Below are 54289 nucleotides of genomic sequence, written 5' to 3'. Positions count from 1 at the left end.
GGCCCCCCCCGCCCCCCCCCCCCCCCCCCCCCCCCCCCCCCCCCCGCGCCCCCCCCCCCCCCCCCGCCCCCCCCGCCCCCCCCCCCCCCCCTCGCGCCCCCGCCGATGCCCCCGTTCCCCCCGCAGCAGGCCCCCTGGAGCGAGCACGACCGCAGCTGACCGGAGGCATCATGGAGGGGTGAGCGCGTATCGGGAACGGGCCGCCCTGGTGCCCGGGGCGACCCTGTGGACACGGACCGACGGCGGCGGCAGCCCCTACCGGGTGCTGCCCGACGGCTGCATGGACCTGGTCTGGCACGACGGTTCACTGTTCGTGGCAGGCCCCGACACCGCCGCCTACGCCGTCGCCGACCGCCCCGGCAGCAGCTACGCGGGCCTGCGCTTCGCCCCCGGCGTCGGCCCCGCCCTGCTCGGCCTGCCCGCCCGCGAGGTCCGCGACCAGCGGGTCCCGCTGGACGACCTGTGGCCCGCCGAGCAGGCCCGCCGCCTCGCCACCCGCGCGGACGCCGGCCCGGCAGCCGCCCTCGACGCCTGGGCCGCGTCCCGTGCCCGCACGGCCGCGCCCGCCGACCCGCTGCCCGCCGCGGTCGCCGCCGCACTGTCCGCGGGCGCCCCGCTCGCCGCGGCCACCGCGCCCTGCGGCCTCGGCGAACGCCAACTGCGCCGCCGCTGCGAAGCCGCCTTCGGCTACGGTCCGCGCACCCTGGCCAGGATCCTGCGCCTCCAGCGCGCTCTGGCCCTTGCCAGAGCCGGCACCCCCCTCGCCCGCGTCGCCGCCGACACCGGTTACGCCGACCAGCCCCATCTCTCCCGCGAGGTCCGCGCCCTCGCGGGCGTCACCCTGGGCGACCTGCTGCGGCCCTAGGGCCTACGCCGCGAAGAGGTCGACGGCGTTGCCGTCGGGGTCGTGGACGACGGCGTAGCGCTGCCCCCAGAAGGCGTCCCACGGCTTGAGGTGCCCCTCGTACCCGGCGTCCGTCAGCTCGGCCCACACCGCATCCACCCCGGCGGGGCTGCCGCAGTCGAAGGCCAGCGCCACCCGGCTGCCGGTCGCGGGCTCCCACCCGGGGTCGAAGGACCGCACCGTCTCGACGGTGTCCCAGGCCATCCGCAGCCCACCGCCCAGCACGACGTCCACATGCGGCTGGCCGTCCGCCTCCGCGGGTACCTCGATCCCGAGCCGCCGGTAGAAGCCGAGCGATGCGGCCATGTCGGTGACGACAAGGCCGATCATGTCCATACGGGGTGTCACGTGTGCGTTCATGCCACCCACGCTAGGCGCGCGCCCCACTCCCCGTCTTGAACCAAACGGTCACCCCCCCGGAGCAGGGGGCGCCGCCGCGAATGCGCACCCATCTTCGCGGCGGCGCCCGTCTTGGGGGGATGGCCCACCCTCCGGGAAGAGGGCAAGCCGTTCTTGGGGGCGCGGGGAACTGCGCGACAAGCCCCCATCGGGGGAAGGGGCACCCCCTTAGGCGGTCGGGAGGGTCCAGGCCTGGTTGGCGGCACCGGTGCAGGACCAGATCTGCAGACGGGTCCCGTTGGCCGAGGAATTGCCCGTCGCGTCAAGGCACTTGCCGGACTGCGGGTTGACCAGGGTCCCGCCGGACCCAGGTTGCCAGACCTGCGACCCCGTCCCGTTGCAGTCGTACAACTGGACGACCGTCCCGTTCGCCGTCCCGGCCGCGGCCACGTCCATGCACTTGCCCAGCGCCTGCAAGGCGCCCCCTGACGCGACCGTCCAGCTCTGTGCAGCAGTCCCGTTGCAGTCGTACAGCTGCACCGCCGCCCCGTTGGCCGAACTGGCCCCGGCGACGTCGACGCACTTCCCGCCGATCCCGTGGATCGGCCCGGTGCCGCCGCCGGGCGGCGGGGAAGTCGGCGGGGTGGAACTGCCGGGCGCGACATCCGGGTTGTCCGCGTTCGTGAGCGTCTCCCATGCCACGAAGAGGTTGTTGGACCCCGCGGGCCGCCGCGACTCGGTGAGGGTCTGCGTGTTGGTCATCGCGATGCCCATCCGGTTGTGCAGCGCGTTGAAGCCGACCTCGGTGACGGGGCCGAGGCCCAGCGTGAGGTGGCCGCCGCACAGCCACGACGGCGGCGCGGTGCCCAGCTCGTACTTGGACTGGAAGCCGAGCGCCTGCTGCAGCCGCGGGCCGACCTGCGGGTAGAGGTCCTGGCCCTGGATGAAGGCGGTCTCCGCGACGTCGGAGATGGACGCGATGCCGTACCCGGTGTGGGTGAAGTCGCGGCAGGTCTCCTGGGTGAGCCCGTCGACGAAGGTGGACTGGCCCTGCCAGTAGCTGATGATCTGCGCGGCGGTGGTCAGCCCGCTGCCCGGCACGGTCTTGGGCAGTGAGCCGTCGGAGCTGAGGTAGACGTAGGCCGGCACGCGGTTGAGGTAGCGCGTGATGGCCCGGTCGTAGGAGGAGGTGTCGTCGAGGAAGACGGAGATGCCGACGGCGGCCTCCATCATCGTCAGCTCCCAGTTGCCGTTGCTGTTGGAGCCGTTGATGACCTCGGGCAGGTAGACGTTGCGCAGCATGGTGGCGAAGCGCCCGGAGTTCGGCCAGCCGCCGGTGTAGGTGTACTTGATGATCTCGGCGGCCCGCGGCCACACCGAGCCCGCCCAGCCGGTCTGCAGGGGCGCGTTGCTGTTGGTGTGCCCGGTGATGGTGGACGACCAGGCGTCCATCAGCCTGATCGCCTCCTGCGCGTAGGCGGAGTTGCCGCTGATGTACCAGGCGAGCGCGTCGGTGTACGCGGCGATGGCGTCCTCGCGCTCGTCCGTACAGCCGTTGTTGGGGTTGGAGTACGGCCCGCACTCGACGGTGGCGCGCGGCTTGGGGGTGCGGCTCAGCGAGGCGTAGGAGCTGGACGTCATCTGCGTGTACGCGGCGGTCCAGGGCGCGGCCCCGGCCTGCACCTGGGACTTGACGTAGTCGAGTTGGGACCGGCTGACCAGGACACCGGGGTGAACGAACGAGGTGGGTGCGGCAGCGGCGGCAGGGGCCGCGGCGGGCGCCGCAGCGGGTGCGGCGGCCGGGATGGCGGCGGTCGCGGCGCCGGTACCGGTCACTAGCGTAGCGGCCGTTGTCAGCACCGCCCCGGAGGCGATCAGGGCCAGCATGTGACGAAACCGGTTACGGCGAGGTGTGGGACGGCTGGGGCGGAGGAATCGTTCCATGGGGGGCTCCTTGGCCGCGCGGCGGCGAATGTGGGGGAGCGTCAAGATGGTATGGACCATAGGTCATTGACATGAACATCGTCTAGACCTTTGAATCCTGGTACAGGCGCACGTCCCCCACACCGTCGCGCACAAGGAAGGCCTCCGATGGTCAGAACCCGCACCGCGCTTCCCCGTACCCTGATACGCCTGCTCGCCCTGCTGGCCGTAATGCTCGGCGCACTCGCGGCCCCCGCGCACCGGGCGCACGCCGCAACGCCGTTCAAGGTGCTCGCCTTCTACGACGGCACCTACGACGCCGCGCACATCAGCTTCGTCCACGAGGCCAACGCCTGGTTCCCGCAGCAGGCCACGGCGAACGGCTTCTCGTACACCGCCACCAACGACTGGAACCAGCTCAACACCGCGAACCTGGCGAACTACCAGGTCGTGATGTTCCTCGACAACTACCCGCAGACCGCGGCCCAGCAGAGCGCGTTCCAGACGTACATGAACAACGGCGGCGGCTGGATCGGCTTCCACGTCGCCGCGTACAACGACACCTCGTCCAACAGCTGGTCCTGGTACCACCAGACCTTCCTCGGCACCGGGCTCTTCCAGTCCAACTCCTGGGGGCCGACCGCCGAGACGCTCAAGATCGAGGACTCGGGCCACGCGGCGACCGCGGGGCTGCCGTCCACCATCACCTCGTCGGTCAGCGAGTGGTACAGCTGGCAGAACGACCTGCGGCAGAACCCGGCCATCGACATCCTGGCCTCGATGGACCAGTCGACCTTCCCGATCGGCACCGACCCCAACCAGACCTGGTACAGCGGGTACTACCCGATCGTGTGGTCGAACCGGAACTACCACATGGTCTACAACAACTTCGGCCACAACGCGATGGACTACGCGACCAACACCGCACTGTCCTCGACCTTCGCCAGCGCCGACCAGAACAAGCTGCTGCTCCAGGAGATCAAGTGGGCGGCGGGGCAGTCCGGCCCCGTCACCCCGCCGCCCGGCGGCGGCACCGGGCCGATCCACGGCTTCGGCGGGAAGTGCGTCGACGTCGCCGGGGCCAGTTCGGCCAACGGGGCCGCGGTGCAGCTGTACGACTGCAACGGCACCAACGCGCAGACCTGGACGGTCGGTTCCGACGGCACGCTGAAGGCGCTGGGCAAGTGCATGGACGTGGCCTCGGCCGGGACGGTGAACGGCACGAAGGTGCAGTTGTACGACTGCAACGGGACGGGGTCGCAGGTCTGGCAACCTGGGTCCGGCGGGAGCCTGGTCAACCCGCAGTCCGGCAAGTGCCTTGACGCGACGGGCAATTCCTCTGCAAACGGGACCCGTCTGCAGATCTGGTCCTGCACCGGTGCCGCCAACCAGGCCTGGACCCTCCCGACCGCCTAAGGGGGTGCCCCTTCCCCCGGTGGGGGCTTGCAGCGCAGTTTCCCGCGCCCCTGAAAAACGCCCACCCCGCGGGGAGAGGGCAAGCCGTTCTTGGGGCGCGGGGAACTGCGCGACAAGCCCCCACCTGGGGAAAGGCGATATGGCGCCGCAAGTGGCAGCCCCCTACCGGCCGTCAGGCCGGGTATGCGTGGGTCTGGGCGGCCTTCACGGACGCCCAGACCTCGGCACCTGGGGCCAGGAGGAGTTCGGCGACGGAGACGGGGGTGAGGTCGGCGGTCAGGGGGAGGCCCGCGGCGGTCAGGGCGACGCGGATCTGGTCGCCGTGGGATTCCATGCCGGTGACGGCCGCAGGCCAGGCGTTGCGCGCGCTGGAGTCGGGGCGGTCGCGGTGGAGGGTGACCGCGCTCGGGGGGAAGGCGACGAAGGCCGGGCCGTCGACCGCCTCCGTCGTGGTCAGGGCGAGGCCAGGCGCCAGCCGTACGGTGTGGCCCGCGGCTTCGCCCTGGTAGAGGTTCAGGCCGACCAGCCGGGCGACGTAGTCCGTGCGCGGGCGGCGGGCGATCTCGGCGGGTGTGCCCTCTTGGACCCGGCGGCCGTCCTCGATGACCACGAGCCGGTCGGCCAGCACCATCGCGTCGAGCGGGTCGTGCGTGACCAGGATCGCCACCGCCTCGAAGGCGGCCAGGTGCCGCCGCAGTTCCGCCCGGACGTCGAGCCTGGCGCGGGCGTCGAGCGCGGCGAGCGGCTCGTCCAGGAGCAGCAGCCGCGGCCCGGTGGCCAGTGCGCGGGCGAGGGCGACGCGCTGGGCCTGGCCGCCGGACAGGCGGCGCGGCTTGGCGCCCGCCTGGTCGGCGAGGCCCATGCGGTCGAGCAGGCCGGCGGCCAGCGCGCGGGCGGCGGCCCGTGACATGCCCTGGCAGCGCGGGCCGAAGGCCACGTTCTCCAGGGCGGTCAGGTGCGGGAAGAGCAGGTAGTCCTGGAAGATCACCCCGACGGGGCGGGCCTCGGGCGGGGTGCGGCGGCGTAGTGCGGGGTCCTCCAGGGTCTCGCCGTCGAGCCGCAGGTGGCCGCCGGTGAGCGGGGCGAGGCCGGCCAGGGCGCGCAGCGCGGTGGTCTTGCCCGCGCCGTTCGGGCCGAGCAGGGCGAGCACTTCGCCGGGCCGCACGCCCAGGGCGACGTCCAGGGTGAAGGAGCCGCGGTCGAGCAGCAGGTGCGCGTCGAGCCCGGTTCCGCCGCCGGTGTCCTTGGTCAGGGCGGGTCCTTTCACAGCGCCCCCGTCCAGCGTTCGCGCAGCCCGGCGAGCACGGCGAGGGACACCGCGAGCAGCACCAGGCTCAGCGCGACGGCCGCCGCCGGGTCGTCCTGGAGCGCGAGGTAGACCGCGAGCGGCATCGTCTGGGTGCGGCCGGGGAAGCTGCCGGCGAAGGTGATGGTGGCGCCGAACTCGCCGAGCGCCCGCGCCCAGGCCAGCACCGCCCCCGCGGCCACCCCGGGGGCGATCATCGGCAGCGTCACCCGGCGGAAGGCGGTGAAGCGGGAGGCGCCCAGCGTGGCGGCGGCCTCCTCGTAGCGGGCGTCGGCGGCCCGCAGGGTGCCCTCGACGGTGATGACCAGGAAGGGCATGGCCACGAAGGTCTCGGCGACGACGACGCCCGAGGTGGTGAAGGGCAGGGTGACGCCGAAGGCCGAGTCGAGCCAGCGGCCCACCACCCCGTTGCGGCCGAGCGCCAGCAGCAGTGCGACCCCGCCGACCACGGGCGGCAGTACGAGCGGCAGCGTGACCAGGGCGCGTACCAGCCGCCGCCCGGGGAAGTCGGTGCGGGCCAGCAGCCAGGCCAGCGGCACCCCGAAGAGCAGCGACGCGGCCGTCGCGAGGGTCGCGGTCTGCAGCGACAGCCGCAGCGCCTGCCACACCGCGGCGCTGGTCAGCTGGTCGGGCAGGCTCCGCCAGGGCGCCCTGATCAGCAGGGCGACCAGCGGCAGCAGCAGGAAGGCCAGGCCGGCCAGGGCGGGCAGCACCAGCGCGACCGGCACCCGGGAGCGGGAGCGCGTGCGGCTGCGGGTGCCGGGCCGCGTCCGGCTGCCCGGGGTGTCCCGGGGGCCGGCCGCGGCGGGGGAGTGGTCCGTCACGGGTTGAGGAAGCCCGCCTGCGTCAGGACCTTCTGGCCCTCCGCGGACTTCACCAGCGCGATGAAGGCCTGGGCGGCGGCCGCGTTGGGAGCGTCCTTGAGCGCGACGATCGGGTAGGCGTTGACCGCGTTCGCGGACTCGGGGAACGGCACGCCCTCCACCTTGCCGCCCGCGGCCTTGACGTCGGTCTGGTAGACGACCGCCGCGTCGACCTCCTTCAGCTCCACCTTGGTGAGCGCCGACTTCACGTCCTGCTCGTAGGACACCGGGGTCAGCGAGAGCCTGCCGGCGGTGAGCGCCTTCTGGGCGGCGGAGCCGCAGGGCACGGTCTTGGCGCACAGCGCGACCTTGAGCCCGGACTTGGCGAGGTCCTTGAGGGTGGCGATGTGCTGCGGGTTGCCCGGCAGGGTGGCGATCTCCAGCTGGTTGCGCACGAAGGTGGACGGGTCGCCCTGCCCGTCGCCCGCGTCGGTGACGGTCTTCATGGTGGCCGGGCTCGCGGCGGCGAACACGTCGGCGGGGGCGCCGGCGGTGATGCTCGCCGCGAGGGTGTCGCTGCCGCCGAAGTTGAAGGTGACCTTGGTGCCGGGGTAGGCGGTCTCGAACTGCTTGCCGAGCGTGGTGAAGGACTCCTTGAGGGAGGCCGCGGCGAAGACCGTGACCGACCCGGTGACCTCGGCGGGCGTGCTCGCCGGCGTCGAGCCAGGGGCGGGGGCCGACGCGGCCGGGGAGTCCGAGGACGAGTTGCCGGAGGAGGAGCAGGCGGTGAGCGCCAGCAGCACCGCGGCGCCGCCCAGGGCCAGCGGGAGGGTGTGGCGGCGTGCGGAACGTGTTGTCACGGGACGTCTTCCTCTCTGCCGCACGCAGCCGTGCGGATTCCACGATCATAATTCCGCAGATGCGAGGAGGATGTCTGTCGGCACATTGCATAATCCATACGTTCAGGCCCGCGGGCCTGGCTTGTGCGATCATCCAATCGCACCGCCGGGTCCGGGGGTACCCGCCCGCCCGCGCTCCCGTGCCGGGACGAGCCCGGGAGCGCGGACGGCGTACGGAACGCCGGTCAGCCGGCGGCCCAGCTGGTCAGCCCGGCCCCGTAGGCGTACAGCGGGTTGCCGTACGTGGTCGGGACGGTCTGTCCTGCGTCGATCTTCGCCCGGATGTCGTCCCGCTCGGCAGCGGTCGCACCGAGGTCGTACGGCAGGTCCCACGCCTCGTTCGCGTCGGCCTGGTTGTCACCGCCGCCCGGCTTGAGCACCTGGTCCAGGCTGCGCGGCAGCTGCCAGGGCAGGCGGCCGCGCGGGGTGTAGTCCCCGAACAGCAGGCTCGCGGTCGCGGGGCCGACCTCCTCGCCGCCGCGGTAGGTCACCACGATGGCGTCGGCCAGGGTGTTCCAGTCGCTGATCACGATGGGCCGCGGCAGTGTCAGGACGACCACCACCTTGAGCCCCTGGCTCTTGTAGTTCTGGATCAGCGCCAGCTGGTCGGCCGGCAGGTACGGCTGGGTGTCCGGCCACGCGGTGGCGTGGGTGTAGGAGGGCTCGCCGACGTACACCACCGCGACCTTCGGATTGGCCGCCGTGCCCTGGGCGACGTTCACGCCGTCCTTGGCGGCTCTCGCCTTGAGGGCGTCGAGCTGGTCCAGCGACCCGTAGTCCGGGTGGAAGTAGCTGGACCAGATGCAGCAGGCGGCGCCGTCGGTCGCCCGGTCGCCGGCCACCACGATGTTGTCGCCCGAGGCGAGCTTGAGCGGCAGCACACCGTTGTTCTTGAGCACCGTGTTGGACTCGCGGGAGGCCTGGTTGGCCAGCTGCGTGTACGACGGCTGGTGGAAGCGGTAGGGGCCGTTGACCGGGTCGCCGTAGGGGTGGTCGAAGATGCCCAGCTCGAACTTGAGCGTGAGGATCCGCGTCACCGCGTCGTTTATCCGCGCCAGCGGCACCTGCTGCTCGAAGCCCGCCATGGTGAAACCCGCGGCACCCGGGTCGGCGCCGCCCATCACGTCGGAGCCCGCGTTGGCCGCGTTGACCCACGCGCCCGACGGCAGCCAGTCGGTGGTGATCAGACCGGTGTACCCCATGTTCTGCCGCAGGTAGGTGAGGATCTTGGCGCTGTCGCCCGCGCCGGGACCGCCCGGGTCCAGGTACGAACTGCCCGCGTAGCCCGGCATGATGTTGACCGCGCCGGCCTCCATCGCCGCCCGGAAGGGGATCATGTGGTACTTGATCGTGGTCGCGTCGTAGACGATGCCCGCCTCGCCGCCCGCGCCCTCACCGGGCCAGTGCTTGACCGTCGCCAGCACCGAGCCGGGGTTCAGCTCGGGGCCGCCCTGCAGGCCGGCGACCAGCGCCCGCAGCTGGGCCGCCGCCACCTCGGCGTTCTCGCCGCCGCCCTCCTGGATGCGCGGGTAGAGCACCTTGGTGCCGACCTCGGCGAGCGGTGAGAGCGTGCCGCGCGCCCCGACCTCCAGCTCCTCCTTGCGCTCCATGTCGCCGAGCTTGTAGTCCAGCGGGTAGTCCTTGCCCGCTGCCAGCGTGCTCTGCAGCGGGTACGTCGTCTGGTAGCCCGCCGTGGTGTCGCCCGCCGAGACCGGCGGGATGCCCAGCCGCGTCGCGGCCGTGGACAGCAGCACGTTGTTCAGGTCCGCGGGCTGCGCGGGTCCGAAGTGCCAGCCGGACATCGGATACGTCTGGACGTTGTAGAACATCTGATAGGCCTTCTCCTCCAGCGTCATCCGGCTGAGAAGGTCGCTGACCCGGGTGGCGACCGGCTGCCGCCAGTCCTCGTACGGCTCGATCTGGCCGTCCTTGTTGAGGTCGCGGGCGCCGTTGATCACGTTGACGCCGTCCGCGACCTGCTCCACGTCGGGCAGGTAGAGGCTGAACGTACGGATGGTGGACGTCGTCTTCGCGCCGGAGCCCGCCACCGCGACGACGAACCACTTGTACGTCCACCGGTCGGTGATGTCCCAACTCGGCGTGTAGCTCGTGCCGGTGGGCTCGGCCACCTTGGTGTAGAGGTCCAGCAGGTTGCCGGACGCGGTGAAGTCGTAGTCGGTGCGGCTGATGTTGAGCCACACCTCGTAGTGGGCGGTGCCGCCGACCGCGTTCCAGCTCAGCGCCGGGCGGCGGGTGTCGGTGACCATGGCCTTGTCCGCGGGCGCTGCCAGCTGGAACTGCCCTGTCGTGGCAGGGGCCTTGGTCGGCCCCGACAGCAGCGGCGGGGTCGCCGTGGAGCTGTCGAGCGTGCCGTAGACCTGGAACTCCCACAGCGAGTAGCCGTAACCCGTGGCGCGGGCCGTGCCGGTGAAGCGCACATAGCGGCCCTTGCCGGTCACCGGCAGCTTCTCGGTGCCGCCCTTGCCGGTCGTGGTCGCGTACAGCTGCGTCCAGGAGGTGCCGTTGTCGGAGATCTCGATGCGGTAGCCGGTGGCGTAGGCCGCCTCCCAGTCGAGCACGATGCCGCTGAGGGTGCCGGTGCCGCCGAGGTCGACGCGCAGCCACTGGTCGTCGCTCGCCAGGCTCGACCAGCGGGTGGTGGTCCGGCCGTCGAGGGCGGCGGCCGGGGCGTTGCCGCCTTCGTAGGAGGACGCGGACACCTGCTTGTAGGCGGAGATGACCGTGCCGGAGAAGTCGCCGCCGCCGGGGTTGCCGGGGTCGGTGGTGGGGGGTGTGGTGCTGCCGCCCGAGGTGGTGCGGACCTGGAACTCCCACAGGGAGTAGCCGTATCCGGTGGCCCGGGCCGTCCCGTACATCCGCACGTAGCGGCCGGTGCCCGAGGCGTTCAGCGTCTGGGTGCCGCCGGTGCCCGCCGTGGTGGAGTAGGCGTCGGTCCAGGTCTGCGCGTTGTCCGAGACCTGGATCTTGAAGGCGGTCGCGTAGGCCGTCTCCCAGTTCAGCACCACCTGGCAGACGGCCTGCGACGAGCCCAGGTCGACCTGCAGCCACTGCGGGTCGGCCGCCGCGCTCGACCAGCGGGTGCCGTTGTCGCCGTCGACGGCCGCCGAGGCCGGGGTGCCGGCGTTCTCGGTGGAGGAGGCCGTCGCGGTCCTGCCCTGCGCCGCGTTGGCGGTGCCGCAGGCGCCCGGGTTGGTGCCGCCGGTCGTGCCGAAGACCTGGAACTCCCACAGGGAGTAGCCGTATCCGGTCGCGCGGGCCGTGCCGTACATCCGCACGTAGCGGCCGGAAGCGTTTACGGGAACCGTCTGGGTGCCGCCGGTGCCCGCCGTGGTGGAGTAGGCGTCGGTCCAGGTCTGCGCGTTGTCCGAGACCTGGATCTTGAAGGAAGTGGCGTAGGCCGTCTCCCAGTTGAGGGTGACGGAGCTGAGGGTGGCGGTGCTGCCGAGGTCGACCTGCAGCCACTGCGGGTCGGCGGCGGCGCTCGACCAGCGGGTGCCGGTGTTGCCGTCGACGGCCGCGGAGGCCGGGGTGCCGGCGTTCTCGGTGGAGGACGCCGTCGCGGTCTTCCCCTGCGACAGCAGCGAGGGTGCGGCGCTGGCGGTACCCGAGGTGGCGGTGATCGCCCCTGCCGCCACGACGACGGCCGCCACCAGGGCGGCCAGTAAGGGTCTTCTGCGCCGCAGTGCGCGCAGGAAGAGGGACAGGAGGCTCATGTGCATCTCCATGGGGGGTGTGTACCTCTTGACGAAGCCGGGAGAGCGCTCTCCGGGGGGAGTCTCACGCCAACCGCTGATCAGTGTCAATGCCTGTGCACAGGACGGCCGCAGCCCCGGCCGTCGGGCCGGGGCTGCGGTGGGTCGTGGCGCAACTGCGTTGGCGGGTACGGAGATCACATGGGGGGCGCCCAGGGGCCGACGCCGCCGACACGCTCGACCGCGTAACGGAGCAGGTAGCCCTCGCCGGGCGGCAGCGGGAACTCGTAGTCGGGCGCCACGTAGACCTTGCCGAGGCGGGTCAGCAGGTCGCGGGCGCCGCCCTCCTCGACGGTGGCCTTGGCGTGCAGGAAGGCGTACGGCGCCAGCATCGCGCCGGGTGTGGCGGGTGCGGTGAAGGTCAGCACGACGCGCGGCTCGCGCTGCACGTTGCGCACCTTCTGCCGCAGCATCATGTGGGCGCTGACGATGTCGTCGCCGTCGAGACCGATCCAGATGAGCGTGGACTGCGGACTGCCGTCCGGGTTCACGGTGGACAGATGCGTTAACGGCCCGCTCTCGATCAGCGCGCGCAGATCAGGGGTAAGTATCGTCATCCGGCAGAGTCTAGGTCGCGAACGCCCCTTGTGACAGCGGGCAGTTCGCGACCCCGGACCGACCTCGGCGACCCCGGCGGGCGGCCCGTCAGACCCCCTCCACCTTGAAGGGGTCGTGCTCGGCCAGCAACTTGTCCAGCCGGGCCTGGTCCACCCTGCTGACCACCTGGACCTCCTGCTGGCGGTCCCTGACGACCTTGGCCAGGGTGAAGGTCGACGTCACGACATAGAGCAGCCCGACCGCCAGGAAGGCCCGGATCCAGGCGTCCACCGGCAGATACGCCACTCCCACCACCATCGCGCCCAGTGCAAGCGCGAACGAGATCGCGGCCTGCACGGCGTACGCAGCAGTCGTCTGCTGCTGCGGAATCACCTTCGTCATACCCCCAACGATCCCCGGCCGGGCAGGCGCCGTCATGAGTACGCCTACTCAGGTCGCACCGGGCGCTGCGCCATGACCACCACCCCGGGGCCGCTGAACTCGCCCGCGGGCAGCCGCAGTTCCGCGACCGGGCGGAGCCCCGCCTGCTCGATCAGGGCCACCAGGGCCTCCGGCTGCCACTTGTGGGTCGTCCAGCGGACGGGGACACCGCCGTAGGCCTCGGTGCGCAGGGCGTCCTCGTCGCCGACGTGGGTGCCGGTGATGAAGTGGCCGCCGGGCACGAGCGCGTCCGCGAAATGGGCCAGGACCTGGGGCAGCACGTCCCGGGGCAGGTTGAACAGCGACCACCAGCCGAGCACGCCGCCCAGCGACCCGGGCGCGAGGTCGAGTTCGGTGGCGGAGGAGACGGCGAAGCGGCACTCGGGGTGCAGGCGCCGGGCGTTCTCGATCATGCGGGGCGACAGGTCGACGCCCGAGACGTCGACTCCGCGCTCCGCGAGGTAGGCGGTCACCGTGCCGGGCCCGCAGCCGACGTCGAGCACCGGGCCGAGGCCGCCGACCTCCTCGGCGAAGACGTCGATCGACGCCCTGAGCCACGGGTGGCGGCGGATGTCGGCCATGCCCGTCGTCTGCATCATGTGGACGTAGTTGTCGGCGACCCGGTCGTAGGAGTCGCGGACCTGGTCGAGGTCGGCCGGGCGGTCGATGGGGTGTGTGCGCATCGGCCCACCGTAGGAGGCGGGTCTGACAACGCCCTTTCCGCCGCCCGGAGATCAGCGGAGATCACCCGGGAACCACGTCGGGTCGCGCCGTGACCCGGACCGGCCGAAAGCGGTCGCTTGCCGTCATCGGCGCCGTACGCGGCGGGCGGCGTGTGACCCTGCCGCCATGGAATCGATCCGCACCTACACCGGGCCCGTCTTCCTCTGCTCCTCCTGCGGCCAGCCCTGCTACGAGAGCGCCCAGGCCACCGAAGGCGGCGCCCTGCTCCAGCACTTCAGGGAGCAGCGGGACGGCATCCACTGCGCGACCTTCCCGCTGGCCACCAGGAAGATCGAGGTCGACTGGCAGCCGACGTCCCTCGACGACCTCAAGTCGCGCTACCAGCAGGCCCGCCCCCGGCTCCGCGTCCAGGGCGCCGCCTGCTGACGCGGCGGGGAGCCCGGCCGGGCGGCCGGGCTCCCCGCGGGGCCGGTAAGCGTCAGCCGGTGGGCTTGGGCGGGCGGGGCAGCCGCAGCGTGGTGAGGCCCGCGACCAGCAGCAGCACCAGGCCGATGCCGAGGACCCACTCCAGCGCGTGCGCGAAGCCGAGGACGTCGTGGTGGCTGCCCAGCGCGCTGAAGAAGACCGTGCCGATGCCCGCGACACCTGCCACGCTCGCGAACTGCTGCGTGGTGGTGAGCACTCCCGCCGCCGCGCCCGCCTGCACCGTCCGCGCGCCGGCCAGGATCACCCCGGCCAGTACGGGCACGGCCAGCCCGTTGCCGAAGCCGACCAGGACCATCGGCCCGATCAGCCGTGCGGCGCTGGTGTCGGATCCGGACACCGCGAGCACCGCGATGAGCCCCGCCATGCCGACTCCCGCGATGAGGATTCCCGCGGTCACCAGCAGCGGCCCGTACGTGCGCACCTTGCGCGGGCCGATCATGGAGGCGGTGGCGAAGGCCACGGCCAGCGGCGCGGAGGTGTACCCCGCGTGCAGCGGGCTCAGGCCCAGCCCCGACTGGAGGACCAGGGTCAGCGAGAACATGAAGCTGTAGAAGGCCGCGAAGACGCCCACACTGACGATCAGGCCGCGGGTGAAGACGGCGTTGCGGAACAGCGCGAGGTCCAGCAGCGGTTGGCCGCCCCTGCTGCCGAGCGCGGCCTCCCAGCGCAGGCTGAGCACCATCGCGGGCACCGAGGCCGCCAGCATGACCCAGCCCCACACCGGCCAGCCCTGGGAGCGGCCCAGGACCAGCGGGACCAGCGCCAGCGCCAGCGACCCGGAGATGCCGACCGCGCCGACCGGGTCGAGCCGGGGGCGCGCCCCGGCCGCCTGAACCGGCAGCAGGCGCAGCGCCAGCAGCACCACGACCAGGCCGATCGGCACGTTGACCAGGAAGATGACTCGCCAGCCCAGGCCCAGCACGTCGCCCTGGAGCAGCGCGCCGCCCAGGACCTGCCCGGCCACCCCGCCGGTGCCCAGGGCGACGCCGAACCAGCCCAGTGCGCGCGGGCGTTCGGCCGGCGGGAAGGTGCCGGTGATCAGCGCGAGCACCTGCGGCACCATCGCCGCACCGGTCAGGCCCTGCACCAGGCGGGCCGCCACGAGTTCGCCGGAGTTCTGCGCGAGGCCGCACAGCAGGGAGGCGGCGGTGAAGGCGAGGGTCCCGCCGAGGAACATCACCCGCGCACCGAGCAGGTCACCGAGCCGGCCGCCGGTGACCAGCCCGGCCGCGTAGGTGAACCCGTAGCCGGCGACGATGAGTTCCAGTGCGGCCTGGCCCGCGTGGATGTCGCGTTCGAGGGAGGGGGCGGCGACGTTCACGACGAAGAGGTCGAACTGGACCATGAACATCGCGGCGAGGAGCACCGGCAGCATCTGCCAGCGCCGTGCGTAGGGCGCCTGCTCGGGCGTCGCGGCGCCCGTGTCTGCTATCGGCTTGGTGTTACTGGACATGGGTGCCTGCGGCTCTCTTGTCGGGCTGCCCGGTCGTCGGGAACCAGTTCGGGGGACGGGACGTCGTGTGACGGGACGTCGTGTGACGGGTCTTCGGAGGACGGGTCTTGGCGCGGCGGGTGCGGGGCGGGCCGCCGGGGCTGCGCCCGGTCATGGGCGCAGCTCCTCGACCGCGGCCTTCAGCTGCGCCAGCGCCGTGCGGTAGAAGCGGGGGCCGTAGGACACGCGTGCCACGCCGATCTGCCGCAGCGTGTCGAGGTCGACGTTCTCGCCGGTGTTGCCGTTGACCGGGCCGGGCAGTTCAGCGACGAGCGCCGCGATGTCCTCGCGGTCGCGTACGCCGATGGGGTAGACGCAGTCGGCGCCGGCCTCCAGGTACATCCGGCCGCGGCGGACCGCCTCGGTGAGCCGCTCGGCGCCCGACAGGCCGCTCGCGGGCAGGAAGGTGTCGACGCGGGCGTTGACGACGATCGGGACGCCCGCCTCGCCGGCCGCGGCACGCACGTCCGCGAGCCACTGGGCCTGGGCTCCGGCGTCGGCAAGGCCGCCCTGCCGGTGGTCGGTGTCCTCCAGGTTGCAGCCGACGGCGCCGACGTCCAGCAGCCGGCCGACCAGTTCGCGCGGCGCCATGCCGTATCCCGCCTCGGCGTCCACCGTGACCGGTACGTCCACCGCCCGGGCGATCCGCCCCGCGGCGGCGAACATCTCCTGCCAGGGCGCCTGTTCGCCGTCGGAGAGGCCGAGCACCGCCGAGACGGCGGCGCTCGCGGTGGCCACCGCGGGGAAGCCCGCCCCGGCCACGACCGACGCGCTGCCTGCGTCCCACACGTTGGGCAGGACGAGGAGGTCCCCGGTGTGGAGGTCGCGCAGCCGCTCGGCCCGGGATTTCAACGTTGCCAGGTCTGAAGTCATCGAATGGCTCCTCTTCGGGGGCGGGTCCGCCGGGGGAAGGGCCGGCGGGCGCCACCGAGGTGCGAGTGGTGGCCGGCCGGACGGGCCGGTCTTGTGATGCAACCAGGCGAACGTAGCAGGGGGCGGTTTTGTGATGCAACTCGATGGGCGTAGAGTGGTGCCATGCTCGGTCGTACTTACGAATCCCAGGACTGCTCAGCGGCGCGGGCGCTCGAGTTCGCCGGCGAACGCTGGAGCCTGCTCATCGTGCGCGACGCGCTGTTCGCGGGCACCACCCGCTTCACCGACTTCCAGCGCAGCCTGGGGCTGGCCCGCAACGTCCTGGCCGCCCGCCTCGACCGCTTCGTCGAGGACGGGCTGATGGAGCGCCGGCTACCCGAGCCGGGGGCGCAGCACCACGACTACGTCCTCACCGACAAGGGCCGCGAACTGCAGCCGGTCATCATCGCGCTGACCCGCTGGGGCGACCGCTGGGCCGCGCCCGACGGCCCCCCCGTCGTCTACCGGCACAGCGCGTGCGAAGGACCCGTCGAGCAGCACACGGTGTGCGGGCGGTGCGGGGAGGACGTCGCGGGCGACGAGATCGAGAAGCACCGCACCCGGCCGCCGATGCCGCCCGCCGCCCGCTGACCTCTTTCCGGTCCGGGGCGGGACCGGAGCGCCGGCGGCCGCCGCCGTTCACGGGCGGGCCGTGCGGGCCGGGATGCGCGGGCGGCGCCCGTCCTCCACGACGGCCATGACCCGGCCGGCCGCGCGGGCCGGCAGCAGCGGTCCGCCCCCGTATCGCCGCGACCGCCGGCCGCGGCGGCCGGGCGGGTGTGTGCCCGATGGGGTGTACGGCGATCACCTGCCGGTCGCTGACCTGGCACAACGCGGCGAAGCCGCGCTCGCCGACCCGCGGCGTACACGTCGAGCGTGAGTTCCGCCCGGGACCCGCCCCGCGCGCTTTCCGGTACGGCGACCCTTCCCGCGCCCGTCGCGACGACGGCGGCGACCTGCCGTCGCACTTCCTCACCCGCATCCCCCTCCTCACCCACACCCCCGGGTCCCTCCGGCCGGCTGCGGGCGCGCTCCGACGTTTGACGCAACCGAACGGTTGCTCTAAAGTCGCAACCAGTCGGTTGCACATGGGGGGCGACCGGGCCATCGGGGAGCGGTGTCGGCTGCGCCGTGCGGAATCCGCCGCGAAGACCACCGAGCCCCCCGGGTCCGGCCGGACATTCCCTGCACCGCGCCCGCAGCAAAGGAGCCAGAACGTGTCCGACGACATCCACCTCGGCAGACGGGAGCGGCTGATCCTCTTCGTGCTGCTCGGCACGGGATTCATGCTGTCCGTCGACTTCTCGATACTGAACGTCGCGCTGCCCGACGTCGGCTCCGGCGTCGGGCTGAGCCGGACCGCCCTGCCATGGGTGGCCTCCGCCTACGCGCTGCCCGCCGCGGGATTCAGCCTGCTCTTCGGACGGCTCGGCGACCTCTTCGGCCGCCGCCGGCTCTTCCTGGCCGGCGTCGCACTGCTGCTGCTGTCCTCCCTGCTCGGCGGCATGGCCGACAGTCCGCAACTGCTCCTCACCGCCCGCGCCTTGCAGGGCTTCGCCACCGCGATGGCCACGCCGGCCGCGCTGTCGCTGCTCCTGGGCACCTTCAAGGAAGGCCCGACGCGTGCGCGGGTGCTCGGCCTGAACGGCGCACTCCTGTCCGGCGGTTTCACCGTCGGCGCGCTGGTCGGCGGCACCCTGGTCAGTGTCCTCAGCTGGCGGGCCGCCTTCTTCCTCAACGTGCCCTTCGCCGCGCTGATCCTCCTGCTCACCCCCGCGCTGATCACCGACAACGCCCCGCCGCACCGGGTGAAGCTGGACATCCCGGGCGCGGTGACCGTCTCCGGCGGCCTCCTCGCGGTGATCTACGCGGCCGTCGAGAAGAGCGCACCCGCCGGGATCGCAGGGGCGGTCCTGCTCGCCGCCTTCTGGGTCGTCGAACTGCGCTCCCCGGCGCCGCTCGCCCCGGTGCGCATCCTGCGCCGGCCCACCGTCAAGTGGGGCAATGCCGCGGGGTTCGTGGTCTTCACGATGGAGACCGCGATGATCTTCCTGATGACGCTCTACCTCCAGGGCGTCCTGGGCCTCTCGCCCCTGGTCACCGGATTCGTCTTCGGCGTCCCCGGACTCGCCGCCATGGCGGCCGGCGTGATCGCGGGGCGCCTGATCGGGCGCTTCGGCCACCGCGACGTCCTCGTCGCCGGCATGGCGGTCCAGAGCCTGGCGATGGTGCCGCTGCTCTTCGTCGGCAGCCACCGCATCGCCCTCGCGGTCGTCATCCCGGTGCTCTTCGTCAGCTTCTTCGGCCACGTCACGGCCATCGTGGCGTACACCGTGACCGGCACCACCGGGCTCGCCGAGGACGAACACGGCCTGGCCACCGGCATGACCTCGATGACGCAGCAGGTCGCCATCAGCGTCGGCATCCCGATCCTCAGCTCGGTCGCGGCCACGCAGACCTCGCAGATGTCGGGCCTGCGGCTCGCCCTGGGCGTCGACGTCGCCGTGACCGCCGCCGGACTGACCCTCACCTGGCTCGGGCTGACCCGGCACCGCCGGCACCCGGAGCACACCGAACCCCTGCCACTCGGCTCCGAGCGGCAGTTGACTGCGAGCAAGGGATAGCAACGATGGACATCGCCGACAAGACGGTCCTGGTCACCGGGGCCAACCGCGGCATCGGGAAGTCACTGGTCGAGGAGGCGCTGAAGCGGGGTGCCAGGCGGGTGTTCGCCGGGACCCGGCAGCCGCTGACCCACCCGGACGAGCGCGTCACACCGGTGACCCTGGACGTCACCGACAGGTCGCAGATACGGGCGGCCGTCGAGACGGTCGGATCGCTCGACGTCCTGGTCAACAACGCCGGTGTCGGCGTCTACGCCCACCACAGCGACCGCGCGGCCCTCGAAACGTACCTGGCGGTCAACCTCCTCGGCACGTACGACGTCACGGAGGCCTTCCTGCCCCTGCTGACCCGCTCCCGGGGAGCCATCGTCAACATCCTGTCCCTGGCGTCCCTTGCCGGTATGCCGCTCGACCCCGGCTACTCGATGTCCAAGGCCGGCGCCTTCTCCCTGTCCCAGTCCCTGCGCGCCCTGCTGGCCCAGGACGGTGTGACGGTGCACGTGGCCCTCCCCGGCCCCGTCGACACGGACATGGGCCCGCGCTTCGACATCCCGAAGGCGTCCCCCGACGACGTCGCCGCGGCGGTCTTCGACGGAGTGTCGAAGGGCGAGGAGGAGATCTTCCCCGACCCCTTCTCCGCCCCCCTGGCGGCGGACTGGCCCGGCAGCACCCCCAAGCGCCTTGAGGCCCAGATGTCCGCCTTCGTCACCCACCCCTGACCCCCACCCCGGGGGCACGCACCCCACGTGCCCCCGGGCCGCCCTCGAAAGGGGCCGCCCTGGACGGCCCCTTCGCCCCCACGACAACCACCTGACGCCGCCGCGCCCAACCCGCCGTCCAGGTCCATGGCTGACAGGTCGTCACAAGAGACCGAGTGGTTACCATAGGTAGGGCAACCTCGGTGCCTGGTCAAGGAGCTGGCGTGTACTCACGTGGCCATCGGAACCAATCCCGGTCTCGGGCGGAGCCCGAATCCGCGGGCAACGTGGCGCCCGCTCCTGCGGGCCGTCGGTCGATCGGGCCGCGTGACCTTCTGCGGCTGCAACGTCTCGTCGGGAACCGGGCGGTGGTGTCGGCGGCTTCCGCGGGTGCGCCCGGTTATGTCGTGCAGCGGGCACTGATAAGCGTCGACCAGTGGCGGGAATCGCATGACGAGGAGTTGGTGCGAGGCGTTCCCTTCCTCGGGCAGCTGGAGGAAAGCCTCAAACTGTATTACGCGGCGACGGGGGGTGACGAGCCGGCGACGAAAGACGTCCTGCGGGCGCTCTCGGTTCTCATGCGCGCGGATTCGCCCGGAGAAGTGGACCCCGCCAACCTCAAGATCAAGCGTTACCTCCTGAGGAGGATGGCCTTCGAGGCCAAGCGTCTGCTCCAGAACATGACCAGTCCCGACGACCAGCAGGCCAAGCTCGAATTCACCGCAGAAGAGCACCTCAAAGACCGGCAGTTCGTGCAGACCATCCTGGACGAGGGAAGCCGGCAGATCGAGGACGCGCTGCTCCACAACGCCTGCGAGTGGATCCTGGCCGGTCGGACGGAGCTTTATGTGTTCACCCGGACCGGGGATTCGCTCGAGCGGGCGTCGGCGAGCGGGGAGGGGGACAGGGTTCCGCACGTGCCGGACAATTTCCGGAACCGGGGGCACTTGCTTGCGGGTCCGGAGCCGTTGTACGAAGCGGACAAGCTGGACAGTGGTAAGAACATTCGATATCTCACCAAGGAGGACCGCGGCATCGCCGGTACCGGGTATATCGGCATCGCGCGTCCCAGGGAGGTCGGCAGGGGTGTTGTCGAGGAGACGCTCCGCCACGAGGTGCAGCACGTCGCGGACCGCAGCGTGGACGTGCAGCACGGTCGCGCCAAGAAATCCGCCAGGTACCTGTTCGAAAGCTACGCGACGGAATACCGTGCGTACAGCTACGAAGGACCGACCTTCAGCCACCTTTCCGACGACCCGGGTAACCTCGTTCGCAAAAGCATGGCCGGCAGTGCGGAATACGGCTGGACGGAACGGCAGTGGGCGATCTTCAGCAAGATTTACGGGCAGTACAAGCACACCCGGGACGGCTGGAACGCCGATCTGCCCGACGCCCTCCCCGGCATGAGCTTTCGCCAGGCGGTCCTCAGTTACGTCGATCCCGATGAGCGTGGTTTCAACCGGCTCAACTCGGTTCGCATCGATGACTTCTACGACGCCCTGCACCAGGTTCCCCTCAACACGACGAACGAGAACCTGGGCGCCGTACAGGACGTCAAGGCGCGAGCCCGAGCGCTGAAGCCTCAAGAGGCGCATGTCGTCACCACCGCCGGTCCGATGCGGAACAAGATCGAGGAGCATCTCGGGGGCGCCGCGCTGCAGGAGGTCACCGCGATACTCGTCAAGAGAGGGGCGAGGTACGGCCAGCTGCGGCAGCTCGGAAACACGAGAGGGACCAGGAACCTCAAAGGACTGGCCGATCTCTGACCTCGGTGTCGCCGCGGGCACGGCGGACGCCGCAACGCGCCGGCCGCGGTGCCGGCCGCCGGGTCGGGCGGAAAATCAGTGGCGGGCAGGCGCGGGAGACGCTAGCGTCGCGGGTGTTCGTTGCGGGAGCTGGAAGGGCTGCCGTGTCGGCCGATGTGTGATCAGGGAGGTGTGGACCGATGGCTGTCTTTGTGATGGGCGCTGCCCGAATTCAGCGGATCGTGCCGTGCACTCCCGTGGTCTCCGGCTGACCTCTTCTTCCTCCTGTGCCGGGGCCACCCTTTTCTCGAAGGGTTTCCCTTGTCTTTCTCTTTTCGTGACGCCTCCTCGCATGCCCTCGTGCCCTATGGGTGGGACGACGTGTGGGAGTCGGAATCCGCGCCGTACGCGGAACAGGGCCTGGTGGCCGGGCGGGTGGTGCGGGTGGACCGTGCCATGTGCGACCTGTTCACCGCAGAAGGGCCGGTACGCGCCGACACCGCGCTGGTGACACCGCAGGACCCGCTGCGGGTGGTGTGCACCGGCGACTGGGCCGTGGTCGACGCGGTGGGCGGTGACCCGCGGTTCGTGCGGGCGCTGCTGCCGCGGCGTACCGCGTTCGTCCGTTCGACGTCCTCCAAGCGCTCCGAGGGCCAGGTGCTGGCCGCCAACCTCGACCACGTCGTGGTCTGCGTGTCGCTGGCGGCTGAACTCGACCTCGGGCGGCTGGAACGCTTCCTGTCGCTGGCCTGGGAGAGCGGCGCCACCCCGCTGGTGGTGCTCACCAAGGCCGACACCCTGGAGGACAGCACCCATCTGCTGGCCGACGCCGAGGCCGCGGCACCGGGTGTGCAGGTCCTGGTGGTCAGCGCCGCCACCGGCGTGGGTCTTGACACGCTGACGGCCGTGCTGGCCGGCGGCACCTCGGTGCTGCTCGGGCAGTCGGGCGCCGGCAAGTCCACGCTGACCAACGCCCTGCTGGGCCAGGAGGTGCAGGAGGTGCAGGCCACCCGGGACGCCGACGGCAAGGGCCGGCACACCACGACCACCCGCGACCTGCTGGCACTTCCGGGCGGCGGGGTCATCATCGACACCCCGGGGCTGCGCGGTGTCGGGCTGTGGGACGCCCAGTCCGGGGTGGGCCAGGTCTTCGCCGAGATCGAGGAACTGGCCGCGGACTGCCGCTTCCAGGACTGCTCGCACACCTCGGAACCGGGCTGCGCGGTGCTGGCGGCGCTGGAGGACGGCACCCTGCCGCACCGCCGGCTCGACAGCTACCGCAAGCTGCTGCGCGAGAACGCCTGGATCGCCTCACGCACCGACCAGCGGCTGCGCGCCGAGATGCGGCGCGAGTGGAAGCAGCGCTCGGCGGCGGGCCGTGAGATGTACGAGCGCAAGCGGGGCGGGGGCGGCGGCCACCGCAGGACCGTCTGACACCGCGGGACGGTCCGACGCCGCGGCGTCGGACCGCTGTTCACCCGGGCGGCCCCGGCCGCCCGGGTGGCGCACCTGGTGCGCTCGTCTCACCCGGCGCCGCCGTCACGCCCGTGGCGGCGGCGCACCGCGATGGGACTGCCTGCGCTCCAGAACGAGCCGATGACCCCGGCCACCACCAGCGCGACGATCACGACTCCGAGGATCACGGAGTAGGCCATGGCAGTCCTCCTCGTTTCCCGGTGCGGTCTTCACCGCACTCTCACGTTCGCTGCCCGACCGTGACCTTCCCGTTGCCCGGTGTTCCCAATCCACAGGCTGACGACGGGGCTTGGCGCCGCCTCAGCGGCAACCTCCCGGCTGGACGAAGCCGTTCTCGTACGCGAACACCACCGCCTGGGCGCGGTCGCGCAGATGGAGCTTGGCGAAGACGCTGCCGATGTGGCTCTTGACCGTCGCCTCGGTCACCACCAGGTGCGCGGCGATCTCCGGGTTCGACATGCCCCTGGCCACCAGCAGCAGGATCTCCCGCTCCCGGGGGGTGAGTCCGGCGGACAGTGCGGCCGGCGGGCGGGGCGGTCCCGTGCGGGTGGCGTAGTCCTCGATGAGCCGGCGGGTGATCGACGGCGACAGCAGGGCCTCGCCTGCGTGCACGACGCGGATGGCCTCCAGCAGGCGGTCGCGCGAGGCGTCCTTGAGCAGGAATCCCGAGGCGCCCGCCCGCAGCGCGCCGAAGACGTACTCGTCGAGGTCGTAGGTCGTCAGGATCAGCACCCGGGGCGGTGAACCCGCGGCGGTCAGCCGTGCGGTGGCCTCGACGCCGTCCATGCGCGGCATCCGGACGTCCATCAGGACCACGTCGGGGCGCAGTTCCGCGGCCATGTCGACGGCCTCGTGGCCGTCGGCCGCCTCACCGGCGACTTCGAGGCCGGGCTGCGTCTGCAGGAACAGCCGGAAGCCGGTGCGGATCAGCTCCTGGTCGTCGGCGATGAGCAGGCGGACGGTCATACCGCGCCCCCCAGTGGCAGTCGGGCGCTCATGCCGGGTCCCCCAGCGGAAGCCGGGCGGTCACCAGGAATCCGCCCGCTGTGGGGCGGGCGTCGAGGCTGCCGCCGGCGGCAGCGGCGCGCTCCCGCATCCCGCGGATGCCGTGCCCGCCGCCGAGCGCGACACGCCCCGGGCCGCCCCCTCGGCCGTCGTCCTCGACGGTGACGTCCAGCCGCGTACTGCCGTAGCCGAGCGTCACCGTCACCCGGCTGGGCTCGGTGTGTTTGAGCACGTTGGTCAGCGCCTCCTCGACGATGCGGTACGCGGACAGCTCCAGGCCGTCGGCCAACGCCCTGGGTTCCCCGGTGAGTTCGAGCCGTACGGGCATCCCGGCCGCCCGGTAGCCGGAGACCAGGTCGGCGAGCTGGTCCAGCGACGGCTGCGGCCGCCACTGCGCCGCGCTGTCCCGGGTGCGCAACAGGCCCAGGATCCGGCGCAGTTCTGCAAGGCTCTGCTCCGCGCTGCCTTCTACCTTCGCCAGGGTGTCGGCCGCGACCTCGGGGTCGGTCGGCAGTACGTCGCGGGCGCCGCGCACACCGATCAGCATGACGGTGACCGAGTGGGCGACGATGTCGTGCAGTTCACGGGCGATGGCGGTGCGTTCGCGCTGTGCCGCGAGCTGGTCGAGCTGCTCGCGCTCGCGCTCCAGGGTCGCGGCCCGGTCCTCCAGAGCCCAGGTGTAGCGCCGCCGGGTCTGCAGGTACGAGCCGAGTGCCCATGCGCCGATCGGGACGGGCAGCGAGGAGATGGCGGCCAGCAGCAGGAAGAGCGCCGTGGGGACGAGGGCCGCCGCCGAGACCCGGCGGTCGCGCCGGTCGGCGAGCGAGGCGAGCGCGACCACGACGGGCGCCCCGCCGGGCGAGTAGCCCAGCGGGACGAGCACCGCGGCGCCCGCGCAGGTCGCCGCCAGCACCGCCAGGGGTGCGCGGCGCCGGAGCAGCAGGGTGGCGCCGGCAGCCACCGTCACGGCGACGGGAGTCACGCGGACCCGCGTCCCGTCGTCGAAGACCAGCCCCAGCTCCACCCCGGTCGTGATCACCGCGAGGGCGACGTGGAAGAGCGCCGAGCGGCGCGCGGCCAGCAGGCCGTACGCCGCCGGCGCCGCGCGCAGGAGCCGCTTCACGCCAGGTCGCGCCGTCGCTCGACGACGACCGCGGCGAGCGCGACCGCGGCCGTCCACGCGGCCAGCACCCAGCCGGCGGCGACCACCGACAGGGTGGTGTCGTGCGTCATGCGGCTCAGGACGCCTGCCGCCCCGAAGGGGGTGAGGTTGGCGCCCGCCTCCCAGGCCCCGGACAACAGCGGGACCACGGCGAAGTTCACGACGAGCATGACGACCACCCCCAGGACCGGGCTGCGGATCAGGGCGCCGAGGGCGGCGCCCAGGACCGCGGACAGCACGAACGCCACCAGGTTGCCCGCCACGACGGCACCGACGTCCCCCGCGGTGAGCGCGGGACCCGGCTGGTCGCCGAGCAGTGGCAGCGCGAGCCCGACCGACACCGCCGACGTCAGCACGCCGAGCGCGAGCCCGGTCAGCGCGTACGCGGCAATTCTCGCCGACAGTACGGAGCCGCGGCCACGCCGGGCCACCAGTGCCGCCGGTGCGGCCGTCCGGTGGCGGTACTCGCCGGCCGCCCCGACCAGGCCCCACAGCAGCAGCAGGACGGGCAGGCCGGACAGCGCCTCCTCCTTCTCCGGCACCTTGTCCAAGGTGCCCGACGCCACCGCGATGACCAGGGCGTTGAGCACCGCGAAGGCGGCGCCGCCCACCGCGAACCCCAGCACGGCCCTGGTCGTCACGGCCTTGATCAGCTCCCCGCGCAGCAGCCCCCTCACCGGCCCGCACCCCCCGTACCGCCGCTGCCCGCAGCTCCCGTGCGGGCGAAGAACACGTCCTCAAGGCTCTCGCCCGTTCGCTCCAGGTCCGCCATCGCACCCTGGTGTACCAGCCGGCCGCGGTCGATCACGACCACGTCGTCCACGGTCCTGGCCGCCTCGCCCAGCATGTGGCTGGACAGCAGGACCGTGCCGCCCTGCGCGGCCCGCTCCCGCAGCAGGGTGCGCAGCCAGCGGATGCCCTGCGGGTCGAGGCCGTTGACCGGTTCGTCCAGCACCAGGATCTCCGGGTCGCCCAGCAGTGCCGCCGCGAGCCCGAGCCGCTGCCGCATGCCCATCGAGTACTTCCCGACCCTGCGTGCGGCCGCGTCCTCCAGGCCGACGAGGCCCAGCACCTCGCTGACCCGGCGGCGCGGCAGACCGGCCAGCGCGGCCAGCGACCGCAGGTGCGCGCGCCCGGTCCTGCCCGGGTGGGCGCCGCACGGTTCGATGTGCACGCCGAGCAGCCGGGCGTCCGGCCGCAGCGCGGTGACGGGGGTGCCCCGGACGAAGGCCACGCCGGCCGTCGGCCGCGCAAGGCCGACGACCGCCTTGAGCGCGGTGGTCTTGCCGGCGCCGTTCGGGCCGAAGAACCCCGTCACCGTTCCCGGCCTGACGGTGAACGACAGGTCGTCGACGGCCGTCCTGCGGCCGTAGCGCTTGGTCAGCCCCTCGACCCTGATGGCCGCGGCCGGATCTGCCGCGGACGTTCGTGAAGATGTCATGCCGCCAGCTTTCGCCGCGCTGATCTCCCGGTCATCCGACCACGGGCGGGAACCGGACTCCCACCAGGGGAGGAGAGCGCGGTCAGGCCGAGGCGCGCAGCACCAGCTGGGTGGGGGTGACGATCGGAGCCAGGACGGACGCCTGGCCGGGGACCGTGGACGGGTCGAGGGCGCGCAGCAGCAGCCGTGCCATCATCCGGCCCATCTCCTCGATGTCCTGCCGGATCGTGGTCAGCGGCGGGTCGGTCCACTCGGCGACCGAGACGATGTCGTCGAAGCCGATCACCGCCACGTCGTCGGGCACCCGCAGTCCGCGCTGCCGCAGCACCCGCAGCGCGCCGGAGGCCATCACGTCGGAGGCCGCGAAGACCGCGTCGAGGTCGGGGGAGTGCTCCAGCAGCTGCTCCATCGCCCGCGCACCCCCCTCAGGGGTGAAGTCGCCCTCCGCGACCAACTGCGGGTCGATGTCCGGCAGTACGTCGCGGACGCCGTCGAGGCGGTCGATCGAGGCGGTCTGGTCCAGCGGCCCCGCGATGTGCGCGACACGCCGCCGGCCGAGCCCGATCAGATGGCGTACGGCGTCCCGGGCGCCGCCGCGGTTGTCGCAGTCGACGTAGAGCGTGGTCGGCCCCGTCTCGGCGTCCGACCAGCCGGGCCGTCCGCCTATCACCGTCGCCACACCCGCCTTGCGGGCCAGCACCGGCAGCGAGTCGTCGTCGTGCAGCGAGAAGATCAGCGCGCCGTCCACGTGGCCGCCGGCCAGATAGCGGCCCACCCGCTCGTAGTCGGCCGCACCCTCGGTCAGCAGCAGCACCAACTGGTTGTCGTGCGCGGTCAGTTCCTTGCTGATGCCGCGTACCTGCTGGGCGAAGAAGGGGTCGGCGAAGAAGCGCGTCTCGGGTTCCGCCACGACGACGGCGACCGCTCCGTTGCGCCGCGTCACCAGGGTGCGGGCCGCCTGGTTGGGTACGTAGCCCAGTTCGTCGACGGCCGCGCGCACCCGCTCGACCAGCGGTGCCCGTACGCCCTCGCTGCCGTTGACCACCCGGGAGGCCGTGGCCCGCGACACCCCGGCGCGCGCCGCGACTTCCTCAAGGGTGGGGCGGGCCGCGAACGTCGGGTCGGACACGGGGAGGGCTCCTTCGCACGCGGATAACGAAAAGTTCCGGGATCGGCACGGACAGCGTAACGGGTCACCCGGCGTTGCGTGAGAGCGCTCTCTTATTTCATAGCGTGAGCTTTACCCCGCGGGGGTGTCTCCCGCGGGGCGTACGGGCCGTACAGGGGTTCGTCTCAGGCGTCCAGGCCCCAGCTGAAGATCCAGTAGGGGGTGATCCTGATCAGCTCGGGGCTGAGGTGGTCGCCGTAGTCGTGCGGCCCGACCACCTGCTCCGCCGTGCCGCGGATCTCGACCCCGCGGACCACGAAGGGGTCGCTGCCGGGGCGGTCGTCCACCACCAGCGAGACGTAGCGGTTCGCCGCGACGTTCCGCCACTTCTTGGACTTGGCCATCGCCCAGCCGCCGATGTCGACCGTGCTGTCGGGGCGCAGGAAGAAGCCGACCGGGTTGGCCTGCGGCCGGCCCTTCGCGTCCACCGTCGCCAGCCGGGCCAGGTTCTGGCTGCCCAGGTAGGCGAGCTCGGCTTCGTTCAGTTCCGTTCGTGCGGGTTTCGTCGTCATGTACCCACTTTCACACGGCTGCCCCGCGCAGCCATCGGACCTGCGGCCCAGGCGAGTCCTAGGCCGCAGGTCCCAGTGGCGGGTACCGGGCAGGTCAGGGGGTGTTGTTGGCCAGCGCCAGCAGGCGGTCGGAGCCGCCGCTGAAGCGGTCGCGGTCCACCGCGCCGGAGATGCCGCTCACCGAACCGGAGTCGGTGTACTGCCAGAACGTCCAGTAGGGGAAGCCGTTCGGGATGGTCGGGCTGGACGCGGTCGTCCAGTTCGCCACGTTCAGCGGGCTCCTGGAGTACATGCCGCTCCAGCCGCCGGTGCACGAGTTCCACCAGCTCGGGCTGGTGTAGATGACCACGTCACGGCCCGTCTTGGCCTTGTAGGTGTTGTAGAAGTCCAGGATCCACGACTGCATCGACGAGGTCGACTTGCCGTAGCAGCCGCCTTCGAGGTCGAGCATGCCGGGCAGCGTCAGGTTGTCCGCCGACCAGGCGCCGCCGTGGCCGGCGAAGTACGTGGCCTGGGAGGCGCCCGTCGACAGGTCGGGGCGCGCGAAGTGGTAGGCGCCCCTGATCACCCTGGCGTTGTAGGCGTTCAGGTAGTTGGCGTTGAAGGTCGGGTCCTTGTACGTGGTGCTCTCGGTCGCCTTGATGTACGCGAACGCGATGCCGGCCGACTTCACCGACGACCAGTTGATCGTGCCCTGGTAGTGCGAGACGTCGATGCCGACGGGGTTGGTGGCGTCCGGGGTGATCACGCCGGACCCACCCGGTGCGACCTGCCGGGTGTCCGGGGCGAAGCTCTTGCTGTCCTGGGTGTAGCCGACGCCCATGTAGCCGCCGCCCAGCGGGATGTTGTTACCGGACGGAAGGGCGCGGGGGCCGGCGCTGGCGCTGGCCGTGCCCGCCGACATCGTCGCGGCGAGCGCCATGGCGGCGGCGAGGACGCCGGCCGCCATCAGTTTCCGCTGCGCGGCCGAGGTGGTGCGGATTCGGGAGAACAAGGCTTTCCTCCTGGCACGTCGGGGTGGTGCTCGGGGGCTGTGCGGCCGACCCTTCCGGCTGGCGTTTCCGGCTGGACCGGTGTCTGCTGCTGCTGTCTACTCGCGTAGCGTTCGGGCGGTCGGCGACCGCCACCGCTTCTGCGGGGTGGCGGGGTGGGGGGTTCTGCGCTCGCGCGGTGCGTTCCCGTGCGGTGCACGATGCTGCTCGGCAGTGCGGTGCGCACGATGGGATTGATGTGAACGCGTCATGAGTGACGCATGAACATCCCTTCGGCGTAAAGGGGTTGAGGGGATGCGCAGTTGTCTAGACCACTTCTGAGGTCTGGGAGCTGGGGGTACGGCGGCGGGCCGCGCCAAGTTTCACCGGCTGAAAGTCACCGGGGGTGCCCTTGTGGAGGGGGGTATCCCCCGGGGGCGCGCAGCTCCCCGCGCTCCCCGGGGGTCTCCCCTGCCGGAAGGGGCCGCGGGGTCACCCCGCGATCGTCGCGAAAAGCCATGTGCCGGCGACCAGGAGGCAGGCGAAGAGCTCGACCAGGACCGAGCCGCCCACCGCCCGCATCGCCCGCCTGGTCGCGGACCGGGCGGCCCGCCCGGTGCCGAGGCGGATACGTTCCGTGACGTAGATGCTGCCGACGAAGCCGATGACCGCGCCGATCACCGGCACCAGGAAGAAGCCGGCGATCGCGACGGCGGTGGCGTCGACGACGGTGCGCCAGGTGACGCCGGAGTCGCGGATGCGGCGCGCGGGCAGCAGCCACACCACGACCTGTGCGACCGCGAGCAGGCCGGTCGCACCGGCCAGCACCCCCCAGGTGAGGCTGGTGTGCTCGGACGTCGCCCACCACAGCACCGCGGCCCAGCACAGCAGCATCCCCGGTACGCCGGGAACCGCCACGCCGACGAGGCCGAGCAGCATCACCGCGCCGATCAGGCTCGCCTGTGCGGTCCCCATGGGTCCCACCCTGCCGGATTCCCGCGGCCTTCGCCTGCCCGGGGGCGATGTTGCCGGTGTGACGTGTGCGGGCGGGCGGTGCGGCGTTTCCACGTTTCCCGGCGGCCCGGGCGGTGGACAATAAGGGCATGAGCCAGCAGGGGGAGTCGCGCCAGGGCCAAGAGGACGACTGGTGGCGGCAGTTGTACGACGACGAGGCGGCCGCGGCGCCGCGGGGTGCCGGGTCGGAGTCGGTCGACGCGCACTTCGACTCGGCGCTCAGTGCGATGGCGCCGCCGCCTCCGGCGCCGCCCGCCGCGGACACGTTGCGGCTCCGCCGCCCGACCGCCCCTGTCCCGCCCTCCTCCTGGCCCCGCCCGACCCGGACACCCTCGCCACCGCCCCCGCGTGAGGAGGAGGCGTCACCCGAAGAGCCTGGCGCCCCGGCAGCCGGGGCCGTGCCGTCCGCGGCGCCGCAGGAGGCGGTACGGCCCTGGGACGCGTGGTCGGCGCGGCCGATGTTCCCCGAGGGCGACGAGGACGACGCGCCGGAGGAGGAGGCGGCGCGGCCCTGGGACGTGTGGTCGGCGCCGCCCGCCTTCCCCGAACGGCCCGAGGACGTACCGGCACCCCCCAACCCCTGGGGTGACGCACCGCCCGCCCCGGCCGAGCCCTGGTCACCGCCCGCGCAGCCGACCACCGACCAGCGCCCCCCGGGTTGGCCCGCCCCGCGTCCCCCCGGCACCCCCGACGACCCGGGCGTCACCCTGCGCCCGGCCGAACCCTGGACCTCCCCGCCACCCCCGCGCCCGACGGCCGCCCCCGGCCCTTCCCGCGCGGAGGAGCCAGCTGGACCGTCTGCCGCACGCTCGGCCCCCGGCGCTGACCTGGACCCCGCACCCGCGCCACCTGCCCCGCACCCAGCATCGGGCGCCCCGGTCGATTCCGACCCTTCCCGCGCGGCGGAGCCACCGCCCGAGCCGCGCCCGGCCGCGGGCGTCCCGGCTGACCCTGCTCCCTCCCGCGCGGAGCAACCGCCCGCGCCGTCTGCCGCGTGTCCGGCGCCCGGCGTTCCGGCTGAAGCCGGCCCTCCCGGCGCGGAGGAGCCGCCGGGGCCGCTTGCCCCGCGCCTGGGCCGGGGCGCCCCTGCGGACACGGGCACCCTCTCTTCGGGGCAGGCGCCCTGGCCGTCTGCGGCACACGACGCGCCGGGTGTCCCGGTCGATTCCGGCGATTCGCCCGCGGGGGAGCCGCCGCGGGCGCCTGGCGCGCGCAGCGAGCCGGGCCTTGCGGACGACTCCGGCCCATCTGCCGTAGAGCCGCAGGCCGAGCCGTCTTCCGCGCCGCCGACCCCGGTCGGCCCGACCGACACCGGACCTTCCCCCGTAGAGCGGCCGCCCGGGCTGCCCGTGCCGCGCCCGGCGTCGGGCGTCCCGGCTGACGCCGGCTCTTCCTCCGTGGAGGGGCAGCCGCTTCGGCCGCCTGCCGTGGGCGCCGCGGCAGACTTCGGCTCTTCCTCCGCCGAGGAGCCGTCGCAGTCCGCACAGAGTGCTCCCGTCGTCCTGCCGGAGCAGGACGACCGGGCCGGCGTCAGTGCGGGTACGGGTGGTGCACGCGGTGCGGACGTACCGGCGGCCGCAGCGGACAGCGCCGACGCCGGCCGGCGCATCGCGGATCCCCGCGGTGCCGGGCGATCCGGTGTCGGCGGGGGGGTTGTGCCGCAGCGGGGGGAAGGGTGGGGGGAGACCGTGTTCGGGGAAGGCGGGGTCCGGTGGGCGCCGGAACTGCCGCCGGGGTGGGTCGCCGCGGGGGCGGGGGCCGGGGAGGAGCATGCCGCGGAGGTCGTGGGCGGCGGGCCGCCGACGTACGCGGCGGAGCCGACCGCGTGGCCCGAGGCGGATCCGGACGGGCTGGACGGGCTGGTCGCCGACACCGTGCTGGACGGGGCGCAGTACGGCGGGCTGACGCTGCGTACGGTCAGCGTGCGCGGTGACTCCGCGCGTTACCGCGGGCAGCCGCGCAGGGACGCGCTGCTGACCGCCCGTTTCGGCACCGGCGACGACGCGCTGCTGCTGGTCGCGATGGCGAGCGGCGCCCGGGCGGCCGACGACGCGCACCGGGCCGCGCAGGATGCGGTGCGGTGGATCGCGGGGGCGGTCGGCCGCAGCAGGGAGCGGCTGGCGCAGGACATGCGGGCGGCCCGGCGGGGCTCGCTGAAGTCGGGGCTGCACCGGCTGACCGACCGCTGCTACGGGCGGCTGCGCGCCCGCGGCGAGGACCTGGGCCTGGAGGAGGGCGCGTACACCGCGTCGCTGCGCTGCCTGCTGCTGCCCGCGGACCCGGAGTGCCCGATCCGGCTCTTCTTCGGGGTGGGCGACGGCGGCCTGTTCCGTGTCAGGTCCGGGTCGTGGCAGGACCTCGACCTGGCCCCCGACCCGACCGCCGCCCCCTTCCGCTTCCGTGCGACGGTCGCCCAGCCGGGTGACGCGCTGGTGATGTGCAGTGCGGGCCTGGCGGAGCCGCTGCGCGGCGAACCGGCACTTGCCGCCCATCTGGCCGAGCGCTGGGGCGGCGGCCGGGTGCCGGGCCTGGCGGCGTATCTGGCGGACGCGCAGACCCGGGTGAAGGGGTATGCCGACGACCGTACGGCGGTGACCGTCTGGGACGCCTGACCCGGAATGCGCGCCCGCCGGGAGCGTGCGGAGATGGGTACATGGCGAAGAACACCGTGGCCGAGCAGTTCGTCGACATCCTGGTGCGCGCGGGCGTGCGGCGGCTCTACGGGGTCGTGGGCGACAGCCTGAACCCGGTGGTGGACGCCGTGCGCCGCAACCGCTCCCTCGAATGGGTGCATGTGCGGCACGAGGAGACGGCCGCCTTCGCCGCGGGCGCCGAGGCCCAGCTGACCGGGCGGCTGGCCGCGTGCGCGGGGTCGTGCGGCCCCGGCAACCTGCACCTGATCAACGGCCTCTTCGACGCGCACCGCTCGATGGCCCCGGTGCTGGCGCTGGCCTCGCACATCCCCAGCAGCGAGATCGGCACGAGCTACTTCCAGGAGACGCACCCCGACCGGCTGTTCGCCGAGTGCAGCCACTACAGCGAGCTGATCTCCAGCGCCCAGCAGATGCCGCGGGTGCTGCAGACCGCGATCCAGCACGCGGTGGGCCGCGGCGGGGTGTCGGTGATCAGCCTGCCGGGCGACATCGCCGCCCACCCGGCGCCGCAGCGCAGCATCGAGCACGCGCTGGTCACCCGCCGCCCCGCGGTCCGGCCGGGCGACGCGGAGATCGACGCGCTGGCCCGGCTGGTGGACGGCGCCCGCCGGGTCACGCTCTTCTGCGGCAGCGGCACGGCGGGCGCACACGACGAGGTGATGGCCTTCGCGGAACGGGTCAAGTCGCCGGTGGGGCACGCCCTGCGCGGCAAGGAGTTCATCCAGTTCGAGAACCCCTACGACGTCGGCATGAGCGGGCTGCTGGGCTACGGGGCCGCGTACGAGGCCATGCACGAGTGCGACCTGCTGATCCTGCTGGGCACCGACTTCCCCTACAACGCCTTCCTGCCCGACGACGTGACGATCGTCCAGGTCGACGTGCGGGCCGAGCACCTGGGCCGCCGCTCGACGCTGGACCTGGCGGTGTGGGGGGACGTCGGCGAGACGCTGCGCTGCCTGACGCCGAAGGTGCGGGAGAAGTCCGACCGGCGCTTCCTGGACCGGATGCTGAAGAAGCACAGCGACGCGCTGGAGGGCGTCGTCAAGGCCTACACCCGCAAGGTCGACAAGCATGTGCCGATCCACCCGGAGTACGTGGCCTCGGTGCTGGACGAGGAGGCCGCGGACGACGCGGTCTTCACCGTCGACACGGGGATGTGCAACGTGTGGGCGGCCCGCTACCTGACGCCCAACGGCAGGCGCCGGGTGATCGGTTCCTTCACCCACGGCTCGATGGCCAACGCGCTGCCGCAGGCGATCGGCGCGCAGTTCCTGGACCGGCGGCGGCAGGTGGTGTCGATGTCGGGCGACGGCGGGTTCACCATGCTGATGGGGGACTTCCTCACCCTGGTGCAGTACGACCTGCCGGTGAAGGTCGTGCTGTTCAACAACTCCTCGCTCGGCATGGTCGAGTTGGAGATGATGGTCGAGGGCCTGCCCGCGTACGGCACGACCAACCACAACCCGGACTTCGCGGCGGTGGCCCGCGCGGCGGGGGCGTACGGGGTGCGGGTGGAGAAGCCCAAGGAGTTGCGCGCGGCACTCAGGGACGCCTTCCGGCACAAGGGTCCCGCGCTGGTCGACGTGGTCACCGACCCGCATGCGCTCTCGCTGCCGCCGAAGATCACCGGCGAGCAGATCGGCGGTTTCGCGCTGTCGGTCGGCAAGGTCGTGCTGGACGGCGGGGTCGGCAAGATGGTGCAGATGGCCCGGGCCAACCTGCGCAACGTGCCGCGCCCGTAGCGTCGTTCGCGGGCGCGGCACGTCCGGCACGTTCACGTGCGAGGGGTCAGCTGGTGATCAGGTCGAACTCCTCCCAGGGGCCGATCGCGGTGCGGTTGGCGATCAGCGCCGAACTGCCGCCGTCCTCCGCGGTCACGTAGTTGTTGTTGACCCGCGCCTTGAGGCTGACGCTGCCGTCGCCGTTGTGGATCAGCTGGAACTGCTCCCAGGTGCCGACCGCGTCGACCTTGGCCAGCAGCGGTGCGGCGCCGGCGTTGTCGGCGGTGACGTACTTGTTGTTGGCGTGGGCGCGCAGCGCGATGTAGCCGCCGCCCTGGTCGATCTCGTCGAACTGCTCCCACGGTCCGATAGCGGTGCGGTTGGCGATCAGCGGTGACGCGCCCGCGTCCTCCGCGGTCACGTAGTCGCCGTTGGCGTGTGCCCGCAGCGAGATCACCGTGCCGTTGCCGGGGTTGGTGCCGCCGCCGCCGTCAAGTCCGATCTGGACGTTGCCCAGGTGCCGGGCCGCGGTCGCGGGCGAGCCGCCGACCTGGGCGTAGGGCAGCGACGCGGTCGGTGCGGAGGTGCGCTGCACCAGGTAGGACTGCCCCGAGGAGACCGGGACGCCGACGGTGCCCGCGGTGGTGGAGCCGACCACGACCGCACCGGACGAGCCGTTGACGACCTGGATCGCCTGGCCGGGCCAGGGGTTGCGCACCTGCATGGTCTGCGACGACCCGGCCTGGATGGCGACCGTGACCGGGGTGCCGCCCTGCACCTGCACATCGACCTTGGTGTTGCCCTGCACCGACACCGTGCCGCTGACGTCCCAGCCGGACGGCCAGGCCGGTGCGATCCGCAGCAGCCCGTCGTAGTCCTGCACCAGCGCCTCGTCCAGCGCGGTGGCCACGCCCGACATCTGCTCGATGTAGCCCTCGGTGCCGACGCTGTTGCCGAGGTCGGCGAGGCCGTTGATGTAGACCTGGTGGCTCTGGGTGATGGACACCAGCTTGGCGGCGACCTCGCTCGCCAGGCCCAGCCGGGCCGCGTCGATCGCGTCCATGCTCCAGTCGTTGCCGCCGGTGAAGACCCGGTGGTTGTAGGTGCGGACGCCCAGGTCGTGCAGCGCGCCCGGGGTGTCGGTGATCAGGTTGTACGGCCACACCGGTTCCAGGTCGATGTTCTCGCCGTTCCTGGTGGTCGCGGTCGGCTGGTAGGACCAGGCGATGACGTCGTTGCCCGAGCTGTCCGCGGACGGCTGCAGCACCTGCGTGTGGCCGAAGTCCGTACGCGCCCACGGCGGTATCTGGCCCTGGGCGGTGGTCAGTTGGCTGATCAGCGTGGTGTCGCCGGTGTTCAGCAGCTGGGCCGCCTTGATCACCACGGGGAAGAGTGCGGCGTCCGCGGCCAGGTCGGTGGTCGGGTCCTGCACCGCCCACTGCGTCTCGTGCGCGTTGGCGACCGCGTGCAGTTTCCCGTCGGAGCCGACCTTCTGGTAGGCGAGCAGGAAGACCGCGGACTCCTTCATCAGCGGGTAGTACGTGCGCAGGAAGTTCAGGTCCCCGGTGTCCTGGTACTGCTGCCACACGTAGAGGCTGATCTCGGCGCCCGACGTGATGTCCAGCGCGTTCCAGTTGGGGCTGCCGGGCTGGCTGCACGCCGCGTTGGCACCGGGGCCGGGGTCGCCGCCGTTGCCGTTGAAGCGCATGACCTCGGGCACGCAGGCGCCCGGGAGGCCGCCCATCTGCTGCTTGGTCCACGCCTCGATGGCGGCCAGGTTGTTCTGGTAGAGGTTGAAGATCGGGATGTTCAGCGCGAAGTTGCCGGACGACATGTTGGCCGATATCTGGGTGCGCAGATTCCACAGCCAGGTTGCCGACGGCGTCCAGTTCTGGTGGTCCTGGCCGAAGTTGAACATGTCGGCGACGCCCGCCTGGCTGCCCGGGATGCTGCCGCGCATCGAGGCGGCCTCCATGAACAGGTAGATCGTGCGCAGCGTCTCCATGTACTGGGCCTGCCCGTCGGACGAGTTGGCCTCCAGGATGCCGGTGTCGGCCCAGTAGTTCGCCCACCAGGACTGCTGGGTGCCCAGCAGCGCGGACTCGGCGGCGGTCGCGTCGGAGCCGAGCAGCCCGGACGCCGTGCTTCCCGCGTTGCCGCCGGTCCAGGTGGGTGCGCCGACGACGACCCGGAAGGAACCGTCGGTGTTCGGGGTGAAGTTGACCTTCACCTGGGTGCTGTTGACCACCTGCGCCGACACGTTGCGGCCGCCCGCCGACAGCGCGGCGAGCGAGCCGAAGGTGCGGCCGGAGGCGCCGGCCTCCTGGTTGTCCACCCAGGTCTCGGCGAGGGTGCCGATCGCACCGGACGCGGCGGCCTGCGGGTTGCGGCCCGACCACAGGCTGACCGTCGCGGACTGGGCGGTGTTCGGGTCGGCGCCGGTCACGTCGACGACCAGCTCGTCCTTGGTGGCCGACACCCACGCCTTGAGCGACATGCCGCCGCCGGTCTCGGTGAGCACCCCGGTGTAGAGGTCGAGGGCGCCGTGGAAGTCGGAGGCTCCGGTGAGCCGGGACAGGCCGGGAATCTGCACCTGCCCGGGCGACTTGCGGCCCGGCAGGGTGTCGGCCCGGTTGAGTTGTGCGGTGAAGCCGCCCGCGGCCCAGGCGGCGGCGCCCAGCGAGCCGTTGCCGAGCGGCAGCGACTGCGCGGCCTGGCTGTTGGGGGCGCCGAGCACGATGTCGGAACGGCGGACGACATTGGGGGTGTCGACGTGGAAGCTGCCGTTCTGCCATGCGGTGGTCGCGGTGGCCGCTGTCGCGGCGGGTGCGACAGCCGGTACCAGCAGCCCGGCAGCCAGCAGCGCGGTGGCAACCAGAGCAGATGGTCGGATCATTCGGCGTCTGTCGAAAGTGTGGGGCTTTCGGTTCACGGGTGGTTCCTCCCGAGGCGACAGGACTTGTGGCACAGGCGCAACATCCGAGAAACGCGGGGGATGAATGGGCCACACAGTGGCGGCAGGGAAGAGTCATGTCAAGGCCTCGACACGTCATACATCGGACCTATTGTGATTGTGCACAGTCAGATGCACGTGCAGGACTGGACCATGGCGCCACTGGGCATGCCTTACGGCAGGGGGGACCGGTCCGGACCAGAACGGGGGAGGCCCACGGACACCACGGGGAATCGCTTACGGTACGCGGTCGGCCGCGAGGATCTGCGCGCCGTCGCCGACACCCGCAGACGGCTGCGGGACCAGCTGCGGCAGTGGGGAGTGCCCGCACTCGCCGACACCGCGGAGCTCCTGGCCACCGAGATCGTCACCAACGCGCTCCAGCACACCGGCGGCGGCGCCGTACTGACCGCGACGCTCTCGCCGGGGCCCGCGCGGCGGCTGCGGGTCGAGGTGCACGACACCGCCGACCGGCGCCCGCCGCAGCGCCCGCAAGGGGGCCTGCGGCCCTCGGACGAGGCCACCTCGGGCCGCGGACTGCTGCTCGTCGAGGCGCTCGCCGACACCTGGGGCGTCCAGGCGCGCGGCGCGGGCAAGACCGTGTGGTTCGAACTCGGCGCCAGGGCGGCCTGAACGGCGCTGATGCGCCGGGAGCGGGCCGAGCCGGGAGAGCCGGAGCGGAGAGAGGATCGGAGCGGGCACCGCCGGAGCTGACGCAGCGGAGAAGCAGCGAGCCGCGTACGGGCGACCCACGCCCGTACGCGGCTGCGCGTATCGGCCCTCCCGACGTCCGGGTCAGCCGAACTGCCGCTCCATCTCCTCCAGTTTGCGCTCCAGCGAGTCCAGCCGCGGAAGCGTCATCGTGTCGTCCTCCGCCGTCAGGTCGATGGTGAAGGGCGCGGCCGCCGTCGCCGGCTGCGCCTCCTCGCGTACCGGCTGCAGCGCCGGCCTGGCGCGCACCGGCAGCTCCGCCGACGGGAGTTCGGTACCGGCACCTATGGCAGGCTCCGATGCGGCCTGGCCGCCTGCCGCGCTCGCCGCGGGCAGCTCCACCTGGCGGCCGCCCCTGCCGCCGCGCGGCCAGGGCCTGTTCTGCCGGTTCAGTGCCTTGATCTTGGCGCGCTCCAGCCGCTCGTGGTCGCGCTGCCGCAGCTCCTTGTGCTCGCGCTGCCGCTTGTCCTCGCGGACCTCCTCGACCGCCTCGTCCAGCGAACGCACGCCCTCCAGCAGCATCAGCGACCACGCCGCGAAGGTCTCCCGCGGCGCCCGCAGCCAGCGCACCATCCGGATCTGCGGCAACGGCCGCGGCACCAGGCCCTGTTCGCGCAGCGCCGCCCTGCGGGTCTGCTTCAGCGCCCGGTCGAAGAGCACCGCGGCAGACAGCGACATCCCGGCGAAGAACTGCGGCGCACCCGCGTGGTCCACCCCGCGCGGCGCGTGCACCCAGTTGAACCAGGCCGCCGCACCCGCGAACAGCCACACCAGCATGCGCGAACCGAGCGCGGCATCACCGTGGCTGGCCTCGCGGACGGCCAGCACCGAGCAGAACATCGCCGCCCCGTCCAGGCCGAACGGCACCAGGTACTCCCAGCCGCCGGTCAGGTTCAGGTTCTCCCGGCCGAAGCCGACGAGGCCGTGGAAGGACAGCGCGGCGGCCACGGCGGCGCAGCAGAACAGCAGCACGTACGACGCACTGCCGTAGATCGCCTCCTTGCGGCGGCGGCGCTCCTCGCTGCGCTCCCACGAGTCGGCGGGGGCGTTCTTGTCCGCGTTCGTACGGCGGCTGCGGAACACGACGGCACAGGCCGCGAGCACGACCAGGCCGACGATGCCCGAGAGCACCCAGTCCAGCGATATGTCTCTCATGTGCGTTTCCTAGTGTCGCTTCCGTCGCGCTCGGGCCGCGGGACGGCTTACGGCCGACATCTTTGCGAAGAGCGCGGGTGAGTGCAGACGTTATGGCACAAGAGTCCCGCCAACGGGGAGAATGGTCGAACTCGCGTGCCACAACTGCTGAGTTGAGCGAAAGCGTAGCGTGATCGATCAGGCGACCGACGCTCGGCGCCCGATTCGGTCCTGTCCTGTCCCGCGCGGGCAGGAGCCGCAGGCCTCCTGCGGGCTGACGGTGTAGAAGAGGCAGCACGTCAGGCGGTCCCGGGTGCAGCCGCCCTGCGGGGCCGCGTCCGCGGGGTGCAGGTCCTGCCCGGCGGCGGGCCGGAAGCGCGCGCCGCCCGCATAGGGGGCGGTGCCGCCCGGCAGCAGCGCCGACAGGTCCGCGACGGCCCGGTCCTCGCGGCCCATCAACCCGCCGATGTACCACAGGCCTTCGGTGATCTCGTCGGTCGCCATGCCCCACAGCGCGTGCGGGCCGCGCCGCAGCCGCGGCCTGAACGCGTCCAGCACCGGCGCCAGATGCTCGGCGACCGCCGCACGCAGCTCGTCGCGCAGCGCCGCCTCGGTGGGCAGGACGCGGGCGCCCGGCAGCTCGGCCGCCGGATCGCCCGGCAGGCAGGCGAAGGAGCGGGTGCGTACGGTCATCCGGCCGGAGGCGCGGTGGAAGGACACGTCCGCCACCGGCAGCCGCGGCACCCGGCGGTGCAGGAACCACGGCACCGTGAAGAGCAGGCACACCGGCCAGGCGTAGCGGTGCAGGGCCATGGCCGCGGCGACGTCGGGGCGCGGCGCGCGGCCGTACTCGGCGGTGATCTCCTCCGCGTCCCGTGCCGTGAAGGCGTCCAGGGCCGCGCCGCCCGCCGCCAGGTCCGCCGAGGTGACCCAGCCGGCGCCGGAGCGCGGCTCGCGCTCGGTCACCCGCAGGCCGGGGAAGACGGCCGCGAGGCGGGCGTAGGCGGGGCTGGTCACGGGCATGCGGGAACCGTCCAGTCGAGGCCGGGGGGACCACCGGTTGAGGTAAGGCTTACCTTAGCGTGTCCGGGCGGGGGCTAAGCTCGCGGCAGTACGCCGGGCGGGTGACGCCCCGGACCATGAACGGCTCCAACCGCGGTGAGAGGGTGTCGCGAACGATGGAACCTGTCGCATCCGTGCAGGCCGGCCGGGCGCCGCTGCCCGCACCGCGCCGGATGCCGGAACGGCTGTCGGTACGCGACCAGGTCCTCGACGAACTGCGGGACGCGCTGCTCGGCGGCGAGCTGCCGCCCGGCTCCGTCCACTCCGCGCCCGCGCTCGCCGCGCGCTACGGCGTCTCCGCGACGCCCGTCCGCGAAGCCATGCAGCTGCTCGCCAGCGAGGGAGCCGTCGAGGTGCTGCCCAACCGGGGCTTCCGGGTCGCCTGCCGCACCGAGCGCGACCTGGAACAGATCGCGCAGGTGCGGATGCTGGTGGAGGTGCCCGTCGTGATCGGGCTCGCCCGATCACTGCCCCCGGGGCGGTGGCAGGAGCTGCGGCCCGCCGCGGAGGCCGCGCAGGCCGCGGCCGGCGCCGGACGGCGGGCCTATGCGGAGGCCGACCGGGCCTTTCACCGGGAGCTGCTCGGGTTTGCGGGCAACCCGCATCTGGTGGCGGTGGCCGACGATCTGCATCGGGCCGCGCAGCTTCCTACTGCGGGGCCCTTGCAGGTGCCGCGGCCCTCCGCTCTTGCGCATGCCGCGCACCACGGGTCTCTCCTCGACGCGCTGTCCGCCGGCACGCCGGCGGAACCCCTCCTCCGCACCCACCTCGCCTCCTGCCCCTAGGCCGTGTCCCGCCCCTCTCGGTGGGCGGTCACCTCTCCGCCGGCGGGGGCTGAGCGCGCAGTTCTGCCCCCAGAGCTTCGCCTGGGGGTACCCCAGCGCCTCCTTAGGTGATTGCCACTTGCCGTGGCGTTGCTTCTTTCCCGCTCCTCGGGCTGGGCGCGCAGTTCCCCGCGCCCCTGAAAAACGCTCACCCTGCGCAGGCAGACGGCGCCCCTCAGAAAAACGCTCACCCTCCTGCGCACAGGGCGCTGCCTGACGGCGCCAGTTCTGCGGGAGGGGGGCAACACCAAGGGGTGCGGGGAACTGCGCGACCAGCCACGACGGCGGGAAAGCCGACCGCCCACCGCAAGCGGCAGGACCTGAAGGGGCGCGGGGAACTGCGCGCCCCGCCCGAACGGGCGGAGAGCAAGCAACGCACCGCAAGGGGCAATCACCCAGGGGTGCGGGGAACTGCGCGACCAGCCCCCACGGGCCGGAAGGAGCAACGCCACAGCAAGTGGCACCCACCCAGGCCCCCGCCCGGGGGGAGGAGCGTGCCGCATGGGGCGAACCCGCCCCGGAGGGGCTAGGCCGGGAAGGACGGGGAGAGCCAGAGGGGGATGGCGCCCAGGAGGGTGAAGAGGCGGGCGGCCTCGGCGCGGAGCGGGGTGGCCTCGTCGTCGGGGGAGACCTCGGCCAGGGACAGGAGCGCGGGGGCGGTGCCCACGAGGTGGCCGAGGGAGACCCGCAGGCGGAGGGACTCGGCAAAACCGTGCCGGGCCTCGGCCATGTCACCCTCGGCCGCGGCGAGCCCCGCGAGATGCCGCCAGGTGAAGGACGTGAGGAAGGCGTCCCCGTGCGCCACGGCCCCGGCGTGCGCACGCCGGTAGGCGGCCCGCGCAGCCGCCGGGTTCCCGGCGATGTTCTCGGCGACGAGCCCGCGCCTGAAGTCCAGCAGGGGCCGCCCCGGCGAGCCGGGGGACAGCAGCGCGGCGCTGCGCCCGAAGGCGGAGCGCGCCTCGTCGGCGCGGTCCCGCACGGAGTGCAGCGTGGCGCCGTACGCGAGGTACCCGCGCTCGGAGGCCGCGGCGCCGCGCTCCTCGTCGGTGCCCGCGACGGCCTCGGCGACGCGCAGCGCGTCCTCGGCCTCCGCCCACCCGTCGAGGTGGTAGAAGCAGCCCTCGATGAGGATCTCCGCCCGCCGCAGCGCGGCCCCTGGGTCGTCGGCGCAGTGCGGTGCGAGCAGCGCCGCCGCTTCCGCCCAGCAGCCGCGTGCCCGCAGCCGCCAGACGTCCGGTACTCCGACCACAGATTCCGACAGGGCGGTTTCCGCCACAGCTTCTCCCCCAAGCGCGTCGTCGAGCCAGTGCGAAGTGCGTGCCGTGCAGATGCGGACGTCGGTCCTGTGCGGGCCGGTATCGGGTGCAGGTGTCCGGCAGTTGTCCGCGTGCCTGCCGGTGGCGGAAGTTCAACATGCGCCGGGGCCTCCCGCCAAGAGGCTGGAGATCACATCTTGTGAACGGGATCACTAACTCATCCGCAGCGCCAGGAAGAAGTCCAGCTTGTCCTCGAGCCGGGCCAGGTCGCGGCCGGTCAGCTGCTCGATCCTGCTGATCCGGTACCGCAGGGTGTTGACGTGCAGGTGCAGCCGGCCGGCGCACCTGGTCCAGGACCCGTCGCAGTCGAGGAAGGCCTCCAGGGTGGGGATCAGCTCGGAGCGGTGCCTGCGGTCGTAGGCGCGCAGCGGGTCCAGCAGGCGGGCGGTGAAGGCGCGGCGGACGTCGTCGGGCACGAAGGGCAGCAGCAGGACGTGCGAGGCCAGCTCCTCGTGGCCGGCGACGCAGACCCGCCCCGGGCGGGCGGCGGCGACCCTGCGGGCGTGCCTGGCCTCCTCCAGGGCGCCGCGCAGGCCCTCGGGGGAGTGGACGGCGGCGCTGACGCCGATGGTGAGCCGGCCGTCGTCGCCCAGGCCCCGGGTGAGGGGGCCGCGCAGCAGCCCGAGGAGTGTTTCGGCGTGCAGGGGTTCGGGGGCGGCCCCGGTCATGCCGGGGGCGGGTCCCGCACCGGGGGTGCCGCCGGTGAGCGGCACCAGGGCCATGGCCTTGTCCTCGGCGTGGGCGACGGCGATCCGGTCGGCCCCGTCGGCGCCCTGCGCGGCCTGGCCTGCGAGCACCTCTTCGAGCAGGGCCTGCGCCGCGGGTCCCGCGGGCACCTCACCGCCGGCCCAGTCGACCTTGGCGATGACGATCTGCCAGTGCGGTTCGCCGCCGGTGCCGGGCACCAGTACAGGGGCTGCCGCACGCAGCCGGGCGCCGATCTCGGCGGGGGCGGCGGCGCCCCTGACGAGGTCGAAGATCTCGCCGGCCAGCCGCCGCCGGACGGCGCGTGCGGCGTCCCTGCGGTCGCGTTCGACGGCGATGAGCTGGGTGACGCCCTGCAGCAGGTCGAGGCGTTCGGCCGGCCACTCCCCGGCGTCGGCCTCGACGGCCAGGAACCAGTCGGACAGCACCCGGGAGCGCACGTCGGCCCCGCCGGCGCCGGCGCGTACCGGGAACAGCGAGTACGTACGCCCCTGGACCCCGACGCGGTAGGGGCCGGGGCGGGCGGTGCGGGCGGCGGCCTGCTGGGCGCCGGCCAGCTCGGCGCGTACGGGGGCGGGCAGCGGGTGGCCCGCGCCGCCGATCTCCCGGCCGGTGGACGACAGCACCCAGGCCCGCAGGTCCAGGTCGCTGCCGAGCAGGTCGAGGACCGCGTCGGGGCCGCCGCCCGCGGGCCCCGAGGACATCAGCCGCCGGTGCCGTTCGACGACCGCCGCAAGGTCGCCGGCCCGCTCGCCGGAGACCTGCCGGACGACGTATTCGGTGATGTCGGCGAAGGCGACCCGCTCGTCGACGGCGAACAGCGGCAGCCGGTGCCGTGCGCAGGCGTGGACCAGGTCGTCGGGGATGGCGCTCAGCTCCGCCTCGCCCGCCGCGAGCCCGGCGACCCCCGCGCCGGCCAGGATGCGGACGAAGTCGTCGCTGTCGGCCGCGGTACGCCGCCAGGCCAGGCCGGTCAGCACCAGTTCGCCGCCGGCGAGGTAGCGGCTGGGGTCGCGCAGGTCGGTGGTCATCACCCCGCGGACGGCGCGGTCCAGCTCCGCCTCCCCGCCGAGCAGCCGCAGGCCGAGAGCTTCGGTGTCGAGGAGCGCGCGCAGCCGCATCGTGGTCGCCTTGTCATGTCGTGCCATTGCCGGTTCGTTGCCTGGCCGGAGCCCTGCGTGGCCAGTGGGAAACCGTGAGGTTTCCCCACCGTCTCTTTCAGAGGAATCTACAAGACCCGGCCGTTGGCCAGCTCAGCGCTTCATGGTTTCGGTGACTGCACCCGGACGGCCCAGCGGCCGTGTACTGGCCCCACGCAGCGTGTACAGGACATGAACAACCCCCGGCACCAGCCCGGCCGTACCGTCCGCCGCCACCCGGATCCCGAGAAGAGACCCTCATGGAATTCCTGCGCCCCGCCACGTGGCAGGAGGCGCTCGCCGCCAAGGCGGAGCACCCCACGGCCGTGCCCATCGCGGGCGGCACCGACGTGATGGTCGAGATCAATTTCGACCACCGCAGGCCGGACCACCTGCTGGACCTCAACCGCATCGCCGAACTGGAGGAGTGGGAGACCGGCGAGGACACCGTACGCCTGGGCGCCTCGGTGCCCTACTCGCGGATCATGGCCGGGCTGCGCACCGAACTGCCGGGTCTCGCGCTGGCCAGCCACACCGTGGCCTCCCCGCAGATCCGCAACCGCGGCGGTGTCGGCGGCAACCTCGGCACCGCCTCGCCGGCCGGCGACGCGCACCCGGCGCTGCTGGCCGGCGGCGGCGCGGTCGAGGCGGAGTCGGTACGCGGTAGCCGGCTGATCCCCATCGACGACTTCTACACCGGGGTCAAGCGCAACGCGCTGGCGCCGGACGAGCTGATCAGGGCCGTGCACCTGAAGAAGGCGACAGGGCCGCAGCAGTTCTCCAAGGTCGGCACGCGCAATGCGATGGTCATCGCGGTGTGCGCCTTCGGCATCGCGCTGCACCCCGACACCCGCACCGTCCGCACCGGCATCGGCTCCGCGGCCCCCACCCCGATCCGGGCGAAGGCGGCCGAGGAGTTCCTTGCCGCCGCCATGGACGAGGCGGGCCTGTGGGACAGCGGCAAGCCCGTACCGCCCGCGGTGGCCAAGCAGTTCGCCGACCTGGTCTCCGGCGCCGCCAACCCGATCGACGACGTCCGCGGCACCGCGACGTACCGCCGCCACGCGCTGGGCGTGATGGCGCGCAGGACGTTGGGCTGGACGTGGCAGCAGTACCGAGACCACCAGGGGAGCAAGTCATGCGCGTGACCTTCACCGTCAACGGGCGGCCGCAGGAGGCCGACGACGTATGGGAGGGCGAGAGCCTGCTGTACGTGCTGCGGGAGCGGATGGGCCTGCCGGGCTCCAAGAACGCCTGTGAACAGGGCGAGTGCGGGTCGTGCACGGTACGCCTGGACGGTGTGCCGGTGTGCTCGTGCCTGGTCGCCGCGGGGCAGGTGCAGGGGCGGCGGGTCGACACCGTCGAGGGCCTGGCCGGCGAGGACGGCGAACTGTCCGCGATCCAGCAGGCGTTCGTGGACGCCGGTGCCGTCCAGTGCGGCTTCTGCACCCCCGGCCTGCTGGTCGCCGCCGACGAACTGCTCGAACACAACCCGTCGCCCAGCGACGGCGACATCCGCGAGGCCCTGTCGGGCAACCTGTGCCGCTGCACCGGCTACGAGAAGATCCTCGACGCGGTCCGCCTGGCGGCCGCCCGCACCGGACAGGGGGTGTGAGCCCGATGGGCATCACCCGCACACCCACCAGCCTCACCCAGTCCTCCGCGACCCGGGGCGGCATCGGCGAGTCCACGCTGCGACCCGACGGCACCCTCAAGGTCACCGGCGAGTTCGCCTACTCCTCCGACCTGTGGCACGAGGACATGCTGTGGGGCTACACCCTGCGCAGCACCGTCGCGCACGCCGCGATCGTCTCGATCGACACCAGCGAGGCGCTGGCGACCTCCGGTGTCTACGCGGTGCTGACCTACGACGACCTGCCCACCGAGGTCAAGCACTACGGCCTGGAGATCCGCGACACCCCGGTGCTCGCCCACGGCAAGGTCCGCCACCACGGCGAACCGGTCGCGCTGGTCGCCGCCGACCACCCGGAGACCGCTCGCAGGGCCGCCGCCAAGATCCGCGTCGAGTACGACGCGCTGCCGGTGATCACCGACGAGGCCTCGGCGACAGCGCCGGACGCGGTCCTGGTCCACGAGGGCCGCGACGACCACCACATCGGGCACGTGCCGCACCCCAACATCGTGCACCGCCAGCCCATCGTCCGCGGCGACGCGGACCGGGCGGCCGAGCGGGCCGACGTCGTGGTCAGCGGCGAGTACGTCTTCGGCATGCAGGACCAGGCCTTCCTCGGCCCCGAGTCCGGGCTTGCGGTGCCCGCGGAGGACGGCGGCGTCGACCTCTACGTGGCCACCCAGTGGCTGCACTCCGACCTGCGGCAGATCGCCCCGGTGCTGGGGCTGCCCGAGCGCAAGGTCCGTATGACGCTGTCCGGCGTCGGCGGGGCCTTCGGCGGGCGCGAGGACCTGTCGATGCAGATCCACGGCTGCCTGCTGGCCCTGCGCACCGGCAAACCCGTCAAGATCGTCTACAACCGCTTCGAGTCCTTCTTCGGCCACGTCCACCGTCACCCGGCCAGGCTCTGGTACGAGCACGGCGCCACCCGCAACGGCAAGCTGACGCATGTGCGGTGCCGCATCGTGCTCGACGGCGGCGCCTACGCCTCCGCCTCGCCCGCCGTCGTCGGCAACGCCGCCTCGCTGTCCATCGGCCCCTACGTGGTCGAGGACGTCGACATCGAGGCGCTGGCCCTCTACACCAACAACCCGCCCTGCGGGGCGATGCGCGGCTTCGGCGCGGTCCAGGCGTGCTTCGCCTACGAGGCCCAGATGGACAAGGTCGCCGCCGAACTCGGCATGGACCCGGTCGAATTCCGTCAGGTCAACGCGATGGAGCAGGGCACGGTCATGCCGACCGGCCAGACCGTCGACTCGCCCGCACCGGTCGCGGAACTGCTGCGCCGGGTCAAGTCCCGCCCGCTGCCTCCCGAGCGGCAGTGGGAGACCACCGAGGGCGCCGACGTCCGCGCGCTGCCCGGCGGGCTGTCCAACACCACACACGGCGAAGGGGTCGTACGGGGCGTCGGCTACGCGGTCGGCATCAAGAACGTCGGCTTCTCCGAGGGCTTCGACGACTACTCCACCGCCCGGGTGCGGATGCAGGTCATCAACGGCGAACCCGTCGCGACCGTGCACACCGCGATGGCCGAGGTCGGCCAGGGCGGAGTCACCGTGCACGCGCAGATCGCCCGCAGCGAACTCGGCGTCACCCAGGTCACCATCCAGCCCGCCGACACCCAGGTCGGGTCCGCCGGCTCCACCTCCGCCTCCCGGCAGACGTACATGACCGGCGGCGCCGTGAAGAACACCTGCGAGGCCGTACGCGAGAAGGTCCTCGACCTCGGCCGCCGCAGGTTCGGCAGCTACCACCCCGCCTGGGCCACCGCCGAGCTGCTGCTCGAAGGCGGCAAGGTCGTCACCGACGGCGGCGAGGCGCTCGCCGACATCGCCGACGTCCTGGAGGACGACGTGGTGGACCTGGAGCTGGAGTTCAGGCACCGGCCCACCCAGGCCTTCGACCTGCGCACCGGGCAGGGCAACGGCCATGTGCAGTACAGCTTCGCCGCGCACCGCGCCGTGGTCGAGGTCGACACCGAACTCGGCCTGGTCAAGGTCGTCGAACTGGCCTGCGCCCAGGACGTCGGCAAGGCCCTCAACCCGCTGTCGGTCGTCGGCCAGATCCAGGGCGGCACCACCCAGGGCCTCGGCGTCGCGGTGATGGAGGAGATCGTCGTCGACCCGAAGACCGCGCTGGTGCGCAACCCCTCCTTCACCGACTACCTGATCCCCACGATCCTCGACACGCCGACCATCCCGGTCGACGTGCTCGAACTCGCCGACGAGCACGCCCCCTACGGGCTGCGCGGCATCGGCGAGGCACCCACCCTGTCGTCCACGCCGGCGGTGCTCGCCGCCATCCGGCAGGCGACCGGACTGGAGCTGAACAGGACTCCGGTACGCCCGGAGCACCTCACCGGCTCGTAGGCGCGCGCAAGCGCAAGGCAACCGTTCGTCTCGGGCCGTCCCCCGGGTCGTGCAGGCCACGCAGTTCCCAAATCCCGTCCGCACCCCGCGGACGGGTGCCCCTGTGAACCTTGGGAGTTGGCATCATGACCCAGACACCAGTGGAGCCGCGCACCGCGGCCGAGGACGCGGGCACCGGCTCGCGGGTCCCGGCCGGCAGAGCATGGCTCGACCGGTACTTCCACATCTCGGAAAGAGGCTCGTCGATCCCCCGCGAGGTCCGCGGCGGCGTCACGACCTTCATGGCGATGTGCTACATCCTGCTCCTCAACCCGCTGCTGCTGTCCGGCCCGGACGCAAGCGGCCACAAACTCGGCCACGCGGCACTGATCACCGCGACCGCGCTGGCCGCCGCCGTCTCCACCCTGCTGATGGGCTTCTTCGGCAAGGTGCCGCTCGCCCTCGCCGCCGGACTCAGCGTCGCAGGCGTCATCTCCACGCAGGTCGCGCCCAACATGACCTGGCCGCAGGCCATGGGCATGTGTGTGATCTACGGCGCGGTCATCGTGCTGCTGGTCGTCACCGGGCTGCGCGAGATCGTCATGAACGCGATACCGCTCGCGCTCAAACACGGCATCACCATCGGCATCGGGCTCTTCATCGCGATGATCGGCCTGGTCAACGCCGGCTTCGTCGGCAAGGGTGACCCGCACGGCAGCGCGCCGGTCACCCTCGGCGCGGGCGGGCAGCTGGCCGGCTGGCCCGTCCTGCTGTTCTGCGTCACGCTGCTGCTGATCTTCATGCTGCAGGCCAGGAACGTCCCCGGCGCAATCCTCATCGGCATCGTCACCGGCACGGTGCTCGCCGTCGTCGTCAACGCCGTCGGCAACCTCAGCCCGTCCGTGTGGGGCGGCAGCGCACCAGAACTCAAGGGCAGCGCCGTCTCCGCACCCGACTTCGGGCTCTTCGGGCACGTCGAGTTCGGCGGCTGGGGCTCCATCGGCGGCATGACCGTCGGCGTGATCGTCTTCACCCTCGTGCTCGCCGGCTTCTTCGACGCCATGGCCACCATCATCGGCGTCGGCACCGAAGCCGGGCTCGCCGACGAACGCGGACGCATGCCGGGCCTGTCCAAGGCGCTCTTCATCGACGGGGCCGGCGGCGCCATCGGCGGAGTCGCCGGGGCCTCGGGGCAGACCGTCTTCATCGAGTCCGCCACCGGCGTCGGCGAAGGAGCAAGGACCGGCCTGTCCTCCGTCGTCACCGGGCTGCTCTTCGCCCTCGGGCTGTTCTTCACCCCGCTCGCGCAGATCGTCCCGGGACAGGTCGCCGCCGCGGCCCTCGTCGTCATCGGCGCGATGATGATGGGCAACGCCCGGCACGTCGACTGGTCCGACCGCGCCGTGACCGTACCGGTCTTCATGACCGTCGCCCTCATGCCCTTCACCTACTCCATCACCGCAGGCGTCGGCGCGGGAGTCGTGTCCTACACCGCCATCAGGGCGGCCCAGGGCAGGTGGCGCGAACCCGGCGCCTTCATGTGGGTCCTCACCGCAGTCTTCACCGTCTACTTCGCGCTGCACCCCATCGAAGGCTGGCTCGGCGTCAAGTGACCGCCGCAGCCGGAGAACCGAGGAGCTGAACACCATGCTGGACATCGCCGACGACCTGCACCGCTGGTGCGCGCTGGGCCGGCCCTTCGCCGTCGCGACCGTCGTCGCGACCGGCGGCAGCGCCCCCCGCCGCCCCGGCGCGGCCCTGGCCGTCGACGCCGACGGCGCCGCTGTCGGCAGCGTGTCCGGCGGGTGCGTCGAGGGCGCGGTCTACGAGGCCTGCCAGGACGTCCTGGCCGCAGGCGAGCAGGCCGCGCCCCTGCTCCACCACTTCGGCTACTCCGACGAGGACGCCTTCGCCGTCGGCCTCACCTGCGGCGGCGACATCGACGTCCTCGTCCAGCGGATCGACCCCGCCGCCCGCCCCGAGACCGCCGCCGCGATCGCCGCCGCCGCCACCCGCCAGGCAGCGGCCCTCGCCCGCATCACCGCGGGTCCCGCGGAACTCCTCGGCCGTGCCCTGCTCGTACGCCCCGACGGCGGGTACGACGGCACGCTCGGCGACCCCGTGCGGGACGCCACCGCCGCCGCAGAAGCCCGCGCACTGCTCGCCGCGGGGCGCACCGGGCCCGTCGAGATGGGCGCGGACGGCAGCCGCTGCGGCGAACCGCTGACCCTGCTGGTCGAATCCAGCGTGCCGCCGCCGCGCATGCTCGTCTTCGGCGCCATCGACTTCGCCGCGGCCCTCGTACGGGCCGGCGCCTTCCTCGGCTACCGGGTCGCCATCTGCGACGCCCGCCCCGTCTTCGCCACCCCCCGCCGCTTCCCCGAGGCCGAGGAGGTCGTCGTCGACTGGCCGCACCGCTACCTGGCCGCGGAAGCGGAAGCCGGGCGGGTCGACGCCAGGACGGTCGTGTGTGTGCTCACCCACGACGCCAAGTTCGACATCCCGCTGCTCGAACTGGCGCTGCGCATGCCCGTCGCGTACGTCGGCGCGATGGGTTCGCGCCGCACCCATCTCGACCGGCTCGGCCGGCTCCGTGACGCGGGCCTGCACGAAGGCGAACTCGCCCGCCTGCGCTCGCCCATCGGGCTCGATCTGGGGGCGCGGACGCCGGAGGAGACGGCGATCTCGATCGCGGCCGAGATCGTGGCGTGCCGCCACGGGGCCACCGGCGCCCCCTTGAAGGGCGCCCACACCCCCATCCACCACTAGCCCCCCGGGCCGGGACCCGTGCCCCTTGCGGTGGGCGGTTCGCTTTCTCCCGGGCGGCGGTGCCCAGGTGATTGCCCCTTGCTGCGGCGTTGCCTCTATCCCCCGGCAGGGGCTGGGCGCGCAGTTCCCCGCGCCCCTGGGTGGGTGCCACTTGCTGTGGTGTTGCTTTCTTTCCGCCCGTTCGGGCTCGGCGCGCAGTTCCCCGCGCCCCCTGAGGGGTGCCCCCTTCGCGCAGGGCCGGCGCTTTCAGGCGGCGCCCTCTGCGCAGGAGGGTGAGCGTTTTTCAGGGGCGCGGGGAACTGCGCGCCCGATCACCCACCCACCGAAAGGTGCAAGCTCACAGCAAGTGGCAATCACCCGGGGGCGCGGGGAACGGCGCGCGCACCCCCTGCCGGGGAAAGGCGACCGTACGGGGTGGGGCTAGTGGGTGGGGAGTTGGGGGACGGGTTGGGTGAGGTGGCGGCGGGTGAGTTCGGCGCGCCAGGACGCCACCTCGGTGGCATCGGCGTGGCGCGGGTCCCACAGGGACATACGGGTCGTGTCGGCCAGTTCGTGGTGGGCGCCGTGAAGATCGCGCAGGACCCACACCGTGCCGCGGCGGCGCTTGGCGGGGAGGCCGGTGACGGGGCCTCGCGGCAGGTCGGCCTGCCAGACGAGCGCGCGGGTGAGGCGTTCGAGCGCGGGGACGTCGAGGTAGTCGGCGGCCCATCGGGCCGCGGGGATGCCGGGGTCGGCGTGGAGGCGCTCGGAGAGGGCGCCGACGTGGGTGGTGACCTGCCGGCGCAGGTGGCCGAGCTGGGCGCGCAGCGCCGCGTACTGGACGGGGTGGAGGCGCCGTACCTGTGCGGGGACGTCGTGGCGGAGCCGCCCGTTGGGGGTGCGGAAGCCGAGGGTGACCTTGCCGTCGGGGTGGACGGTGAAGACGGCGGTGTGGGTGCCCACCGGGTGGCGCAGCGCCGTGCTGTCCCAGCCCGCGGGGAAGCCGCGCACCGCGTCGAGCTGTTCCGCGGCGAGCCGTTCGGTCTGCGCGGGGTGCCCGCTGATCACCCGGCGGTGCTCGCCGGTTCCGGGCTCGCCGCCGAGCGCGCCGAGTGCGGCCAGGCCCGAACGCAGGAAGTGGGACATGCCGTCGGCGTCGCCGTGGTGCCGCAGGGCGGCGCCGAGTTCGACCAGGGCCTTGTGGCGCCCGGACAGGCAGGCCGCCCAGGCGAGCGCGCCCAGCAGCCGTACGGACGCCTCGTTCGGGGTGCCGAGGTGCGCGCGGTGGTCCGGGCAGTCGTCGGGCCGCGGGCGGGCCGCGGCGAGGAGCGCGGGCAGCGCGCGGGCCGCGGTCTTCGACTGCTCCAGGTGTTCGCGTACGGTGCCGAGCCAGCGGTAGCCGGGGCGTACGTCGAGCGGCTGCCTGCACAGCCGCAGGAGTTCGACGACGCCGGGGTCGTACAGGCGCGGGCCGAGTCCGCAGCGGGCCGCGGTGGCGTAGGGGTCGCCTGGCGGCAGCAGGGTGGTGAGGTCGGGGTGGGCGCCGAGGACCGCGCGCAGCCGGATGGTGGCGCGTTCCCTGCCGGGGTGTGCCATGCCGGTGCCGTGGTGGGCGGCGGTGAGGGTGAGGGCGGTGCGTACGGGGTCGAGGAGCGGGCCGCGTGCGTCGGCGGGCAGTTGCGCGAGGGCGGCGAGCGGCAGCTGCAGTGCTCTTTCCGCGCCGCGGCCCCAGGACGTGGCGGTGCGGCCGGAGGGTTCTGTGACGGCGAGCCGCAGGAGTTCCGCGACCTCGGGCGGCGACCAGCCGCAGTGCGTGGAGGCGAGGGCCTTGGCGGCCCACCAGTCGTCGTCGGTGCAGGCCAGCCGGCGCCGCCTGCCCTGCAACTCCAGGGCGAGTCTGCGCCGTTCCGCTGCCGGGAGTGCGGCGACCACCGCGCTGCTGTGCGGTGCGCGGACCGCCTCGGGGTCGGTGCCGTCGGTGAGCCGGCCACGGTGAGCCCGCGCGTCACGGCGCCCGGCGTCCTCCAGCGGGGTGGGTGCGGGACCGGTCCTGGCCGGCCCCCGACCGCCGCGCCGGAGCAACCGCCGCCACCAGCCCATCGCGTCCCCCTCACCGGTCGTTGCGGACCGGAACCGTCCGCATCGGCCCCTACCGTAGGAGCCATGGCCACCACCCCGCCGCTGAGCGACCGCACCCTCAACCGCACCCTGCTGGAACGGCAGCTCCTCCTGGAACACGCAGAAACGGGCGTAGCGGATGCAGTCGAGCACCTTATGGGCCTGCAGTCGCAGACTCCCGCCTCCCCCTACCCGGGCCTGTGGTCGCGGCTGCCCGGCTTCGACTTCGCCGAGGTGGGGGAGCTGCTGACCGGCCGGCAGCTGGTGCGGCTGGTGCTGATGCGCGGCACCGTGCACCTGGTGACCGCGGCCGACGCGCTGCGGCTGCGGCACTGGCTCGGGCCGATGCTGGAGCGGACCTTCCGCGGCTCGCAGTGGGCCGCGGGCGCGGCGCCCGCGGAGCGCGGCGCGGTGGTGGATTACGCGTGCGGGCTGCTGCGCGAGCAGCCGCGTACGCCCGCGCAGCTGCGGACCGCCTTCGCCGACCGCTTTCCCGAGGCCGACCCGGCCTCGCTGGTCAACGCGCTGCGCTCCTGGGTGCCGCTGGCCCAGCTGCCGCCGCGCGGGGTGTGGGGGGTGAGCGGGCAGCCGGTGTACGGCCTGCTGGAGGACTGGCTGGGGGCACCGCTGACCGCGCCGGACCCGCAGGACCTGGTCCGCCGCTATCTGGCCGCCTTCGGCCCGGCGGGCCCGGCGGACATGCAGAAGTGGAGCAGCATGACGGGGCTGAAGGAGGTCTTCGCCGGCATGGACCTGCTGACGTATCAGGCGGCGGACGGCCGCACGCTGTACGACCTGCCGGGTGCGCACCTGGCCGACCCCGACCTGCCGGTGGCGGCCCGTTTCGTCGCGGACTTCGACAACCTCGTGCTGTCGCACGCGGACCGTACCCGTGTCGTCCCCGAGGCCTACCGCTCCCGGGTGATGACCGTCAACGGCATCGTGCGCGGCACGATCCTCGTCGACGGCTTCGTCGCCGGCACATGGCGCTTCGACCGGGCCAAGGGCGCGGCGGCCGTCGCCGTCACGCCCTTCGTCCCGCTGTCCGCGGCCGACCGGGAGGCCCTGACCCGGGACGGCCTGCGGCTGCTGGCCGCCGCGGACCCGGGCGTGGCGCACGAGGTGGCGTTCACCGCGGGCTGAGTCAGCGGGCCGCCTCGAAGGCCCGCCCCGCGGGCGTCTCGACGGCGCCGCTGTGGAAGAGGCCGCTGCTGGGCTTGCTGTCGTCGGCGCCGAGCCCGAACCAGGCGTAGCGCTGCAGGTACGGCAGCCCGTCGAGCATCTTCGCCGCCGCTGTGACGAAGGCGGCCTGCTGCTGGTCGGTGGGGAACCGGGTGCCGTCGGAGAAGTCGATCAGCGCGAACTCGGTGAGCCAGATCGGCTTGTGGTAGCGGTCGTACACCGCCTGGAGGTAGGACCTGAGCTGTGCGACCGCGTTCGGGGTGCTGAAGTCGCCGCCGTACCAGTGCAGTGCGATGAAGTCGACGCGGTA

Annotated in this window: 44 protein-coding genes and 3 pseudogenes (1 of these 47 cut by a window edge); 18 read left to right on the top strand and 29 right to left on the bottom strand. The window is 72.8% G+C overall.

The window, feature by feature from the left end; genetic code table 11:
- Window positions 1-178 precede the first annotated feature (178 nt).
- On the top strand, window positions 179-865 hold the full coding sequence (locus JT723_RS22760) for a helix-turn-helix domain-containing protein (RefSeq protein WP_205046586.1): 687 nt from the start codon (window positions 179-181) through the stop codon (window positions 863-865).
- A 3-nt stretch (window positions 866-868) separates the two neighbouring features.
- Here JT723_RS22760 and JT723_RS22755 read toward each other — a convergent pair whose 3' ends face one another.
- From JT723_RS22755 to JT723_RS22750, 3 genes and pseudogenes are all read right to left on the bottom strand, one after another.
- Window positions 869-1264 (bottom strand): VOC family protein, encoded by a 396-nt coding sequence (locus JT723_RS22755; RefSeq protein WP_240166023.1) that lies wholly within the window; start codon window positions 1262-1264, stop codon window positions 869-871.
- A 207-nt stretch (window positions 1265-1471) separates the two neighbouring features.
- A complete protein-coding gene (locus JT723_RS35385; protein WP_265934572.1) occupies window positions 1472-1846 on the bottom strand; it encodes a ricin-type beta-trefoil lectin domain protein in 375 nt (124 codons plus the stop codon).
- Between the two features lie 63 nt (window positions 1847-1909).
- Window positions 1910-3130 (bottom strand): annotated as a pseudogene (locus tag JT723_RS22750) (alginate lyase family protein); the annotation flags it as partial.
- Window positions 3131-3334: 204 nt separating this feature from the next.
- Here JT723_RS22750 and JT723_RS22745 point away from each other — a divergent pair.
- On the top strand, window positions 3335-4582 hold the full coding sequence (locus JT723_RS22745; protein ID WP_205046584.1) for a ThuA domain-containing protein: 1248 nt from the start codon (window positions 3335-3337) through the stop codon (window positions 4580-4582).
- A 172-nt stretch (window positions 4583-4754) separates the two neighbouring features.
- Here the strand turns inward: JT723_RS22745 and JT723_RS22740 are convergent, their stop codons facing one another.
- The 8 genes and pseudogenes from JT723_RS22740 to JT723_RS22710 form a co-directional block, all read right to left on the bottom strand.
- Window positions 4755-5849 carry an ABC transporter ATP-binding protein gene (locus JT723_RS22740; RefSeq protein ID WP_251513518.1) on the bottom strand — a complete coding sequence of 365 codons (1095 nt, stop codon included), beginning with the start codon at window positions 5847-5849 and terminating at the stop codon, window positions 4755-4757.
- Window positions 5846-6712 carry an ABC transporter permease gene (locus JT723_RS22735; protein WP_205046583.1) on the bottom strand — a complete coding sequence of 289 codons (867 nt, stop codon included), beginning with the start codon at window positions 6710-6712 and terminating at the stop codon, window positions 5846-5848. Before JT723_RS22735 ends, JT723_RS22740 begins: the two co-directional genes overlap by 4 nt.
- Complete coding sequence (gene modA / locus JT723_RS22730) at window positions 6709-7551, bottom strand: molybdate ABC transporter substrate-binding protein (protein WP_205046582.1); 843 nt, start codon at window positions 7549-7551, stop codon at window positions 6709-6711. The genes JT723_RS22735 and modA overlap by 4 nt, the downstream gene beginning before the upstream one ends.
- Window positions 7552-7775: 224 nt before the next feature.
- Window positions 7776-9323: pseudogene (locus JT723_RS35380) on the bottom strand (glycoside hydrolase family 3 C-terminal domain-containing protein); the annotation flags it as partial.
- A 609-nt stretch (window positions 9324-9932) separates the two neighbouring features.
- Window positions 9933-11324 (bottom strand): annotated as a pseudogene (locus tag JT723_RS35375) (discoidin domain-containing protein); the annotation flags it as partial.
- A gap of 176 nt (window positions 11325-11500) precedes the next feature.
- Window positions 11501-11920, bottom strand: a complete 420-nt coding sequence (locus JT723_RS22720) for a PPOX class F420-dependent oxidoreductase (RefSeq protein ID WP_205046580.1) — start codon at window positions 11918-11920, stop codon at window positions 11501-11503.
- A gap of 88 nt (window positions 11921-12008) precedes the next feature.
- Window positions 12009-12302, bottom strand: a complete 294-nt coding sequence (locus JT723_RS22715; RefSeq protein ID WP_205046579.1) for a YiaA/YiaB family inner membrane protein — start codon at window positions 12300-12302, stop codon at window positions 12009-12011.
- Window positions 12303-12346: 44 nt separating this feature from the next.
- Window positions 12347-13024, bottom strand: coding sequence for a class I SAM-dependent methyltransferase (locus JT723_RS22710; RefSeq protein WP_205046578.1), 678 nt, complete (start codon window positions 13022-13024; stop codon window positions 12347-12349).
- A gap of 166 nt (window positions 13025-13190) precedes the next feature.
- On the opposite strand from JT723_RS22710, the gene JT723_RS22705 reads away from it, so the two are divergent.
- On the top strand, window positions 13191-13451 hold the full coding sequence (locus JT723_RS22705) for a hypothetical protein (RefSeq protein ID WP_205046577.1): 261 nt from the start codon (window positions 13191-13193) through the stop codon (window positions 13449-13451).
- Between the two features lie 52 nt (window positions 13452-13503).
- Here the strand turns inward: JT723_RS22705 and JT723_RS22700 are convergent, their stop codons facing one another.
- Entirely contained in the window at window positions 13504-14964 is a 1461-nt protein-coding gene (locus tag JT723_RS22700; RefSeq protein ID WP_205046576.1) for an MFS transporter, read from the bottom strand.
- 150 nt (window positions 14965-15114) lie between these two features.
- Window positions 15115-15876 carry an isocitrate lyase/PEP mutase family protein gene (locus JT723_RS22695; RefSeq protein ID WP_205046575.1) on the bottom strand — a complete coding sequence of 254 codons (762 nt, stop codon included), beginning with the start codon at window positions 15874-15876 and terminating at the stop codon, window positions 15115-15117.
- A gap of 162 nt (window positions 15877-16038) precedes the next feature.
- Between JT723_RS22695 and JT723_RS22690 the strand changes: the two genes are divergently transcribed.
- The 5 genes from JT723_RS22690 (at window position 16039) to rsgA (ending at window position 22416) form a co-directional block, all read left to right on the top strand.
- Window positions 16039-16506 (top strand): winged helix-turn-helix transcriptional regulator, encoded by a 468-nt coding sequence (locus JT723_RS22690; RefSeq protein ID WP_205046574.1) that lies wholly within the window; start codon window positions 16039-16041, stop codon window positions 16504-16506.
- A 626-nt stretch (window positions 16507-17132) separates the two neighbouring features.
- On the top strand, window positions 17133-18539 hold the full coding sequence (locus JT723_RS22685; RefSeq protein ID WP_251513514.1) for an MFS transporter: 1407 nt from the start codon (window positions 17133-17135) through the stop codon (window positions 18537-18539).
- A 5-nt stretch (window positions 18540-18544) separates the two neighbouring features.
- On the top strand, window positions 18545-19258 hold the full coding sequence (locus tag JT723_RS22680) for an SDR family NAD(P)-dependent oxidoreductase (protein WP_205046572.1): 714 nt from the start codon (window positions 18545-18547) through the stop codon (window positions 19256-19258).
- Window positions 19259-19461: 203 nt separating this feature from the next.
- Window positions 19462-21003: a hypothetical protein gene (locus JT723_RS22675; protein WP_205046571.1), complete on the top strand. Its 1542-nt coding sequence runs from the start codon at window positions 19462-19464 to the stop codon at window positions 21001-21003.
- 300 nt (window positions 21004-21303) lie between these two features.
- Entirely contained in the window at window positions 21304-22416 is a 1113-nt protein-coding gene (gene rsgA, locus JT723_RS22670; protein WP_205046570.1) for a ribosome small subunit-dependent GTPase A, read from the top strand.
- Between the two features lie 89 nt (window positions 22417-22505).
- Here the strand turns inward: rsgA and JT723_RS35905 are convergent, their stop codons facing one another.
- The 9 genes from JT723_RS35905 to JT723_RS22630 all read right to left on the bottom strand — a co-directional run bounded on the left by JT723_RS35905 (window position 22506) and on the right by JT723_RS22630 (window position 29692).
- Window positions 22506-22637, bottom strand: coding sequence for a hypothetical protein (locus tag JT723_RS35905; RefSeq protein ID WP_259440914.1), 132 nt, complete (start codon window positions 22635-22637; stop codon window positions 22506-22508).
- A 121-nt stretch (window positions 22638-22758) separates the two neighbouring features.
- A complete protein-coding gene (locus JT723_RS22665; protein WP_205046569.1) occupies window positions 22759-23424 on the bottom strand; it encodes a response regulator in 666 nt (221 codons plus the stop codon).
- 28 nt (window positions 23425-23452) lie between these two features.
- Entirely contained in the window at window positions 23453-24586 is a 1134-nt protein-coding gene (locus JT723_RS22660) for a sensor histidine kinase (protein WP_251513511.1), read from the bottom strand.
- Window positions 24583-25302, bottom strand: a complete 720-nt coding sequence (locus tag JT723_RS22655) for an ABC transporter permease (RefSeq protein WP_205046568.1) — start codon at window positions 25300-25302, stop codon at window positions 24583-24585. Before JT723_RS22655 ends, JT723_RS22660 begins: the two co-directional genes overlap by 4 nt.
- On the bottom strand, window positions 25299-26066 hold the full coding sequence (locus JT723_RS22650) for an ABC transporter ATP-binding protein (protein ID WP_205046567.1): 768 nt from the start codon (window positions 26064-26066) through the stop codon (window positions 25299-25301). The genes JT723_RS22655 and JT723_RS22650 overlap by 4 nt, the downstream gene beginning before the upstream one ends.
- An 82-nt stretch (window positions 26067-26148) precedes the next feature.
- The gene (locus tag JT723_RS22645) at window positions 26149-27195 is read right to left on the bottom strand and encodes a LacI family DNA-binding transcriptional regulator (RefSeq protein WP_205046566.1); all 1047 of its coding nucleotides are present in this window, start codon (window positions 27193-27195) and stop codon (window positions 26149-26151) included.
- 164 nt (window positions 27196-27359) lie between these two features.
- Window positions 27360-27746, bottom strand: coding sequence for a PPOX class F420-dependent oxidoreductase (locus tag JT723_RS22640; protein WP_205046565.1), 387 nt, complete (start codon window positions 27744-27746; stop codon window positions 27360-27362).
- A 94-nt stretch (window positions 27747-27840) separates the two neighbouring features.
- Window positions 27841-28695, bottom strand: coding sequence for a GH25 family lysozyme (locus JT723_RS22635; RefSeq protein WP_205046614.1), 855 nt, complete (start codon window positions 28693-28695; stop codon window positions 27841-27843).
- Between the two features lie 514 nt (window positions 28696-29209).
- Complete coding sequence (locus JT723_RS22630) at window positions 29210-29692, bottom strand: DUF456 domain-containing protein (RefSeq protein WP_205046564.1); 483 nt, start codon at window positions 29690-29692, stop codon at window positions 29210-29212.
- 1727 nt (window positions 29693-31419) lie between these two features.
- On the opposite strand from JT723_RS22630, the gene JT723_RS35370 reads away from it, so the two are divergent.
- On the top strand, window positions 31420-32343 hold the full coding sequence (locus JT723_RS35370; RefSeq protein ID WP_251513508.1) for a protein phosphatase 2C domain-containing protein: 924 nt from the start codon (window positions 31420-31422) through the stop codon (window positions 32341-32343).
- A 41-nt stretch (window positions 32344-32384) separates the two neighbouring features.
- On the top strand, window positions 32385-34127 hold the full coding sequence (locus tag JT723_RS22620) for a pyruvate dehydrogenase (protein ID WP_205046563.1): 1743 nt from the start codon (window positions 32385-32387) through the stop codon (window positions 34125-34127).
- A gap of 46 nt (window positions 34128-34173) precedes the next feature.
- Here JT723_RS22620 and JT723_RS22615 read toward each other — a convergent pair whose 3' ends face one another.
- Window positions 34174-37002 carry a fascin domain-containing protein gene (locus JT723_RS22615; RefSeq protein WP_205046562.1) on the bottom strand — a complete coding sequence of 943 codons (2829 nt, stop codon included), beginning with the start codon at window positions 37000-37002 and terminating at the stop codon, window positions 34174-34176.
- A 225-nt stretch (window positions 37003-37227) separates the two neighbouring features.
- Here JT723_RS22615 and JT723_RS22610 point away from each other — a divergent pair, with 225 nt between their 5' ends.
- Window positions 37228-37692: an ATP-binding protein gene (locus tag JT723_RS22610; protein ID WP_240166022.1), complete on the top strand. Its 465-nt coding sequence runs from the start codon at window positions 37228-37230 to the stop codon at window positions 37690-37692.
- Between the two features lie 162 nt (window positions 37693-37854).
- On the opposite strand, the gene JT723_RS22605 is transcribed toward JT723_RS22610, so the two are convergent.
- Together JT723_RS22605 and JT723_RS22600 are read right to left on the bottom strand one after the other, a co-directional pair.
- Entirely contained in the window at window positions 37855-38925 is a 1071-nt protein-coding gene (locus JT723_RS22605; protein WP_205046560.1) for a DUF2637 domain-containing protein, read from the bottom strand.
- A gap of 177 nt (window positions 38926-39102) precedes the next feature.
- On the bottom strand, window positions 39103-39927 hold the full coding sequence (locus JT723_RS22600; RefSeq protein WP_205046559.1) for a (2Fe-2S)-binding protein: 825 nt from the start codon (window positions 39925-39927) through the stop codon (window positions 39103-39105).
- Window positions 39928-40082: 155 nt separating this feature from the next.
- Here JT723_RS22600 and JT723_RS22595 point away from each other — a divergent pair, with 155 nt between their 5' ends.
- Window positions 40083-40751 carry a GntR family transcriptional regulator gene (locus tag JT723_RS22595; RefSeq protein WP_240166021.1) on the top strand — a complete coding sequence of 223 codons (669 nt, stop codon included), beginning with the start codon at window positions 40083-40085 and terminating at the stop codon, window positions 40749-40751.
- Window positions 40752-41316: 565 nt separating this feature from the next.
- On the opposite strand, the gene JT723_RS22590 is transcribed toward JT723_RS22595, so the two are convergent.
- Window positions 41317-42066, bottom strand: coding sequence for a hypothetical protein (locus JT723_RS22590; RefSeq protein ID WP_205046558.1), 750 nt, complete (start codon window positions 42064-42066; stop codon window positions 41317-41319).
- A 192-nt stretch (window positions 42067-42258) separates the two neighbouring features.
- On the bottom strand, window positions 42259-43932 hold the full coding sequence (locus JT723_RS22585; protein WP_205046611.1) for a PucR family transcriptional regulator: 1674 nt from the start codon (window positions 43930-43932) through the stop codon (window positions 42259-42261).
- Between the two features lie 278 nt (window positions 43933-44210).
- Here JT723_RS22585 and JT723_RS22580 point away from each other — a divergent pair, with 278 nt between their 5' ends.
- From JT723_RS22580 to JT723_RS22560, 5 genes are all read left to right on the top strand, one after another.
- Window positions 44211-45098, top strand: a complete 888-nt coding sequence (locus JT723_RS22580) for an FAD binding domain-containing protein (protein WP_205046557.1) — start codon at window positions 44211-44213, stop codon at window positions 45096-45098.
- The gene (locus JT723_RS22575) at window positions 45089-45565 is read left to right on the top strand and encodes a (2Fe-2S)-binding protein (RefSeq protein WP_205046556.1); all 477 of its coding nucleotides are present in this window, start codon (window positions 45089-45091) and stop codon (window positions 45563-45565) included. Before JT723_RS22580 ends, JT723_RS22575 begins: the two co-directional genes overlap by 10 nt.
- 5 nt (window positions 45566-45570) lie before the next feature.
- Window positions 45571-47952 (top strand): xanthine dehydrogenase family protein molybdopterin-binding subunit, encoded by a 2382-nt coding sequence (locus JT723_RS22570; RefSeq protein ID WP_205046555.1) that lies wholly within the window; start codon window positions 45571-45573, stop codon window positions 47950-47952.
- Window positions 47953-48077: 125 nt separating this feature from the next.
- Complete coding sequence (locus JT723_RS22565) at window positions 48078-49544, top strand: NCS2 family permease (protein ID WP_205046554.1); 1467 nt, start codon at window positions 48078-48080, stop codon at window positions 49542-49544.
- A 34-nt stretch (window positions 49545-49578) separates the two neighbouring features.
- On the top strand, window positions 49579-50700 hold the full coding sequence (locus JT723_RS22560) for an XdhC family protein (protein WP_205046553.1): 1122 nt from the start codon (window positions 49579-49581) through the stop codon (window positions 50698-50700).
- A gap of 420 nt (window positions 50701-51120) precedes the next feature.
- Here the strand turns inward: JT723_RS22560 and JT723_RS22555 are convergent, their stop codons facing one another.
- The gene (locus JT723_RS22555; RefSeq protein ID WP_205046552.1) at window positions 51121-52779 is read right to left on the bottom strand and encodes a DUF4132 domain-containing protein; all 1659 of its coding nucleotides are present in this window, start codon (window positions 52777-52779) and stop codon (window positions 51121-51123) included.
- 63 nt (window positions 52780-52842) lie between these two features.
- Between JT723_RS22555 and JT723_RS22550 the strand changes: the two genes are divergently transcribed.
- Entirely contained in the window at window positions 52843-53940 is a 1098-nt protein-coding gene (locus JT723_RS22550) for a winged helix DNA-binding domain-containing protein (protein WP_205046551.1), read from the top strand.
- Window position 53941: 1 nt separating this feature from the next.
- Here the strand turns inward: JT723_RS22550 and JT723_RS22545 are convergent, their stop codons facing one another.
- Window positions 53942-54289: the 3' portion of a sigma-70 family RNA polymerase sigma factor gene (locus JT723_RS22545; RefSeq protein WP_251513505.1), read on the bottom strand. The gene runs 1620 nt beyond the window's last position; only the last 348 of its 1968 coding nucleotides appear in the window; its start codon lies beyond the right edge, outside the window — the gene reads right to left on this strand; the stop codon is at window positions 53942-53944.

The organism is Actinacidiphila bryophytorum (assembly GCF_016916835.1).
In the GTDB taxonomy this organism is placed as follows: Bacteria; Actinomycetota; Actinomycetes; order Streptomycetales; family Streptomycetaceae; genus Actinacidiphila; species Actinacidiphila bryophytorum.
The sequence above is the reverse complement of the archived record's forward strand: the minus strand, read 5'-3'. Positions and strand labels throughout refer to the sequence as shown.

What these genes read in the sequence shown, in the direction of transcription:
- JT723_RS22715 (WP_205046579.1), bottom strand. Translation starts at nt 12,302, where the DNA reads ATGACGAAGGTGATTCCGCAGCAGCAGACGACTGCTGCGTACGCCGTG.
- JT723_RS22615 (WP_205046562.1), bottom strand. Translation starts at nt 37,002, where the DNA reads ATGATCCGACCATCTGCTCTGGTTGCCACCGCGCTGCTGGCTGCCGGG.
- JT723_RS22650 (WP_205046567.1), bottom strand. Translation starts at nt 26,066, where the DNA reads ATGACATCTTCACGAACGTCCGCGGCAGATCCGGCCGCGGCCATCAGG.
- JT723_RS22695 (WP_205046575.1), bottom strand. Translation starts at nt 15,876, where the DNA reads ATGACTTCAGACCTGGCAACGTTGAAATCCCGGGCCGAGCGGCTGCGC.
- JT723_RS22570 (WP_205046555.1), top strand. Translation starts at nt 45,571, where the DNA reads ATGGGCATCACCCGCACACCCACCAGCCTCACCCAGTCCTCCGCGACC.
- JT723_RS22755 (WP_240166023.1), bottom strand. Translation starts at nt 1,264, where the DNA reads ATGAACGCACACGTGACACCCCGTATGGACATGATCGGCCTTGTCGTC.
- JT723_RS22605 (WP_205046560.1), bottom strand. Translation starts at nt 38,925, where the DNA reads ATGAGAGACATATCGCTGGACTGGGTGCTCTCGGGCATCGTCGGCCTG.
- JT723_RS22610 (WP_240166022.1), top strand. Translation starts at nt 37,228, where the DNA reads ATGCCTTACGGCAGGGGGGACCGGTCCGGACCAGAACGGGGGAGGCCC.
- JT723_RS22550 (WP_205046551.1), top strand. Translation starts at nt 52,843, where the DNA reads ATGGCCACCACCCCGCCGCTGAGCGACCGCACCCTCAACCGCACCCTG.
- JT723_RS22555 (WP_205046552.1), bottom strand. Translation starts at nt 52,779, where the DNA reads ATGGGCTGGTGGCGGCGGTTGCTCCGGCGCGGCGGTCGGGGGCCGGCC.
- JT723_RS22690 (WP_205046574.1), top strand. Translation starts at nt 16,039, where the DNA reads ATGCTCGGTCGTACTTACGAATCCCAGGACTGCTCAGCGGCGCGGGCG.
- JT723_RS22640 (WP_205046565.1), bottom strand. Translation starts at nt 27,746, where the DNA reads ATGACGACGAAACCCGCACGAACGGAACTGAACGAAGCCGAGCTCGCC.
- JT723_RS22665 (WP_205046569.1), bottom strand. Translation starts at nt 23,424, where the DNA reads ATGACCGTCCGCCTGCTCATCGCCGACGACCAGGAGCTGATCCGCACC.
- JT723_RS22560 (WP_205046553.1), top strand. Translation starts at nt 49,579, where the DNA reads ATGCTGGACATCGCCGACGACCTGCACCGCTGGTGCGCGCTGGGCCGG.
- JT723_RS22600 (WP_205046559.1), bottom strand. Translation starts at nt 39,927, where the DNA reads ATGCCCGTGACCAGCCCCGCCTACGCCCGCCTCGCGGCCGTCTTCCCC.
- JT723_RS22565 (WP_205046554.1), top strand. Translation starts at nt 48,078, where the DNA reads ATGACCCAGACACCAGTGGAGCCGCGCACCGCGGCCGAGGACGCGGGC.
- JT723_RS22635 (WP_205046614.1), bottom strand. Translation starts at nt 28,695, where the DNA reads ATGGCGGCCGGCGTCCTCGCCGCCGCCATGGCGCTCGCCGCGACGATG.
- JT723_RS22700 (WP_205046576.1), bottom strand. Translation starts at nt 14,964, where the DNA reads ATGTCCAGTAACACCAAGCCGATAGCAGACACGGGCGCCGCGACGCCC.
- JT723_RS22585 (WP_205046611.1), bottom strand. Translation starts at nt 43,932, where the DNA reads ATGCGGCTGCGCGCGCTCCTCGACACCGAAGCTCTCGGCCTGCGGCTG.
- JT723_RS22630 (WP_205046564.1), bottom strand. Translation starts at nt 29,692, where the DNA reads ATGGGGACCGCACAGGCGAGCCTGATCGGCGCGGTGATGCTGCTCGGC.
- JT723_RS22705 (WP_205046577.1), top strand. Translation starts at nt 13,191, where the DNA reads ATGGAATCGATCCGCACCTACACCGGGCCCGTCTTCCTCTGCTCCTCC.
- JT723_RS22580 (WP_205046557.1), top strand. Translation starts at nt 44,211, where the DNA reads ATGGAATTCCTGCGCCCCGCCACGTGGCAGGAGGCGCTCGCCGCCAAG.
- JT723_RS35905 (WP_259440914.1), bottom strand. Translation starts at nt 22,637, where the DNA reads ATGGCCTACTCCGTGATCCTCGGAGTCGTGATCGTCGCGCTGGTGGTG.
- JT723_RS22710 (WP_205046578.1), bottom strand. Translation starts at nt 13,024, where the DNA reads ATGCGCACACACCCCATCGACCGCCCGGCCGACCTCGACCAGGTCCGC.
- JT723_RS22745 (WP_205046584.1), top strand. Translation starts at nt 3,335, where the DNA reads ATGGTCAGAACCCGCACCGCGCTTCCCCGTACCCTGATACGCCTGCTC.
- JT723_RS22680 (WP_205046572.1), top strand. Translation starts at nt 18,545, where the DNA reads ATGGACATCGCCGACAAGACGGTCCTGGTCACCGGGGCCAACCGCGGC.
- JT723_RS22720 (WP_205046580.1), bottom strand. Translation starts at nt 11,920, where the DNA reads ATGACGATACTTACCCCTGATCTGCGCGCGCTGATCGAGAGCGGGCCG.
- JT723_RS22575 (WP_205046556.1), top strand. Translation starts at nt 45,089, where the DNA reads ATGCGCGTGACCTTCACCGTCAACGGGCGGCCGCAGGAGGCCGACGAC.
- JT723_RS22595 (WP_240166021.1), top strand. Translation starts at nt 40,083, where the DNA reads ATGGAACCTGTCGCATCCGTGCAGGCCGGCCGGGCGCCGCTGCCCGCA.
- JT723_RS22620 (WP_205046563.1), top strand. Translation starts at nt 32,385, where the DNA reads ATGGCGAAGAACACCGTGGCCGAGCAGTTCGTCGACATCCTGGTGCGC.